At 38.0% G+C, this 57,671-nt stretch carries 60 protein-coding genes, 6 tRNA genes, 1 pseudogene and 1 riboswitch (1 of these 68 cut by a window edge); of the genes and pseudogenes, 20 read left to right on the top strand and 47 right to left on the bottom strand.

Annotated elements, in window-relative coordinates; all coding sequences use genetic code 11:
• Positions 1-329: 329 nt before the first annotated feature.
• From BN1068_RS22165 to BN1068_RS22195, 7 genes are all read right to left on the bottom strand, one after another.
• Positions 330-539 (bottom strand): hypothetical protein, encoded by a 210-nt coding sequence (locus BN1068_RS22165; RefSeq protein WP_077604970.1) that lies wholly within the window; start codon positions 537-539, stop codon positions 330-332.
• Positions 540-541: 2 nt separating this feature from the next.
• Positions 542-1,018 (bottom strand): YrvL family regulatory protein, encoded by a 477-nt coding sequence (locus BN1068_RS22170; protein WP_077604971.1) that lies wholly within the window; start codon positions 1,016-1,018, stop codon positions 542-544.
• A gap of 179 nt (positions 1,019-1,197) precedes the next feature.
• Positions 1,198-1,467: a hypothetical protein gene (locus tag BN1068_RS22175; protein WP_254846855.1), complete on the bottom strand. Its 270-nt coding sequence runs from the start codon at positions 1,465-1,467 to the stop codon at positions 1,198-1,200.
• Between the two features lie 48 nt (positions 1,468-1,515).
• A complete protein-coding gene (locus tag BN1068_RS22180; RefSeq protein WP_077604972.1) occupies positions 1,516-2,058 on the bottom strand; it encodes a hypothetical protein in 543 nt (180 codons plus the stop codon).
• Between the two features lie 247 nt (positions 2,059-2,305).
• The gene (locus BN1068_RS24390) at positions 2,306-2,488 is read right to left on the bottom strand and encodes a GNAT family N-acetyltransferase (RefSeq protein WP_175637235.1); all 183 of its coding nucleotides are present in this window, start codon (positions 2,486-2,488) and stop codon (positions 2,306-2,308) included.
• 364 nt (positions 2,489-2,852) lie between these two features.
• Positions 2,853-3,167: a DMT family transporter gene (locus tag BN1068_RS22190; RefSeq protein WP_077604973.1), complete on the bottom strand. Its 315-nt coding sequence runs from the start codon at positions 3,165-3,167 to the stop codon at positions 2,853-2,855.
• Positions 3,167-3,508, bottom strand: a complete 342-nt coding sequence (locus BN1068_RS22195) for a DMT family transporter (RefSeq protein WP_077604974.1) — start codon at positions 3,506-3,508, stop codon at positions 3,167-3,169. The genes BN1068_RS22190 and BN1068_RS22195 overlap by 1 nt, the downstream gene beginning before the upstream one ends.
• A 79-nt stretch (positions 3,509-3,587) precedes the next feature.
• Positions 3,588-3,688: riboswitch (guanidine-I (ykkC/yxkD leader) on the bottom strand.
• Positions 3,689-3,974: 286 nt separating this feature from the next.
• On the opposite strand from BN1068_RS22195, the gene BN1068_RS22200 reads away from it, so the two are divergent.
• Both BN1068_RS22200 and BN1068_RS22205 read left to right on the top strand, forming a co-directional pair.
• Positions 3,975-4,634: an RNA polymerase sigma factor gene (locus tag BN1068_RS22200; protein ID WP_077604975.1), complete on the top strand. Its 660-nt coding sequence runs from the start codon at positions 3,975-3,977 to the stop codon at positions 4,632-4,634.
• 68 nt (positions 4,635-4,702) lie between these two features.
• Positions 4,703-5,686: an NAD-dependent epimerase/dehydratase family protein gene (locus BN1068_RS22205; RefSeq protein WP_077604976.1), complete on the top strand. Its 984-nt coding sequence runs from the start codon at positions 4,703-4,705 to the stop codon at positions 5,684-5,686.
• Positions 5,687-5,739: 53 nt separating this feature from the next.
• Here BN1068_RS22205 and BN1068_RS22210 read toward each other — a convergent pair whose 3' ends face one another.
• Positions 5,740-6,201, bottom strand: coding sequence for a stage III sporulation protein AH (locus BN1068_RS22210; RefSeq protein ID WP_077604977.1), 462 nt, complete (start codon positions 6,199-6,201; stop codon positions 5,740-5,742).
• 41 nt (positions 6,202-6,242) lie between these two features.
• Complete coding sequence (locus BN1068_RS24135; protein ID WP_254846856.1) at positions 6,243-6,962, bottom strand: hypothetical protein; 720 nt, start codon at positions 6,960-6,962, stop codon at positions 6,243-6,245.
• A 141-nt stretch (positions 6,963-7,103) separates the two neighbouring features.
• On the opposite strand from BN1068_RS24135, the gene BN1068_RS23795 reads away from it, so the two are divergent.
• Entirely contained in the window at positions 7,104-7,259 is a 156-nt protein-coding gene (locus BN1068_RS23795; RefSeq protein WP_175637228.1) for a hypothetical protein, read from the top strand.
• Here BN1068_RS23795 and BN1068_RS22220 read toward each other — a convergent pair.
• Both BN1068_RS22220 and shc read right to left on the bottom strand, forming a co-directional pair.
• Positions 7,246-7,740: a L,D-transpeptidase family protein gene (locus BN1068_RS22220; protein WP_077604978.1), complete on the bottom strand. Its 495-nt coding sequence runs from the start codon at positions 7,738-7,740 to the stop codon at positions 7,246-7,248. The genes BN1068_RS23795 and BN1068_RS22220 overlap by 14 nt on opposite strands.
• A 50-nt stretch (positions 7,741-7,790) precedes the next feature.
• Positions 7,791-9,668 (bottom strand): squalene--hopene cyclase, encoded by a 1,878-nt coding sequence (gene shc / locus BN1068_RS22225; RefSeq protein WP_077604979.1) that lies wholly within the window; start codon positions 9,666-9,668, stop codon positions 7,791-7,793.
• Positions 9,669-9,751: 83 nt separating this feature from the next.
• Here shc and BN1068_RS22230 point away from each other — a divergent pair, with 83 nt between their 5' ends.
• The 4 genes from BN1068_RS22230 to BN1068_RS22245 all read left to right on the top strand — a co-directional run bounded on the left by BN1068_RS22230 (position 9,752) and on the right by BN1068_RS22245 (position 12,763).
• Positions 9,752-10,918 carry a DUF2515 domain-containing protein gene (locus tag BN1068_RS22230; protein ID WP_077604980.1) on the top strand — a complete coding sequence of 389 codons (1,167 nt, stop codon included), beginning with the start codon at positions 9,752-9,754 and terminating at the stop codon, positions 10,916-10,918.
• Positions 10,839-11,303 carry a CBO0543 family protein gene (locus BN1068_RS22235; RefSeq protein ID WP_077604981.1) on the top strand — a complete coding sequence of 155 codons (465 nt, stop codon included), beginning with the start codon at positions 10,839-10,841 and terminating at the stop codon, positions 11,301-11,303. Before BN1068_RS22230 ends, BN1068_RS22235 begins: the two co-directional genes overlap by 80 nt.
• A gap of 54 nt (positions 11,304-11,357) precedes the next feature.
• Positions 11,358-12,401: a YkvI family membrane protein gene (locus BN1068_RS22240; protein WP_077604982.1), complete on the top strand. Its 1,044-nt coding sequence runs from the start codon at positions 11,358-11,360 to the stop codon at positions 12,399-12,401.
• An 89-nt stretch (positions 12,402-12,490) separates the two neighbouring features.
• Positions 12,491-12,763 (top strand): Uma2 family endonuclease, encoded by a 273-nt coding sequence (locus tag BN1068_RS22245; protein ID WP_254846857.1) that lies wholly within the window; start codon positions 12,491-12,493, stop codon positions 12,761-12,763.
• Here BN1068_RS22245 and BN1068_RS22250 read toward each other — a convergent pair.
• Positions 12,709-13,161 (bottom strand): annotated as a pseudogene (locus tag BN1068_RS22250) (TolB family protein); the annotation flags it as partial. The gene BN1068_RS22245 and the pseudogene BN1068_RS22250 overlap by 55 nt on opposite strands.
• Before the next feature lie 142 nt (positions 13,162-13,303).
• Here BN1068_RS22250 and istA point away from each other — a divergent pair.
• The gene (gene istA / locus BN1068_RS22255) at positions 13,304-14,803 is read left to right on the top strand and encodes an IS21 family transposase (protein WP_077112926.1); all 1,500 of its coding nucleotides are present in this window, start codon (positions 13,304-13,306) and stop codon (positions 14,801-14,803) included.
• Complete coding sequence (gene istB, locus BN1068_RS22260; RefSeq protein WP_064467641.1) at positions 14,803-15,522, top strand: IS21-like element helper ATPase IstB; 720 nt, start codon at positions 14,803-14,805, stop codon at positions 15,520-15,522. Before istA ends, istB begins: the two co-directional genes overlap by 1 nt.
• Positions 15,523-16,756: 1,234 nt before the next feature.
• Here istB and BN1068_RS22265 read toward each other — a convergent pair.
• From BN1068_RS22265 to glmS, 13 genes are all read right to left on the bottom strand, one after another.
• On the bottom strand, positions 16,757-17,272 hold the full coding sequence (locus BN1068_RS22265) for a hypothetical protein (protein WP_077604984.1): 516 nt from the start codon (positions 17,270-17,272) through the stop codon (positions 16,757-16,759).
• A gap of 248 nt (positions 17,273-17,520) precedes the next feature.
• Positions 17,521-17,799 (bottom strand): toxin-antitoxin system YwqK family antitoxin, encoded by a 279-nt coding sequence (locus BN1068_RS22270; protein ID WP_077604985.1) that lies wholly within the window; start codon positions 17,797-17,799, stop codon positions 17,521-17,523.
• Positions 17,800-18,605: 806 nt separating this feature from the next.
• Positions 18,606-19,460, bottom strand: coding sequence for an aldo/keto reductase (locus BN1068_RS22275; protein ID WP_077604986.1), 855 nt, complete (start codon positions 19,458-19,460; stop codon positions 18,606-18,608).
• A 366-nt stretch (positions 19,461-19,826) separates the two neighbouring features.
• Positions 19,827-20,276 (bottom strand): DUF1569 domain-containing protein, encoded by a 450-nt coding sequence (locus BN1068_RS22280; RefSeq protein WP_077604987.1) that lies wholly within the window; start codon positions 20,274-20,276, stop codon positions 19,827-19,829.
• A gap of 181 nt (positions 20,277-20,457) precedes the next feature.
• Positions 20,458-20,694 carry a DUF899 family protein gene (locus BN1068_RS24395; RefSeq protein WP_077604988.1) on the bottom strand — a complete coding sequence of 79 codons (237 nt, stop codon included), beginning with the start codon at positions 20,692-20,694 and terminating at the stop codon, positions 20,458-20,460.
• A 182-nt stretch (positions 20,695-20,876) separates the two neighbouring features.
• A complete protein-coding gene (locus BN1068_RS22290; protein WP_077604989.1) occupies positions 20,877-21,398 on the bottom strand; it encodes a GNAT family N-acetyltransferase in 522 nt (173 codons plus the stop codon).
• Positions 21,399-21,874: 476 nt separating this feature from the next.
• A complete protein-coding gene (gene arsC / locus BN1068_RS22295; RefSeq protein ID WP_077604990.1) occupies positions 21,875-22,294 on the bottom strand; it encodes an arsenate reductase (thioredoxin) in 420 nt (139 codons plus the stop codon).
• Between the two features lie 14 nt (positions 22,295-22,308).
• Positions 22,309-23,607 carry an arsenic transporter gene (locus BN1068_RS22300; RefSeq protein ID WP_077604991.1) on the bottom strand — a complete coding sequence of 433 codons (1,299 nt, stop codon included), beginning with the start codon at positions 23,605-23,607 and terminating at the stop codon, positions 22,309-22,311.
• A gap of 21 nt (positions 23,608-23,628) precedes the next feature.
• Positions 23,629-23,973: an ArsR/SmtB family transcription factor gene (locus tag BN1068_RS22305; RefSeq protein ID WP_077604992.1), complete on the bottom strand. Its 345-nt coding sequence runs from the start codon at positions 23,971-23,973 to the stop codon at positions 23,629-23,631.
• A gap of 90 nt (positions 23,974-24,063) precedes the next feature.
• Positions 24,064-24,261 (bottom strand): hypothetical protein, encoded by a 198-nt coding sequence (locus BN1068_RS22310; RefSeq protein ID WP_077604993.1) that lies wholly within the window; start codon positions 24,259-24,261, stop codon positions 24,064-24,066.
• A 50-nt stretch (positions 24,262-24,311) separates the two neighbouring features.
• Positions 24,312-25,646, bottom strand: a complete 1,335-nt coding sequence (locus tag BN1068_RS22315; protein ID WP_439822991.1) for an NAD(P)-binding domain-containing protein — start codon at positions 25,644-25,646, stop codon at positions 24,312-24,314.
• 203 nt (positions 25,647-25,849) lie between these two features.
• Positions 25,850-26,305 (bottom strand): MarR family winged helix-turn-helix transcriptional regulator, encoded by a 456-nt coding sequence (locus BN1068_RS22320; RefSeq protein WP_077604995.1) that lies wholly within the window; start codon positions 26,303-26,305, stop codon positions 25,850-25,852.
• 387 nt (positions 26,306-26,692) lie between these two features.
• Positions 26,693-28,495, bottom strand: a complete 1,803-nt coding sequence (gene glmS / locus BN1068_RS22325; RefSeq protein ID WP_077604996.1) for a glutamine--fructose-6-phosphate transaminase (isomerizing) — start codon at positions 28,493-28,495, stop codon at positions 26,693-26,695.
• 1,059 nt (positions 28,496-29,554) lie between these two features.
• Between glmS and BN1068_RS24460 the strand changes: the two genes are divergently transcribed.
• Both BN1068_RS24460 and BN1068_RS22330 read left to right on the top strand, forming a co-directional pair.
• On the top strand, positions 29,555-29,692 hold the full coding sequence (locus BN1068_RS24460) for a hypothetical protein (protein ID WP_439822987.1): 138 nt from the start codon (positions 29,555-29,557) through the stop codon (positions 29,690-29,692).
• A 144-nt stretch (positions 29,693-29,836) separates the two neighbouring features.
• Positions 29,837-30,430 carry an AAA family ATPase gene (locus BN1068_RS22330; protein ID WP_077604997.1) on the top strand — a complete coding sequence of 198 codons (594 nt, stop codon included), beginning with the start codon at positions 29,837-29,839 and terminating at the stop codon, positions 30,428-30,430.
• A gap of 91 nt (positions 30,431-30,521) precedes the next feature.
• Here the strand turns inward: BN1068_RS22330 and BN1068_RS22335 are convergent, their stop codons facing one another.
• Complete coding sequence (locus tag BN1068_RS22335) at positions 30,522-32,315, bottom strand: S9 family peptidase (RefSeq protein WP_077604998.1); 1,794 nt, start codon at positions 32,313-32,315, stop codon at positions 30,522-30,524.
• 331 nt (positions 32,316-32,646) lie between these two features.
• Between BN1068_RS22335 and BN1068_RS22340 the strand changes: the two genes are divergently transcribed.
• Together BN1068_RS22340 and BN1068_RS22345 are read left to right on the top strand one after the other, a co-directional pair.
• On the top strand, positions 32,647-33,714 hold the full coding sequence (locus BN1068_RS22340; RefSeq protein WP_077604999.1) for an LLM class flavin-dependent oxidoreductase: 1,068 nt from the start codon (positions 32,647-32,649) through the stop codon (positions 33,712-33,714).
• A 3-nt stretch (positions 33,715-33,717) separates the two neighbouring features.
• On the top strand, positions 33,718-34,284 hold the full coding sequence (locus tag BN1068_RS22345) for an NADPH-dependent FMN reductase (protein ID WP_077605000.1): 567 nt from the start codon (positions 33,718-33,720) through the stop codon (positions 34,282-34,284).
• A 60-nt stretch (positions 34,285-34,344) separates the two neighbouring features.
• Here BN1068_RS22345 and glmM read toward each other — a convergent pair whose 3' ends face one another.
• From glmM to sigW, 5 genes are all read right to left on the bottom strand, one after another.
• Positions 34,345-35,688: a phosphoglucosamine mutase gene (gene glmM, locus BN1068_RS22350; RefSeq protein ID WP_077605001.1), complete on the bottom strand. Its 1,344-nt coding sequence runs from the start codon at positions 35,686-35,688 to the stop codon at positions 34,345-34,347.
• Positions 35,689-35,722: 34 nt separating this feature from the next.
• Entirely contained in the window at positions 35,723-36,955 is a 1,233-nt protein-coding gene (locus BN1068_RS22355) for a CdaR family protein (protein WP_077605002.1), read from the bottom strand.
• The gene (cdaA, locus tag BN1068_RS22360; RefSeq protein WP_077605003.1) at positions 36,948-37,769 is read right to left on the bottom strand and encodes a diadenylate cyclase CdaA; all 822 of its coding nucleotides are present in this window, start codon (positions 37,767-37,769) and stop codon (positions 36,948-36,950) included. The genes BN1068_RS22355 and cdaA overlap by 8 nt, the downstream gene beginning before the upstream one ends.
• A gap of 306 nt (positions 37,770-38,075) precedes the next feature.
• Positions 38,076-38,717 carry an anti-sigma-W factor RsiW gene (rsiW, locus tag BN1068_RS22365; protein WP_077605004.1) on the bottom strand — a complete coding sequence of 214 codons (642 nt, stop codon included), beginning with the start codon at positions 38,715-38,717 and terminating at the stop codon, positions 38,076-38,078.
• 15 nt (positions 38,718-38,732) lie between these two features.
• Positions 38,733-39,296 carry an RNA polymerase sigma factor SigW gene (gene sigW / locus BN1068_RS22370; protein ID WP_077605005.1) on the bottom strand — a complete coding sequence of 188 codons (564 nt, stop codon included), beginning with the start codon at positions 39,294-39,296 and terminating at the stop codon, positions 38,733-38,735.
• Positions 39,297-39,432: 136 nt separating this feature from the next.
• On the opposite strand from sigW, the gene BN1068_RS22375 reads away from it, so the two are divergent.
• A complete protein-coding gene (locus BN1068_RS22375; protein ID WP_077605006.1) occupies positions 39,433-39,585 on the top strand; it encodes an aspartyl-phosphate phosphatase Spo0E family protein in 153 nt (50 codons plus the stop codon).
• 256 nt (positions 39,586-39,841) lie between these two features.
• Here BN1068_RS22375 and BN1068_RS22380 read toward each other — a convergent pair whose 3' ends face one another.
• The 10 genes from BN1068_RS22380 to BN1068_RS22425 form a co-directional block, all read right to left on the bottom strand.
• On the bottom strand, positions 39,842-40,954 hold the full coding sequence (locus BN1068_RS22380; protein ID WP_254846858.1) for a phosphomevalonate kinase: 1,113 nt from the start codon (positions 40,952-40,954) through the stop codon (positions 39,842-39,844).
• Positions 40,955-40,966: 12 nt separating this feature from the next.
• Positions 40,967-41,941 carry a diphosphomevalonate decarboxylase gene (mvaD, locus tag BN1068_RS22385; protein ID WP_077605007.1) on the bottom strand — a complete coding sequence of 325 codons (975 nt, stop codon included), beginning with the start codon at positions 41,939-41,941 and terminating at the stop codon, positions 40,967-40,969.
• 82 nt (positions 41,942-42,023) lie between these two features.
• Positions 42,024-42,980, bottom strand: coding sequence for a mevalonate kinase (mvk, locus tag BN1068_RS22390; RefSeq protein WP_077605008.1), 957 nt, complete (start codon positions 42,978-42,980; stop codon positions 42,024-42,026).
• Positions 42,977-44,266, bottom strand: a complete 1,290-nt coding sequence (locus tag BN1068_RS22395; protein WP_077605009.1) for a hydroxymethylglutaryl-CoA reductase, degradative — start codon at positions 44,264-44,266, stop codon at positions 42,977-42,979. Before BN1068_RS22395 ends, mvk begins: the two co-directional genes overlap by 4 nt.
• Positions 44,267-44,703: 437 nt before the next feature.
• Positions 44,704-44,776: transfer RNA gene (locus BN1068_RS22400), tRNA-Lys, on the bottom strand.
• Between the two features lie 197 nt (positions 44,777-44,973).
• Positions 44,974-45,045 (bottom strand) — tRNA-Gln (locus BN1068_RS22405).
• 10 nt (positions 45,046-45,055) lie between these two features.
• A tRNA-Tyr gene (locus BN1068_RS22410) sits at positions 45,056-45,140 on the bottom strand.
• 41 nt (positions 45,141-45,181) lie between these two features.
• A tRNA-Thr gene (locus BN1068_RS22415) sits at positions 45,182-45,257 on the bottom strand.
• 3 nt (positions 45,258-45,260) lie between these two features.
• A tRNA-Val gene (locus BN1068_RS22420) sits at positions 45,261-45,336 on the bottom strand.
• 3 nt (positions 45,337-45,339) lie between these two features.
• Positions 45,340-45,414: transfer RNA gene (locus tag BN1068_RS22425), tRNA-Glu, on the bottom strand.
• 537 nt (positions 45,415-45,951) lie between these two features.
• Between BN1068_RS22425 and fabI the strand changes: the two genes are divergently transcribed.
• From fabI to BN1068_RS22440, 3 genes are all read left to right on the top strand, one after another.
• The gene (fabI, locus tag BN1068_RS22430) at positions 45,952-46,728 is read left to right on the top strand and encodes an enoyl-ACP reductase FabI (RefSeq protein WP_077605010.1); all 777 of its coding nucleotides are present in this window, start codon (positions 45,952-45,954) and stop codon (positions 46,726-46,728) included.
• Between the two features lie 143 nt (positions 46,729-46,871).
• Positions 46,872-48,299, top strand: a complete 1,428-nt coding sequence (locus BN1068_RS22435) for an aldehyde dehydrogenase family protein (RefSeq protein ID WP_077605011.1) — start codon at positions 46,872-46,874, stop codon at positions 48,297-48,299.
• 355 nt (positions 48,300-48,654) lie between these two features.
• Entirely contained in the window at positions 48,655-49,896 is a 1,242-nt protein-coding gene (locus BN1068_RS22440; RefSeq protein WP_077605012.1) for a metal ABC transporter solute-binding protein, Zn/Mn family, read from the top strand.
• Positions 49,897-49,945: 49 nt separating this feature from the next.
• Here BN1068_RS22440 and BN1068_RS22445 read toward each other — a convergent pair whose 3' ends face one another.
• Entirely contained in the window at positions 49,946-50,536 is a 591-nt protein-coding gene (locus BN1068_RS22445; RefSeq protein WP_077605013.1) for a class D sortase, read from the bottom strand.
• A gap of 274 nt (positions 50,537-50,810) precedes the next feature.
• Here BN1068_RS22445 and BN1068_RS22450 point away from each other — a divergent pair, with 274 nt between their 5' ends.
• From BN1068_RS22450 to rpiB, 3 genes are all read left to right on the top strand, one after another.
• Complete coding sequence (locus BN1068_RS22450) at positions 50,811-51,176, top strand: helix-turn-helix domain-containing protein (protein ID WP_077605014.1); 366 nt, start codon at positions 50,811-50,813, stop codon at positions 51,174-51,176.
• 252 nt (positions 51,177-51,428) lie between these two features.
• Complete coding sequence (gene tpiA / locus BN1068_RS22455) at positions 51,429-52,202, top strand: triose-phosphate isomerase (RefSeq protein ID WP_077605015.1); 774 nt, start codon at positions 51,429-51,431, stop codon at positions 52,200-52,202.
• Between the two features lie 264 nt (positions 52,203-52,466).
• Entirely contained in the window at positions 52,467-52,949 is a 483-nt protein-coding gene (gene rpiB, locus BN1068_RS22460) for a ribose 5-phosphate isomerase B (RefSeq protein WP_077605016.1), read from the top strand.
• A 77-nt stretch (positions 52,950-53,026) separates the two neighbouring features.
• Here the strand turns inward: rpiB and BN1068_RS22465 are convergent, their stop codons facing one another.
• The 5 genes from BN1068_RS22465 to BN1068_RS22480 form a co-directional block, all read right to left on the bottom strand.
• On the bottom strand, positions 53,027-53,806 hold the full coding sequence (locus BN1068_RS22465) for a DeoR/GlpR family DNA-binding transcription regulator (protein WP_077605017.1): 780 nt from the start codon (positions 53,804-53,806) through the stop codon (positions 53,027-53,029).
• A 236-nt stretch (positions 53,807-54,042) separates the two neighbouring features.
• Positions 54,043-54,702 (bottom strand): dihydroxyacetone kinase subunit DhaL, encoded by a 660-nt coding sequence (gene dhaL / locus BN1068_RS23880; RefSeq protein WP_254846859.1) that lies wholly within the window; start codon positions 54,700-54,702, stop codon positions 54,043-54,045.
• A gap of 20 nt (positions 54,703-54,722) precedes the next feature.
• Complete coding sequence (locus BN1068_RS23885) at positions 54,723-55,712, bottom strand: dihydroxyacetone kinase subunit DhaK (protein WP_217697344.1); 990 nt, start codon at positions 55,710-55,712, stop codon at positions 54,723-54,725.
• 92 nt (positions 55,713-55,804) lie between these two features.
• A complete protein-coding gene (locus BN1068_RS22475) occupies positions 55,805-56,803 on the bottom strand; it encodes a PdxA family dehydrogenase (protein WP_077605018.1) in 999 nt (332 codons plus the stop codon).
• Positions 56,804-56,989: 186 nt separating this feature from the next.
• On the bottom strand, positions 56,990-57,671 hold the final stretch of the coding sequence (locus BN1068_RS22480; RefSeq protein ID WP_077605019.1) for a tripartite tricarboxylate transporter permease. 818 nt of this gene lie beyond the right edge of the window; 682 of the gene's 1,500 nt are visible here — the last part of the coding sequence; its start codon lies beyond the right edge, outside the window — the gene reads right to left on this strand; it ends in the stop codon at positions 56,990-56,992.

A 57,671-nucleotide genomic window follows, 5' to 3' on the forward strand; every position in this document is an offset into this window, starting at 1 on the left:
TATGCGTAATTAAATTCCTTTTTCACTCTGTTAATATTACGCAGATAATGGTACCAGTATAGTTTGCAGCTTAATTAAATAACATATAACACCTTACTTTCGCACATTAAAACAGGTATATAAAATTAGAGGAATCAGCAACCCATTGCTTTAATTGGCTTTGAATTTCTTTATTCGAATGTATTTGGCATTATCTTGAATCTCGATTAATTAGAGACTACATATTTCTTGTATAGACTTATAAATACATTAATAAACTAGATTCTTTTTTTATAGCTCATTTTAATATTCTTATTTGTTTCATTCGAATGCTTCTCCAGTTTAGAAGATTATTGTATATCAAAACTCGATAATATAATCCCCAGAAAGAATACCGTTATAATAAAAGCAGGAATGGATAATATTAATTTGTTTTTAACTGTAATGTCATCAAATTTTTTAAATAACTTAGTGAGCATAAATAATAAGCAGCCAAGAGCAGGAAGTATCCACGCAATCAGTCCAAGCATGAGACTGCCAACATTAAGTAAACCGATCATATTTAGTTCCTCGTTTCATTTATTGTTTCTTCATCCTCTTTGTCGTCATCATCAAAAATAATTTCGATTGCGGTAAGCAATGCTGCAATCACAACCTCTGTTTGCACAGAAAGCGTAATACTATTCATCAACTCGTCCACGGTAAACAGGACAAGCCAATTCGATGTGAATTCAATAATAATCCGGATAAGAAGTATCTTTGTTTTTTCCGTCATATTTCGGGTAGACAACACGAAAATTGATTTTGTAACCACTTCAAGTATGAGGCCTACACCAAACATGCAGATAACAAAAATAACCAAGGACCAAATTGAGTCATACTGAACACCGAGCAATTTAAAAACCCCTGCCATGCCAAAGAAAAAAAGCCCAAATACAAAGCCCACTGCCAAAACAATAAGTAGCGTTATTCCTATAATTACTATTATTTTTTCCTTTACGTTCTTATCACGAAAGGAATCATTTTCATTTTCTGACATACGTCTATTTCTTCCCCCATATTCGTATTCTGCGATCTAACATAAGTCCATCGAAGGCTGGATATATATTCCTTTAACTCTATTGATTTATTACTCTAATCTTTGAAAACCTCATTTAAATTTCCTGTGTACATTTATTCTTAATCATTCATTTTACGTTCTTTTAAACTGTTCCACAATCAAACTTGATTATTTTCTTCCACTATACTTCTCTTGATATCAAAAATTCCTATCGTGCCACAAATCAGTACTCCTAATACTAATATGCCAGTGAGAATCCAATTAATTCCCCAGCTTATAACGAGACTCCCGAAACAGCTTAATGCAATTACGATCGTTCCATATTTCGCACGCCATTTTCCCAGTTTTGTAGATCTTTTTCGCGCAATTCGTCCATCCTCTACATTAAAATTTATGATACAAATGGCATCTGCTGCTATGTTATTCAATAAGCCTGCTGGGTTATAAAGAAACACATCAGATACCTTGTCTAACCTTTAGTCATACCCGCCTTTAGCATCTGGCAGCTCTTTATACGCTTCCTTCCCTCTGATAATGCTAAATACATTATCGCGCAATCCAATTAACTGCTCTGCATCTTCAGTTGGATCACAGTAGGCTCCTGAAACAGAATGTGTTATTGTTTCACCATCAATAATAATTTCCCACTCGTCATCTTCATGCGGCTCTATATTGCACATCGTTCCGTTTACAGGCTCAGGTGTAAATTCCTTCGTTTCAACAATATTGATTTCTTTCATTTTCTCATAAACAGCTTTCATTTCTTCCTCTGTTAAGGTAACCTCTGTTGTTGCTGTCCCATCTGCTATTAAATCCTTCGTCACTGTACCTTCAAAAGTGTTGACTTCATTATTTTTTCCTACACCAAACTGAACCGAAAAGTCAAAATCATCCGGCATATTCTCTGGCATACTTGCAGCAGGATCGACTTGAGCCGGCTCCGGTTCATTTGGTTCCTCAGCTTGGCTGCATGCGCTCAGAAAAAGGATGAATAAAATAAAAAGTAATCGCTTTTTCATGAATGGCCCTCCTCTTTACTTAAATAGACGAATGCTGCGCTATTTAGTTTCAGCCTTATTGAAAAAACTTTTTGTAGTACTCGAAATAATGATTGTCTTCAATCATTTCACCAGTCCACGTAACAATCCAATGCAAAATGGTACGGTGACTGCAATATCACGTTAATTAATTTCAGCCATGCTATGTAACCGATAATAAGCTTACAAACAGATATAATTTAATAATCAGATATTTTAACAAGAATTATCAGTATTTATATTCCATCTTTAGAGACTCAAATGTGTCGCCATTTGTATCTTGCATAAAAGTCGCTACATCCTTAAAGCCAATTTTTCTGTATAGCTTTATAGCTCTTTGATTAAAGGTCGCTACAGATAATGTGATTCTTTCCGGCTTAAATTCTGATTGAATAAAGTTAATGACTTCCATTAAGCATTTCTTTCCATTGCCTTTTCCAGTTAAACGCAATATTTACCGCTTGCTCCTGTGTCATAACGTTAAAATGATATGTCATCTTCTCCCTCCTCTCATCTCCTAATTGTACTCTTCTGCCATTCTGTTTATTTAGCAAACTTCCATAAATTAGTTTTAATACCCCTTATAAATTCAGTTTACACTAAACTGCACCTGGCTAAAATAGAGTATATTAAAAATGAATTGATAAAAGGCTCCTTCTGAAAAAAAGAGCCTGCTTTTGAAAAATTGCTCAAAACAGGCTCACAAAAATATAATTTTAGGATTTTTCTACTTGAGCTACTCATAATTCGGTCATTTCTTTATATCTCTCATAATATTACGATATAAGCTTAAGCCCAATCACCGAGCATAAAACCAGTGTTATAAAAACCAGCCTCTTCCAATCCTTTGATTCACCATAAAATATCATTCCAATAAGAGCCCCGCCAACTACACCAATTCCAGTCCAAATGGCATAACCGGTACCCATCGGAATGAATCGCAATGAATAACTGAGTAAAGCAAGACTGGAACCAAATCCTAAGATGAGTAAAACAACGGTTTGTACATTCCGCTTTACAGAAAGCTGATTGATCATCGCAACACCAAATGTCTCCAGTAATCCCGCTATAATTAAAGTAAACCAGGCCATCAGGATTTAGCTCCTTTCTTTTCCTTATCAGGTGTAACTAATTTCAATCCCATCACTCCTGATAATAGTACTGCTATTAAAATAATTTTCATCCATTGAAATGCTTCTCCAAAGAAAAAAATCCCCGCAATAACCGTACCTGCTGTACCTAAGCCTACAAAAACGGCATAGACTGTTCCAGCTGGAAGTACCTGTGCTGCTGTAATCATTAAATAATTACTGATGATAATAGCAATTATTGTTCCAGTCCAGGTCCAAAAATCATAAGAATGGGTCAATCCAATCACCCAAAAAATCTCCAAAAAGGCGGCAATAAACACTTTAATCCAGTTTCGACTCAACGAAAACACCTCCAATTTTATTCTTACCAAAAAAGTCTAAAAAAACAAAAAAGCCCTGAGAGATAACTGTAGATACAGTTTCTCCCGGGCTTTTATCCCTCCGTGGCACAGCAAGTTTACTGTGAGTTTTCTCTCGGACCAGACCAATATTAGAATTGCGGAACCCTAGAAAACATTTGAGTAGCTCTATTCATTTAATTCCTTACTATTATACACAAATTTCAAAATGATTCAAGCTTCTCAGTCTCTAACAAAATGCAACGAATAAAAAAGCGTAACAGGCTGAATTTACATCCATGTTCTATATTACTTGTGAATGCTGCACATATCCGCAATAATGTTGATAATATAATTAATAATCAGCACAACTTTTCTATATTCAAATATTTTACCCCAAAACCGTATCCTTTTCTTCCTGTTCTTCGTTAAAGAAAGTGAAAGGAGCACTTAAAAAGGAGTGTAAATCATGAATCAAAAGTTTAATCAGGCTTGGGAAGACTATGCTTCTTCAATATGGAAGGCTTGCTTGCGTTTTACCAATAACCCCCATGATGCTGAGGATCTTATGCAGACAACCTGGATAAAAGCCTACATAGGTTGGAAAAAGAAGCCTAAATCACTGTCAAAGGCATACTTTACCACCATTGCAAAAAATACATGGATTGATGAGACTCGCAAACGGAAATTTTCAACCATTCCTTATGAAGACAATTGTCAACAGTTTGGGGACTCTACTGAATTAGTGACTTCCTTAAATTTCACACATGTTTTAAATACGCTTGTCACCAGACTAACCATAAACCAGCAAATATTATTTCTTCTATCAGATGTATGCAGATGCAGCCTGAAAGAAATAGCATTTTTAACAAATATGAGTGTTGGAGCTGTGAAGGCAGCCCTTTTTCGGGCAAGGCAGAAGGTAATTAGTGAGGTTCGCGGCAATATAGAAGAGGTCCACGCTTTAGATGAAGAAGAAGCACTTCGTGTCCAATTGTATAGCCAAGCCTTAGAAAAAGGAGATATACAGCTTCTTGCCAGTCTTCTTACTGACAATGTGTGTATTCCAGCCTTATATGTACAACAGCAGCAAGCTAACTCTACGTTAGATTGTAAAATGGCAGCTTAGTTACTTTATACCGGCCAGGGAAGCAGCGAATTGCGGACTCTATCTTAATTAAGGGAGGGATTGGGCTAATGAAAGTACTATTGCTGGGCGGCACGTTATTTTTAGGAAAACATATCGCAGAACAGGCTTTGAATAAAGGAATGGATATCATATTATTCAATCGTGGAAAAACAAACCCGGAATTTCTAAAAGATGTACCAGGCGTCACGCATATTGCTGGTGATCGCAGTACAGACGATATCGAAAAACTTACAGATCACTGGGACGTGGTGATTGATCCAGGTACAGATCCAAATGATGTAGAGCGCTCGGTAAATCAATTAAAGGATCGTTGCAATACTTATATTTACATCTCCAGCATCAACGCATATAAGCATCTGAATAAAGGACCTGTTTGTGAAACCGATGCACTCAATGAACTGGATAAAGGTGACTACGGCAGCAATAAGGTTACTTGCGAGGTCATTGTAAACAGGGAATTTTATGATAACTCACTTATTGTCCGGCCAGGTCTTATTGTTGGACCAGACGACCCGACAGATCGCTTTACCTATTGGCCATGGAGAATGCATCAGGGCGGGAGAATTCTCGTCCCAAATGTCAGTGATAATAAAAAGGTGCAGTTTATTGATGTGCGTGATTTGGCATCATGGATTATTAAGGCTATTGAGTACGGAGTAAAAGGAACATTTAATGCAACTGGCCCGAAAGAGGATTTCGGATTTAAAGACTTTATTTTAACTTGCAAAAAATTAGTTTCACCAGCAAATACAGAGCTTTGCTGGGCAGAGGAATCTGTTTTACAAGAAAATCAAATTCAGCCCTGGGTAGAACTTCCATTTTGGCTTCCTGATTCTTTAAATATGAATGGGATGTTGGATGTGAACAATGAGAGGGCTATAGAAGCAGGATTAAGCTTTCGTCCAATGCAGGAAACGGTTTTGGATACACTCGAATGGAGCTTACATGAGCGGAATGGAGACTGGAAAGCAGGGCTTGAGAGCGAGAAGGAGAAACGTGTGCTGGAAGCTGCGGAAAATAACGCTGGTTAAGGTATTGATCAAATTCTTTTTCTTAATGTCCGAATGTCTGGCCTGTCTTTTCATCATTCATCTTCTTCAATCGCAGCAGCTATTCCTTTTATATTCATTATTCTATTAGTCTCTTCTTCACTTCCAGGGAAAATATAACACTCTTCTTCATGACTGGTTGTGGCAAGCCAGACTTCCCCATTTTTGAAAAACGATAAGTCTTCAGGATGCTCCGGCATCTCCCACTCATATAAAGATGTAACTTTTTCTTTAATAATTCTTTTAACCTTTTCATCCTTTGTATGGTAGTAATACACCATAGCTGTTTGCCCATCGCCTAAAATCGTACTTGCCCACTCGGACTCTTCTTTCATGGTAATTAAAGCAGAATCAATTGTTTTTAAAAACGTATCAAAGCTCTTTAAAGGACCCATATCCTTTCTTAGAACAAGGTGAAATTGATCACATATATCAAAGCATACATCTATTAAATCTTGATACGTTGTTCCCTTTGCGTCTTTTTGCAATACTATCATTTTAATACTCCTTCCTATAATCTTTATCCAAAGTTGTCCCCTTATTTTGAAAAATCATTTTCACTTTGATCATAAAACCTTGTACTGGCAGATGGTATAAAGCTTATATTATAACTGCTTCCCATTTCTTGCTTCACTTTTTTCATTAAAGCAAAGCCTCTGCGGTTGAATTTATCTTCCATTTCAATCCCGTCAGGAAGTAATTTATCAGTATCCCAATCTATCCATTCTCCATACTTCGCTGCCCAAGATAGTAATTCTTCTTCTAATTGACTTGAAATCGGAATATCTTTTATATCGAGATTACTGCCGCACCTGTTACACCAAAATGGATCTGCGCCCATATCTCCTTCCATCTTTAAATCGTCGGGTTCTTTATTTTCACAACAATAACTTAAGGATAGTGATCTTTCTGCCGGGACTTTTTGGATCGTCAATAAATCCCCTTCCTGCAGCAGCAATTGCATCGGATCAGCAATTTCATGTAACAGTACTTTTGATTTTCTCCGCACCTTCAACTCAAAATGATTTGAGCTGATTAAATGTGCTATTTGCACTGTACAAACTTTATAAGATTCTGTGTGATTGCGGATATATTGTAATAACGCCCGGAGCTCCCATTCTTTTCCCAAGTCATTATATATTTCAATCTGAACTAGATAATCAAACCCTGGAATAACTTCATTGATTTCTGTAAAATCAAGCGTTCCATTACTTTGTCCCATCTTTTGGTCTGATGCTAAGTAATAGTAGTTTGTCATTTGACAGCTCTCCTATTCTGGACAATATCGTAATTAAATTCAATAGATTGAAAAATAATAAGGAAAACGTTTAATATTATTATAGCATTATCATTGGTATATAGTGCTGTATCAATTGTATTACATTAAAAGAGAATACATATGTCAGCGATAATAATCCAATTAAAAGTCCGGGTAAAATTTTTGCAGGCTAAAAACGGTAACCTGTTTATCTATAAAAAACAGATACAAAAATGCCATCCGACATTTCAGGTGGCATTCTCATTGTTATTGGTTAAACAGGTTACGGATGTATAGAAACCGGCGTTCCAATTGGAATAGTCCTCGCCAATTCCTCCACATCCTGATTGTACATTCGAATACAACCATGTGATACAGCTTTGCCAATTGAACTTGGATCGTTCGTTCCATGAATACCGTAGTGTTCCTTTGACAAGCTCATCCACATTGTACCGAATGGACCGCCTGGATTGGGCGCTTTATTAATCACAATATAATTTCCTATCGGTGTACCATGCAGTATTCCTCCCACTGCAATAGGATATTCCTTTTGCTGCACACCATCCCTTAATACAACCAGCTTCCGATTATTGACGGATATATCGATCTGATATGGAAGTGTATTGGCAGGAGGAAAGCCTGGTATGATTATAGACTGTCCCGGATAAATGACATTTGGATTTACGGTCGGATTAGCGTTTATGATCGTCTGTATCGGTATACGATAATCCCTTGCTATTTGATGGAGTGTTTCCTCTGATTTAACTATATGAATCATATCTTGCACCTCACACATTTCTATCGTTATTGCACATCCGCATGCTTACTTCAACCAAACTTCTCCCGATAATTCGCCAAAGCAAGCAACGGAAAAAGAAATTCATAGCTATGGTAGTGAATATAAAAACCTCCCGGCAGCCCCTGCCCCTTCGGATAGGCTGTCGTCCAATCATCTTTCTCCGAAGTCTCAAGCAAATATGAAATTCCCCGCTCAATCTCCGGTGTTACTTTTTCCTCTGCAGCAATCAATGTATCTATCGCCCAGGCTGTATGTGTACGCGTGCTCGTCTTTAGCGGGACATACTTTTTCTCGATATCGCTTTTACAAGATTCTCCCCAGCCGCCATCCTGATTTTGAATGGTATACAACCATTGGATTGCTTTTTGAATTTGCGGGTGATCACTGCGTGTTTTAACCGCGGCTAATCCTGTAATAGCTGCCCAAGTTCCGTATATATAACAGATTCCCCATCTGCCATACCAGGAGCCGTCCTTTTCCTGATTTTGCAGCAGCCACTTCACTCCTCGTTTCATAAAGGGCTGATACGTATCTGTATGGGTATCATTTCCGAAAAACTCCAATGTCCTTCCCGTTAAATCCGCCGTTGAAGGATCCAAAAGCATCGAGCCTCCTCCTTCAATCGGCAGCCAGGAAAGCAATGTATTATCCACATTTTTCTCAAATGCAGGCCAGCCCCCATCATCATTCTGCATAGAGACCGCCCAATAAATTCCACGGTCCCAGACTTGACGATAGACGGGATCCTCGCGGGCTAAAGAACGAATAGACCGTAAAGAAGCTGTTGTATCATCCAAATCGGGATTAATCGTATTGATATTAGAGAACCCCCATCCGCCAGGTGTCACGTCTTGATTATGGATAGCCCAATCGCCGTATTTCATCTGTTGCCGCTTCAGTAAATATTGGTTTGCCTTTTTAATTGTCTCTGTAGACGAAGATACGCCAGCCTTTTGCAAAGCATGACTAATCAAAGCAGTATTCCAGACGTTTGCTGTCGTATACTGCATATGCGTTTGTTTTCCAATGTTGGTTTTAAACGATTTCAGGCCCTCTACAGCCTTGATAATAATCGGATCCTGTTTCGAATATCCTCTGGCCATCAGAGCAAATATCATTAAAAACGTCGAACTGAAATAGCTGTAAAACGTGCCGTCTGACTCTGTCCGGTTTAACATATACCCCTCCGCACGCTGCAAGGCCAATTCATGGAGCTGTTCCGGCAGCCCTATCAGACTGCTAATCCCCCGTTGAAATGGAGTATCAAAGGAACGCCAGCTGTTTAACTCCTTTTCCCAATCGCCATCATCTCCCCGCTGCAGGAATAAATCGGACAAATCGGGCGAACGCTTTGTTTTCCGGCTGAATTTATAATCTGCTGTAATTAATATAGGGATCAAATTTGACCTTGCGTACAGTGATAAGTCAAATATATTGAGAGGAAAGGAAACCGGAAAAAGAATAATTTTAACCGGAACAGGAAGATAACGCGGCCATTTGTACTGCCCTGTCAGAGCCAACATAACCTTCGCAAACATATTAATTTCTTTTAATCCGCCATGCTGCTGGATAAATCTTGTTGCTAAACGAATCTCCTTGTCTTCCTTTTTTCGTCGGCCGGAGTACAGGAGTGCATAACAGGCCTCTACCGTCGCTGTGAGATTTCCTTCCGCTTCATCGTGGAATATTTTCCATGCGCCATTTTTACCTTGTTTACGAAGAATTCTGCTTACCAGAGCATCGATGAGGTTCTCATCATCCATTTCCAATGTACGTAGGAGAATAATCATATAACAATCTGTTGAAATTCCCGTTTCAAAGGGATACGCCCAGGATCCGTCAAGTGTCTGTTCTTCTGTAAGCCTGTCAATCAGTTGATTTATTTCTGCATCCACCTTTTCTTTCATCAGAAAACCTCTCTTATAGAAACTATTTTTCTATACATATGCCACACGGTGTAAGCATATTCCTTAGATAAGGAGGCGACCGGATGACGATTGGCTGTTTCAAAAAGAAGAAAGCGTTCGGAAGATCCATTCTTGATATAAAAAAAGAGCTGAAAAAGAAAAGGAACCAAAAAGCAAACGGCCTATCATTATACACGCTGCCAAAAGGGGAAAGAATGTTAATTCACAGCATTCATCAAATAACACATAAATGGAATAAAAATAATGTAACCCGAACACAGGCTTACTTCGATTTTTATGTACAGCATCCTGAAATCCATTGGGCTTTATTAGGACATATGGTATCACGGAACGGCGGCTGGAACATGACTGATTTAAAGGGTGACCTCCTGGCGCGATTGTTGTCTGAAAAGGAACAAAATAGCTTCTATTTATTTTTAGAGCGGGGTAATTGGTTAATATTCCAGGATGTTTATCGGCAATTATTGCTGTATCAGCAAAGTGTAAAAATGAATCGAAATCTTTTTCACCTTCTTCCTTTCTTGAACGTCTCTGTATTTATGGAAGTGATATGGAACCATTTCTGGGAGTATGGTGACCGCTATCTGTTAGCCATCGCAACCATTATTAATGAACAAAGCTATCTGGAAGAAAGAGTGGTGCATCATCCCCATTTTAAAGAAACCGTATTAGATACATTAGGTTTTAAACTGTATGATTTTTTGCGTTTTAACCATATTATTTTCCCGCTTTATCAGCATGGAGAAATAGAAAAGAAATCTGCATTGATTGGCGATACGCTGTACCATTTCGGCTCTCTCCATGAGCGGATCATGTTAGGGAAACGTTTATATGCCATCCTTTTTCAACACACATCTGTCTTAAAAGATATTCTGTTATGGGCAGGAAAGCATCCTCATACAGGCTCCAGAGCAGATTATTGGGAGGATTTGTTCCACTCTGTGAATGAATCTGCTCCGGGTACGGTATACCAGCGAAGGACAAAGCATTGTGAACGTAAAAAAGGCGCTCCCCGAATTTATAGTCCTCCGTTGAAATATGCATGGAAATATGTTGATCACGCACCGGCAGAAAAAGGTGACTGGTTTGACGATCTAAGTGTGATTGATTATTTAGTAAAGGACGAAAAAAATACAGGTGGGGAAATTCATGAAAAATACTGCAAAGCAATGGAAAAAATCGAGCTTGTCATCCTTGCAAAAAAAGCAATCTTTCTCAGACAGGAATAAAGAACGGCAGGCGTATATCATAGCTGCTCTTTTTTCTTCCCTTGTTGGGACTTACTTAGACTTATTTTTTGTCGGAATCGGCATGTATCACTTTCCTATGAGGCTCTTTCCAGAAATATTTTCGGTTAATATTGTATTTACCCTGCTGGTTCTTCCTGTCTCTGCCGTTCTATTTTTGTATATGGCTGATCGGATGAGATTTCCTTCACGGTGCATCATGATTCTTGGTATTGGTATAGCTGTGGTTTTTATCGAAAAAGCCTCGGAACATCTGGGATGGTTTATCCATCATACCGATTGGAATCATACTTATTCTTTTTTTGGGTATATATTGTTTTTCGTTTTCGTCTGGAGCATTTTTCGCTTTTTTCAGGCGAAAATTTGAAAAGCTGGTATTTACTCGTCCTCCTTATCATACAAATGATGAGGAGGTGGCGTGATGCGGAATCGAAAAATTTCTATATTGCTGTTAGCGGCTACATACGTTGGAACGGTTATTGGGGCAGGGTTTTCCTCCGGGAAAGAAATTGTTACATTTTTTAGTGTCTATGGAGCTTTAGGAACTATCGGCATTGCAATCAGTGGAATATTGTTTATTCTGATTGGAACAAAAATAATGATTATATCTGCCCGGATCCAGGCCTATTCTTATCAAGAACTAAATGAATATTTATTCGGCAGAAGCATTGCCAGAGTAGTTAACCTTTTTATTTTCATCGTCGTTATTGGTGTCACTTCCGTCATGCTTTCAGGAGCAGGCGCTGTATTTCATGAACAGCTTGGCCTTCCGTTTCAAATGGGAATTATTATTACACTCATTCTTTCTTATATCGTTGTAATGAAAGGATTGAATGGATTATTTGCCATCAACTCCTACATTGTGCCATTAATGATTCTTTTCGTCCTGTTTGTAGCTGGTTCCATTGCGGGCGAGCATCCACATCTGCTGGCAGAAAAGCTTCTCCCTGTTCAGTTATCGGACAACCTTTCGTGGGCAGGGTCCCCTTTTGCCTATGCAGCATTTAATCTGATGACAGCTCAAGTCGTCCTTGTACCGCTTGGGAAGGAAATCCAGGATGAGCATATCCTGCGCTGGGGCGGATTTTTGGGCGGGTTGGTTTTATTTTTTCTCCTGGTAGCAATTCATTTTTTATTATCTGTCTTTCCGGAAACATTTCTTTATGAAATTCCAATGGCGGAGATCGTTCAACATTTTGGAACGCTTATTCACGTTCTGTTCTTAATTGTTATTTACGGTGAGATTTTCAACACGGTTGTTGGGAATGTATTTGGAATCACACGTCAGCTGCAGTCGGCATTCCATCTTCGTTATCAGCATGCTGTCTTGCTGATTCTGTCTGCCATCTTTTTAATCAGTCAGGTGGGATACGGGAAATTACTGTCGGTATTGTATCCGTTGTTTGGCTATATGGGGTTGTTCTTTCTGTTGTGGCTATTGATTAAAAAAATGCCTGGAAAGTAAGGTTCAAAATAAATTCCTTTATTCAGGGGTAAACTAATAAGTGTATCAGTTTATTTTTAATAAGAATTCGCTTATGATTTTAAATAAGGATGGTGATTGAATTGCGTTTAACAAATAAAAATTTCAACACCTATGAAGAATTCGAAGAGAAACAACAGCAAACCGATGAAATTTTAGAATATATTGATGGAATTATTTACATGTCTCCCCCGCCAAGTATAAAACATCAAAGGATATCGTCCTTTCTTCATGGAGAACTGCATCAAGTATTAAAAAATAGCGGTTGTGAAGTATTTTCTGCACCAACGGATGTCCTGTTTCTATCCTTATCATTTTGTTTTACTTTTTCTATTTCAATGTAATATAAGCAATTGTTCCGGTATTCCTTGCCTACATGATTAAAATCTCCATATAGTTCCTTTCGTTTCTTTATTGTCTCAGATTCTTTTGACTGTGAAACATAATAAAATCCCTTACCGGTGGGTTCCCATATGAATTTACTGGTCCCTTCTTTCTCATCAGTAATTTGAACCCTGCTATTACTCTCTATTGACTTAATAAAGATTTGGTTTTTCTTATTATTCTTGTCACCAATTGGGCTAAGATATGCGATATCCCTGGAGTCTGGAGACCATAATGGATATGTGCTATCGATATTCTCACTTGTTATTGGATAACTCTTCCTCTTATCTTTTTCACATATCCAAACTTGGCTTCTATATTTATTGTCTTTCCAGTCAGCTGACTTCTTGTTTATGGCAAACTAATAATGTAGGGATTGGCATTTAATTTATGTATGGCCCGTAGGGCATACATAAATTAAATACGCCACTTGCCAACTCCTCCAAATAACTTTAAACTCCTCGTTGGACCAACAACGTTCGACAGGAGGTTATTAGGAGATGTTAGCAGTGGCACAAATTGATTATATCAGACATGAGGTAAATCAAAAAGGTGAATCCTATGCCGATGTGGCAAGGAGAATGGAAGTTGACCCACGTACAGTTAGTAAGTATGCAAATCAGGAAGAGTTCAAAAGAAAGAAAAAGCAAAAACGAAAAGCACGGGTAATGGAGCCAGTTAAGCCCATTATAGATAAGTGGATTAAAGAAGATTTAAAGAAGAAAAAGAAGTATCAGAGAACAGCTAAAAAAATGTATGAGCAATTAAGAGATTTTCATAGCTTTACAGGGTCAGACCGCACTGTACGCGATTATGTATCCAAAAGAAAAAAGGAATTAAAGGAATCGATGACAGAAGCAGCCTTACCTCTTGAATCTATACCAGGTACAGCTCAAGTTGACTTTGGAACTGGGCCATTTAACTATGATTCAGAAACGATCGATTTACCGTACTTAGTGATGTCGTTTCCGTATAGTAATAGCTTTTATTTTCAAGTTTTTCCTTCGGAAAATACAGAATGCTTATTGGAAGGTTTACAACGGATGTTTCAACATATGGGCGGGGTTCCGAAGACGATACGATTTGATAATTTATCCCCTGCAGTGAACAAAATATTTTCTAAAGGGGAACGTGAATTAACAGATACATTTGAACGCTTTGTATTACACTTTGGTTTTCAGTATGAGTTTTGTAATCCAGGTAAAGGCAATGAAAAAGGCCATGTAGAAGCCATGGTGAAATATGTAAGAAACAACTTTTTATTACCGGAAAATAGGATTATAAACGTTGATCATTTCAATGAAACATTATGGGAAATGGCAGAAAAAGATCGTGATCGACTACATTACGATAAAAAGATCCTTCAGTCAAAATTGTTTGAAGAGGATTTAAATAGCTTTCTTATGTTGCCTGAAAAGGGATTTGAATGTGCTCGATATGAGGAATTGAAATCAGACAAATATGGAATCGTCAATGTAGATACAAAACAATATTCGACATCTCCAAGGTTTGCGCAACAAAAAATTAGAGTCCGTATTACTTATAACGAAATTGCCATTTTGAACGAAGATAACGAAGTGATTGCCAAACACACCAGACTCTATGGTGTAAGGCGGAAATCTATGATTTGGCAGCCTTATCTAGATTTATTGTCCAAACGACCAAGAGCTATAAAATATTCAAGTATTTACAACCAGTTTCCATCTATTTGGACGGACTATTTAAAGAACTGTACAGAAGAAGAACAAAAAAATGCTTTACGCCTATTAGGAGAACTTTTAAAGAATGATGATTTTTCATTACTCAATGAAGCTCTTACGATGGCTTCATCTCATGGCCATCCAAGTACGGATCAAATCAAGCATTGTTTTTACACTGTAATAAATCAAAGCAATACATATAAGGAGATAAGTCCAGCTATTAATCTACCAACTATGCCTGCGGCAACCAGAGGGCTTTCTCATTATGATTCTTTACTTCAAAGCGGAGGTGTATCTTGATGAAAGAGCAAATTGAAGCACATGCCAAACGCTTGAAGTTAAGTTGGATAAGAGAGCATTACCATGAAATTAAAGCTGAAAATAATTATGACTATCTTCTTCAATTATTTGAAAGGGAGGTTGAAAATAGAGAGGAAAGAAAAGTGAACTTATTACTAAAGCAAGCACAATTACCAAAGACAGGCGACCAACCTTTTCAATGGGAACATATTCAAATCCCTCAAGGGATTGATCGTGATAAGATCCTCCAAGGGGAATTTATTCATGAAAAGGAAAATCTGATTTTATATGGTGGAGTCGGCACAGGGAAAACTTATTTGGCAACATTAATTAGCTTAAATGCCATACATAGGTATGGCACCAAAGTGAAGTTCTTTACGTTGGCATCTTTAGCAAATAAATTAATAGAGGCGAACCAAAATGGTTCCCTCCCCAGGCTGATTAAACAGCTTGAAAGACTGGATTTACTTATATTAGATGAACTAGGCTATATTCCTCTTCACAAAGAAGGTGCAGAGTTATTGTTTCAGGTGATATCTATGTGTTATGAAAACAAAAGCTTGGTGATTACTACCAACCTTCAATTTGGACAATGGAATCATGTTTTTGGGGATCCAATATTAACAGAGGCTGTGATTGATCGACTTATTCATCATTCACATTTACTACTTTTTAACGGTGAGAGTTTTCGTTATAAAGAATCATTAATACAGCAATAATTGGAGGCGACAAGTGGCATGCATTTTTAAATGCCATTTCATACATTTTTTACTTGCCAAATACATTCTTCACAAATGCTACATTTTTACCGTCATCACTTATGCTTGTATCTGATAGGGTTGGTAATGAAATAATGTCTTCTATACTTAGATATGTTTTTTTATTCATTTTCTTTAATATCCCCCTCGTGAAGCCCATTAATCTAATAATCCTGTTCTTTGCTCTTCCCTAAAGAACAAGGTTATCTTTATATCAATATTATTATTCGAATAATCAATTAGATGAAAATGGAGAGGTGCAATTTGATTTAATCAAGGAGAATGAGAAAGCGACTTCCAGTTTATTTGAAAACTTTAAAATTGAAACTGAAAATTTGTTTTTTGATTAAATAGTATTAATTGGCAATAAAGGAACTCCATTGTTATATTGGAGTTCTTTTATGTTATGAATAATATTTCCATTTCAGTTGTTTGATTTCATTTTATTTCCTCTAGCACTGATCTTCTCGCTTTAGCTCAAAAACTTTATTTTAGTGATTGCTCTGATTTAACTAAAGTACCAGTTAATGAAAGACTTATTTCATTATTACTCTTTTAGCATCCAAATTTTAAAGCGATGTTAATTATAGTGAAAGGAATATAAGAAGAACATTTCAAAAGGAATTGGGAGTCAGCTCTAAAGAAATGTCAAGTATTATTAGCCTTCTATCGGAAATATCCATTAGTTATCATGACAAATTAGCTTCTTTTATTGAAACAACTTATTCATCCATAGTTCTGCCCAATATTTATTATTTTTCTTACTATGCTTCATCTTCCAAAATTCTACAAAGATTGACTATATCAAACCCCGTTGTCATTCTCAGAACCTCATCAATCGATTTATCAATTTTGGATGTTTTTTGACACAAAAACACCCCTTTAGATAATCACATCCAAAGGGGAGAGGCTTCGCAATTTATTTATAAACACCATGACTTTATTTCAAATTCACACACATAGTGACTTTAAAATAAAGTTAGATTAAAACCACCTCGGAAACCCATATTTTACGATAAATTAAAAGCATCCATTAAAAAAAAGATTGATCAAAACAGATTTACTCTATTTGAACAATTATATAATTTTTATAAAAAGTTTGATCATTTTCTGTTTGGGTTATTCCGTTAAAGCGCATGATAAACTAATAACAAGATAAAAATCAAAAGAACCCCTGCTTCAATCACTTTTCTTTTTAAAGTTCAATAAATTCCCCATTTTCTACTATATGTATTTCTGCTTCTTCTAATTTATATTTTGTTTCTCCTTCTGTGCTATATTTTAAAAGTAATGGTTGCTTCGAATCTGGATCATTCCATGATAGAATCATTTCAAAATCATGATCCTCATCATTTAGACTATAACTGCCCTCAACAAAATAAACGTTTTTATATAATCTACCAGTAAATGCACTTACAATGTTTTGTATCTCATCATCATTTTCATCTATTTGATAGTGTTGGTCTTCCTCAGGAAATTGAATGGAAGTATTTTCTTCATATTCGATAACAAATTCCTTTACTGCGGAAATAATCATGTTTCGATTCATTTCTACTAAACTACTTTCATTTTCTTTATTTTCCTTTTTTTCCTGGTTCTCTTCTTGATTATTTTCTTGGTTAGTGTTTGATTTTTCATCATCGTTACTACAAGCTATTAGTATAAAACTGATTGCAACAAAGATAGCTATAAGCTTTATGTATTTCTTCATCATCTACCGCCTTTTCTTTATTTCAATAATGGAAGTATGGATTCATATTATTTGAATTAAGTATTATAACGAATTTTATTATTCTTTAATCTGACCTTGTTAATGGAATAATCCTTAATTTTATTATAACCATAAAAACCCGAAGCTCTTCTTGGAAAAGTACCGGAAAAAGCCTTCGGATTCGGAACGTTATTTTTATTTAAGGAAGGGATCTTATTACAGGAACAGTGAAGCTGCCAAAATATTTATTACTTGTCCCGATTAGTCGTTTTGTATTTTTCACCTTTGCTGTCATAAGTAATCCACTCACCAACTGGCTTCCCATTTTCAAAATACCCTGAACGTTTTATGGTTCCTTCTGCACGATACCATTCCCAATAGCCTTCTGGCTGATCTCCAACCACTTTCCCCTTTGACCATATCGTTTTACCGTTTGCGTGATACTTTATCGTGAATCCATCAATCACTTCAAGTTTCTTTTCCTTAATACCCTTTGGCTGTATCATGTCGCACTGTTTTTTCTCCATAATAGACCTCCGTTAACTTTTAAAATTAATAACTCATTTCCAAATCTTATGAGCCTAAAAATAAAGACACTAAAAGTTTCATCCCATTCTCTTTGCATGTCTTCTTATCTTTTACTCCTACAAATTATGTAAAAAATAAACTTAATTCCTTTTTCTACCTATGTATAACAAAAATAGATAGCCCATAAATTGCCCACCTCAAACCCATATTCCGCCGTTCCAGTTAAAATAAAGGGTTCCGACAGAATAGCAAGAGATGCAACAAGATTAAGCTAGGATAAAACTATTGATTTTCTATTGAATTATACCATAAAAAATTACGTTCTCTCTACTACATTCCTATCGAATATTAACGTTCCACCCAACCCCTCAACTGCTTCTTCCCCATATCCTCACCCCACATCTCCAAATTCTTCAATAGAAAAATTACATTCCTCCATTTTGTCCGCTTTCCACCGAAAATGGACAAAGAAAGTATTAGTCTTTCTAAAAATATTGGAGTGATATTGGGTTTCTATTAAAAAATATTGAACTTACATATTGAATAAAAAACAGAACAATCCTTCGAGTTTGGGAACGTTAATTTTATTTAAGGAATGATAATTTTTATTGGAACAGGTGCAACAATAAATTCGTTTAAATTAATTGTTCTTACACAATAGCGTTAACAGAAAAATTTTAAATATAAAAGGCAGGTCTGCTTAAAAACAGATCTGCCTTTTATCTATTGCCCAAGAATAGCTAACTCAGGTAGTGTATTTTTCAGCTTCAAACCGAAACAATACAATGTTCATAGAATCTCCTGACTATACATATTCGTGATATTCATAAGGGTCCTGTCCTTCTACACGGCCAGCTTCCCCTTTATCCAATGAATCCATTTTTTCCATATCCTCAGGAGCTAATTCAAAGCTGGTACTATTAATATTGTCTTTTTGATGCATTGGATTACTTGATTTAGGAATAGCAAACACGCCGGCCTGATAATTCCAGTTTAAAATAATCTGTGCCGGAGTTTTATCATATTTATCCGCAATTTCTTTAATTGTGGCATTTTCCAGCACATCATTCAGATAACCCCGGCCAAAAGGACTCCAGGCTTCGGTAAGAATACCCCGTTTTTTATTTTCTTCAACCATACGGTTATTATTAAAATACGGCTGACGCTCCACCTGGTTTGTAGCAGGAGTCACGCCTGTTTCTTCGATGATGTTATCCAGGTGTTCTGGTTCAAAATTCGAAACGCTAATGGTTCTGATTAACCCTCGTTTTTGAGCATCCACTAAAGCCTGCCAAGCTTCTACATATTTGTCGTCTTTAGGATTCGGCCAATGAATTAAATACTTGTCGAAATATTTTAGTCCGGTGCGGCGTAAAGATTCTTGAATAAAGATAAATGCCTTGTCGTATTCATGGTGAGAGCCGGGCAATTTCGCACTGATTAAAATTTCTTCTCTGGGCAGTGCAGACCGACGCACGGCTTCTCCGACAATACCTTCATTATTATAGTTTGTTGAAGTATCGATTAAACGGTAGCCCAGGTTTAAAGCATTTAAAATTTCAAATGTGCCCTGGTCACCATCGATACCAATCGTGCCTAATCCTAGAGAAGGAAGCACAGAACCGTCATTTAGAGTAAAACCATTATTATTAACAGTCACAATCTCATCTCCTTTAAAACCTTTATAAGGTAAGTTGAGTTTGATAGAAAAGTTACTTTCTTCCTGTCTTTCAATATGAAATCAACAGGTCGTCTTCGTCTAACAGTGGTTCCGGCAAAAAAAGCTGCCGGTCAATCATCAAACTCAGATTACATTACCAGTATTTCATATTTTCATCTCTTACTAAGATGCCCATAATTACTATACCCCAATTTTAAAAATCCTACACTAACCGGTACTGTCGGCTAATTCTGAGAGTTCTTGATTACACTGACCAGTAAAGTGCCTACTGTATTCTATCCTGAATGTTGTTTATTTTTAAAAATTAAATTATTGGAACCTCCATTATAAAAATATCCTTACTAACTAAACTCCAAACTGCCTTAAATGATGATCAAGATGCTTGTAAATTCCTTTTCCCCATTGCTCGGGAGTAAATTTCCCAAAAAAAGCATGAGGGTGCGTGGTACACTTTTCAGGTCCATTCTTTTGGAACGTTATAATTTTTTGTTTCAGCTTTTCTCTTTCTGTTTCAAATTCTTTTCCCTCTGTAATCAAAATGGTTGGTATAGTGGACATATTGTGAGCTACCGGTTTATCATTATAAAAAATTGGTTTCGCAAACCGTCCTACCACTATTCCTAACCACCCTCTCTTTGGAAAAGAATTTCCCATTGCAATGTCTTGGAATGCTGAGCAATGAGCTAACATTTGAGCAACATCCATCTTTCCCCACTCAGATTTTGACTCTGGGCCTAATTTATCAATGCGTTCTAAAATTTCCTCTGTATGTAATGAATTAAATATATTTTTCATTTGTGCATCTCCCTTTACCAGGTTACCCATCCATCACCACACTAAAACATTTTATTCTGTCTTACTTCTGTAGATAGCAATTTTCTCAAAAGCAATAACATAATAACCTTCGGAGTTGGAAATGTTAATTTTTTTATTGGAAAGCAAAACGTCCCTTTAAATCGTTTATCAAGCTGTTAACTTAAGAATTGCAACAGGAGCTCTCTCCCTCAGATTTATCGTATTTGTCATGGAGACGAATCCACAGATAAGGTTGTGTTTGCGGCACCCATGCAGGTGAATCTTCCCAATACTCCTGTCTCCCGAATGGTGTTATATCAAGATAACTCCAGTTAGTCCCCAAATGTTCAACCCCTCGGGCACCAGTGGAGTACGTAAGAAAAATCCGATCCTCATCGCCGCGTAAAAAACACTGCAGAGGTGTGTTTCTCCATCTAGTTGTTTATTTATAATAAAGTTTAATCAAAAAGAGCCATTTAAACCTGATTTGACTACAAAGAAGTGCCTGTTTTTGTAAAAAAATGATCATTTTCTATTGTTGATCTTCCACAAAAGCGCCCGTGAACGGTCAATCATTTTACATCGGGGAAAGAGTTTATTTTATAAATACTTTTCCATACGAATATCAGACCACATTTTATTTTGATAATAGGTAAAATCTTTTATACGCCCAATTTCTTTATAATCAAGCTTCTGATACAACTTCTGTCCTGCTATATTAAACTCAAACACGCCTAATTCAATACGCTTAAGTCCGCTCTCCTTAATCTTTGCCTCCAAATATTGCAGCCCTTCGTAACCTATTCCTCTGCCTCGACCTTTAGAATCACCAATCGTTATCCCTATCCATGCAGTTTCCGGTTCCTTTTTGTAAAGGTGTTTTGGATCAATCATGTAGTTCATTTCGCCAATCAAATGGTTATCATCGTATATAAGATATAAATATCGATGTTTTAAGCGTTGTGTCAGATTCTTTAACGTAACAATTTGCCGACTTCCCAATTCGGATTGGTTTGAATTGCGCCGCGTCAGGGGAATCAAATCAGGATCATTCTCCCAGCGATTAAAAATATCTACAAGTTTTAAAGTTGGTTGAGTTAATTTAACAAAATGAGTACTCATTGGGCATTCCCCTTTAAGTTTTAATTTCATTTACTTTAACATAATTATATTACACAATTGTCCCTATGAGGTAATAATTTTTGCAATAGTCTATTTCACAAAAGCGCGCAATTAATGGACAAAATTAGTTTCCGGTCCATTCTATTAAATACGCTCGCTTATTAGTTTGGTGTCCCCATCGAAAGCTAAATTTGGATATAAAAAACCCGAAGGTCCGGCGGGAATATACCGGGATGACCTTCGGGTTTGGGAACGTTATTTTTTATAAGGAACGTTAATTTTATTTAAGCTGCTTTAATATTCTATAAGCACATCGTAGAAGAAGAACAGCTAGAAATTACTCACCTCTCCCTTGTTAACTCGGAATCAACCGACGGATCACATACACCTGTCGAACAAACACATTGCCGGATCAAATATCTCAACTTTTTTCATCTAAACCCCTTCATTTAATATGAAATAAACCTATACCTTTATTATTCTCCTGTTTCCGCAAAACGCTTGATTCTTTCTCCTATTTGATCACGAACCCGCTGGAATACTGCCCATCTTTCTTCTTCATTTCCTTGGGCTTTGGCCGGGTCATCAAATCCCCAATGGTCACGTTTTACCTGTGATGGTGTCATGGGACATTTATCCGCAGCATCCCCGCACAAAGTGACAACAAAGTCCGCATTGTTTAAGATATCCGGGTCGATAATATCAGATGTTTGGTTAGAAATATCAATATTGACCTCTTGCATTGCCTTTACTGCATTTTGATTTAAACCATGTGCTTCAATACCTGCACTTTTCACTTCCCAAGTATCTCCAAGGTGTTTTTTCGCCCAACCTTCAGCCATTTGGCTTCTGCAAGAGTTCCCAGTACATAAGAAATAAATTGTTTTTTTAGACATAATCATGCTCCTTGTTAAAATAGAATCAGTGTTAAATATAATCCTACTAATGTAATTAATAAGATAGGAAGGGTTAAAATTATACCTGTTTTAAAATAAGTCCCCCATGATATTTTAACGCCTTTTTGTGATAGTACATACAGCCATACTAATGTTGCCAAAGAACCAATGGGTGTGATTTTTGGTCCTAAATCTGAACCGACTACATTCGCATAAATAAGAGCTTCCCGTAACACACCAGATGTATTGGTTTCCGCAATGGCTAACGCGTCAATCATGACTGTGGGCATATTATTCATGATGGAGGATAGAAACGCTGCAATAAATCCCATACCAACTGTTCCAACAAATAGGCCTTGATCGGCTACGGTTTGAATTATACCTGCTAACGCAGATGTTAATCCAGCATTACCGAGTCCATAGACCACTACATACATTCCAATGGAGAAGAATACTATATTCCATGGTGCACCTTTAATTACTTCTTTTGTATTAACAGCGGTACTGCGTCTTGCCATCATAATAAAGAAAATCGCAATGATCCCAGCAATAATGGAAACAGGTACATGGATAAACTCACTCGTAAAGTACCCAATTACTAATACACCAAGTACAAACCATGATAAACGAAACATTTTTAAGTCCTGAATCGCTTCACTAGGTGTTCTTAATTTTGATACATCATAATTTTTAGGTATGTTTTTTCTAAAATAAATTAATAATACCGAAATCGTTGCGATTAAAGAAAATAAGTTTGGAATAATCATTCTTGAAGCATATTCGACAAATCCAATACCAAAGAAATCGGCTGAAACGATATTCACTAAGTTACTAACAATAAACGGCAGGGATGTTGTATCAGCGATAAACCCACTTGCCATGATAAACGGAAAAACCATTTTTTCTTTAAAATTCAAATGACGTACCATCGCAAGTACAATCGGGGTCAGGATCAATGCCGCACCATCATTTGCAAATAATGCAGCAACAATTGCACCTAAAATACTGATATAGACAAACATTTTTATTCCATGCCCTTTTGCTATTCGTGCCATATGTAATGCTGCCCATTCAAATAAGCCAATCTCATCTAATACTAATGAAATAAGGATAATTGCGACGAAGGATAATGTTGCATTCCATGTAATATTAATGACTTCCAGTACATCACTAAATCCCACTACTCCTACCAGCAGGGCAATAATAGCTCCTCCCATAGCAGACCAGCCAATGTTTAAATTTTTTGGCTGCCAAATGACCAGGACCAGTGTTAATACAAATATTAAAATTGCGAGTATAAGCGTTGTTGACAAAATAATACCTCCACTCCAAAACTAGCAGCAAGAAATGCGTGTGCCTTTCTTTTCAAGCTCTTTTAATTTATCGTCTTGATCTGGTAATTGATCCAAAATTGGTTTGATGAATGAATAATACTCACTCTTATTATTCACCGAATAAAATATCCATTGCCCTTTTCTTTCTTCCTTAACCAATCCTAAATCTTTCAATTTACGTAAATGTTGACTAATGGATGGTTGACTGGACTGAAAAATCTCAACGAACTCACAAACACAGCAAGTCTGTTCATCAATTAATTTCAGCATAGTTAGCCTTGTTTTATCGCCAAGTAATTTTAAAATGCCGGCAGCTTTCTCCATTTCGATTGTTGTTTGCAGCATATACTTTCCCCTCTGTTATTAAATAATAATATAATTATATAAATATACACTTATATATTCAAATAAAAAATTTAGTGCAAACTTTCTTTTCTATCTTTTTGATTCCTCATAAGCCTCCATAAAGCGTTTAAAAGAAGTGTTTCCAAGTGTATTTTTATCATTTCGAAAAAGACGTTCAAACGTGATTTCTTTTGCTTCTTCTAAAGTGCATTGTCTGCTGTTCATCATTAATGAGAAATATGCCATGAAGTATTCTTTACTTAAATTTCCACTTTTTTTAATAACCATTCAAATTACCTCCAAAAAAGGGAAAGTAAGCTACCCTCCCTTTTGATTTTTTAACAGCATGAATTTGTAGCATTTAAGTTCGTACTACATACCCCTGTTTCCGGTAAATCCAATTTAACTTTCTTAGCAGCTTCATCATCACCTGACAAATAAGCTACAACAGACCGAACCTGTTCATATCCTGTTGCCATTAAGAATGTTGGTGCTCGCCCATAACTTTTTGCTCCCACGATATATAAATATTTTTCAGGTTGCCGTAATTCCTTTTCTCCATGAGCACGCACTGTCCCACAGCTATGAATGTTAGGATCAATAAGTGGTGCAAGAGCTTTAACACTTTCTGTAGCTGAATCAATACTCGTTCTTACCTCACTTAGATTTGAGAAATCTGGTCGGTTGCCTGTGTTGACAACCACTTCATCTATTTCTGAAATAGCTTTTAACTCCCCTTGTGATTCTCCCATAAGTTCTATTTTCCCTTCTTTTTCATTCACATGTTGAATTCTGAAAGGAGTGATTACTTCAAATACATTTGAATTTACTAATTTGTGTATACGCCTACCTAACGCACCTCTTGCTTCCAGTGCATCCAGCTCCTCTCCTCCAAATGCTTCTTTTACTCTATTTTTCCTTAAAATCCATACAATTTCCGTTGCAGGATGTACTTCTTTTAATTTTGCTAACTCTAATAATGAATTAATTGCAGAATGGCCACTTCCAACAACAGCAACACGCTTGTTTAAATAACGGTCTTTATCTTTCCCGACAATATCTGGTATGCCGTAGAAAATTTGATGATTTATTTCTTTCTCTTCTTTTAACCATATTCCATTTGAATTAGCTGGATTCGGATTCCCCCAGATTCCCGTTGCATCTATAACTGCTCTTGCTTCAAATTGTACCAATTTATCATTTTGCTCGGCGTAAATAATGAAAGGTTGTTCCTCTCTATTGGCTGTTTTCATCTTATCTGTATTTTTACGGCTTATGGAAAGAACTTTTGTATTCACAAATAAAGAATTTTTGATTTCCAGTGTATTTCCTAACGGTTTTAAATACTGGTCAACTAACGCTTTGCCAGTAGGTAATTCATCTTGATCCGGTTCATTCCAATCTTGCTTTTTAAGAAGTTTCAATGCCGACTTATCCATATTATATTTCCAAGGTGAAAACACTTGAACATGTCCCCATGTTAAGATATTTTCTCCCACTTGAGAACCGGATTCTAATAAAATAAAAGGTTGTTCGTAACTGGCTAGATGAGCTGCGGCGGCAAGACCTACTGGACCAGCACCAATGACAGCAACAGGCAGATGTAAGTTATCTTGATTACTGCTTGCTTGTTGCGTTACTTCTTGCGGCGATTGGCAACAATTTGTTTTCATTTCTATATTTGGTTTCACGTTCATCATCCTCCTAAATTTTCACTAATTCTTTTTCATGGTCATACGTCTTCTTAATTAAATATCCAAGTATGGAATTAAATCTCTGCTTATAGCTTTTTATAGATCATTATATATCACCTCAATATATTTGTTTATATCAATATTTGATAAAGTCAAATATATATTAATAAGGAAACCACTATTTATATAGTGGTACAACACTCTGGCCCTTCATTCTTTTTCATAGCAACTTGAAGAATTTGCAAACTGTCTATAACTTGGTCTTTTTTATCAGTTGGAACTTGCCCTAGTATCCGCCCAATGTATTGATTCATTTGTTCAGAAATTTCATTGGCCTTCATTTGTCCCTTTTCAGTAAGTGACAAGACTATATAGCGTCTATCATTCGGATCAGACATCCGCGATGCATAATCTAATTCCACCAATTTATTAATTTGTCTGCTAAGCATTCCCGTATCCATTGATAATTTCTCAGCTAAGTCCATCAAAGAGATACGAGGATATTTATCTAACTCATATATAATGTGACTTTGCTGAACTGTTATCCCGCAACATTCCGAACCCTCACGCTGCAACAAACCAAAATCCCGAACTAATTGTTGAAGAATTTCTCTTATTTCAATTGCTTCTGTATTCATTATTGTCACCTCAATTCTAATGATATTATCAATAATTGACTTTGTCAACTAATAAACATACGAAAAGAAATTATTTTAAATATTCCTTTTCACATTCTCGCTATGAATTGTAGCTTAATAATGGATATAATTATTCAAGTTCAAATTTGGCTAGAAAAAGCAAAAGACGTTAAGGGAGAAAGTCCTGTTTTATATACATCAGATATCATCGGCGGTTATTTCTGCAATTACTACTAAATTAAACCGTAAAAAACCCGAAGGTCCGCTGGTAATATACCGGGATGACCTTCAGGTTTAGGAACGTTATTTTTTTATAAGGAACGTTATTTTTATTTAAGCCGCTTTAAATTTCTACAGCACACAAATTTGATTCTTTTTTATCTGTACCTATTCCACTGTAACACTCTTCGCCAGGTTACGTGGTTTATCCACGTCACAATCACGATGAAGTGCTGCATAATAAGCCAGAAGCTGCATTGGAATAACACTTACCAATGGAGTTAACAGTTCATGAACCGGAGGCAATACAAAAGCATCCTCATCCTGTTCTAAGCCTTTTGAGCTGATGATAAGCGCATGTGCTCCACGGGCAACCACTTCCTGCACGTTTCCGCGGATAGAATAGTTTACATTTTCCTGTGTTGTTAAAGCGATAACCGGTGTTCCATCTTCAATTAATGCGATGGTTCCGTGCTTCAATTCTCCTCCAGCAAAACCTTCTGCCTGAATATAAGAGATTTCTTTCAGCTTCAACGCTGCTTCTTGAGCAACATGATAGTCTGTACTGCGGCCAATATAGAAAGCATTGCGAGTTACAGCAAAATAGTCTCTTGCTAACTGCTCCAGCTCTTCTTTTTGGTTTGTAATTACCTCCATTGCATTCGCTACAATAGCAAGCTCTTGTAATGGGTCAAAATCTAATTTAATACCTTTTACTCTTGCTGAGTCTACTGCAAGAACAGCTAAAACAGCGATTTGTGCTGTATATGCTTTAGTGGAAGCAACAGCAATTTCTGGTCCAGCATGTAAAGGTAAAGTATAATTTGCTTCACGAGAAAGGGTTGATCCAGGTACATTTGTTAATGTAAGTGCTGGATGTCCTAATTCTTTTATCTTAACTAATACGGCACGACTGTCTGCAGTTTCACCACTTTGGGAAATAAAGATAAATAATGGTTTTTCAGACAGCAGCGGCATGTTATATGAAAATTCACTTGCAACATGTACTTCTACAGGAATGTTAGAAAGCTTTTCAAGAAATTCTTTTCCAACTAGTCCGGCATGATAGCTTGTTCCTGCTGCAATGATATAAATGCGATCTGCTTTTTGCATAGCTTTACGAACATCTTTGTCTAACTTTAATTCGCCTTTTTCATTCTGATACTCACGAATAATATTACGCATAACAATTGGCTGCTCATCAATTTCTTTCAGCATGAAATGAGGATATGTTCCTTTTTCTGTATCACTTGCATCAATTTCCGCAATAAATGGTTCACGTTGGATGACTTCTCCATCTAATGTCTGCACTTCTACAAAGCTGCGATTGACAAGAACAATTTCTTTGTCATAGATTTCCAAGTACTCATTCGTTTCTTTCAACGTTGCCATTGCATCACTGGCAATCAAGTTAAATCCTTCGCCTAATCCAACCAGCAGCGGGCTTTTGTTTTTGGATACATACAAAGTATCATGATCTTCTGCATCAATCAGACCGATCGCGTAAGAACCTTTTAACAGGCTCATTGTTTCACCAAATGCTTTTTTAGTATTTTTATGCTTTTCATAAAGTTTTTCAATAAGCTGTACGATAACCTCTGTGTCTGTTTCACTCACAAAGTCGACATCTTCCAGATATTCTTTCTTTAGATCGATATAGTTTTCAATAACTCCATTATGCACAATAGTAAAACGTTCTGTTGAGCTTTGATGTGGATGGGCATTTTGCACACTTGGCACACCATGTGTAGCCCAGCGAGTATGACCGATACCAATTGTAGCTTCCCCGCTGTTATCTACTTCTTCACGTAACGCTGCGATACGTCCTTTTACTTTTGTTACGTGTACACCGTCTTCGCCTAAAGTTGCAATACCTGCAGAGTCATAACCGCGATATTCTAATTTTTCCAAGCCTGTTAGTAAAATTTCTTTCGTATCATTTTGTCCAATATAACCGACGATTCCGCACATGTCGATGTCCTCCTTGTTTTAAGGGGCAGGAACAAAAGACCGATTCGAAGCGAAGGGGCCTTGTTCTGCCCCTTTCTCGTGTTAGTTTTGATAAATACGTGTGCAAAAAGTTTCCAAATTAGAAGCAAGAAGATCAAGGCGACGCCTTTTTTACGAACGGAGCGTATGCTTTTGGATACGTGAGTATCGGAAAAAAGACGTCAACGCCGAGATTCGCAGCTTATCATTTGGGGACTTTTTGAACTTCCTTTATAAGACATCATTCTTTATCTCTTTGTTCATCAAGTCACCCTGATGGTTTAAAGATAAAGCAGCAGCTGTGATGGACAGCTGGGAGGCACCCGCCGAATAATTCGATAACCCCCGACCTCGTCAACTACTCTTCCTTACCGTCCGTAGAGTAGTCCTGGCGCTTGTTATTATAGATTCCGTTTTGTATTCCTCCTGCTCCTCTCCATTTTTATTTGCTCTTGTCAAACGGACTTTTACATTTGGAAAACAAGAACTTTCTATATTCTATCGGAAAGTCATATTCTAGGTCAACCTTTTTCTTGCTTTCCGATTAGAATATTTTATGAAACTCCATCAGAAATGTTGCAGAAAATACACAAATGACTTTGCCGACGCAGGTTAGTATGACTAGAAGAATATTTGAAGAGGATTAGAACAGAGTGGTATAATTAAAAATATTAAGAAGGATTCAGGAAAATTTTTAGTTGGATGGATAAATTAGTGCTAACCTTAAGCGAACATAAATTACTAAGGAGGTTAGCACCTCAGTAAATACAAGGATTTAAAGAGTGCAGTTACAAAAAAACACCAAATTTTAAAATATGAAAAAAAGGTTAGCACTTTTTAGTAGTCAACACCTTAATGTATAAGGCCTTTCACTATGCACTTTCGCATCCTATATGGGTGCGTGGATTGAAATATCCTCATCACCTATATCATCCACGAATGTTACAGTTCGCATCCTATATGGGTGCGTGGATTGAAATACATATACAGCCTCATAGTACGTTTCTTCAATCGTCTTCGCATCCTATATGGGTGCGTGGATTGAAATCATTAATTGTTTATGATGAATTTTTGGCTATAGAATTCGCATCCTATATGGGTGCGTGGATTGAAATCAGTCAGACATTTACCGTTGACAAAGCGTTATTTGTTCGCATCCTATATAGACAGGCAGATTAAAAATTAGTAAAACACAAACAAAAGGGGGTGAAGAAGAGAAAAGTTTACTTTTCCCCTTCAATCTCCTGTATATCGTCCATACAAACTAAAATACATAACCACAACTCATTACCATTATAACCCACACCAAAAAGGAGCTTCCCCATGACAAAAATAATCTGGTTAAACGGAGCTTTTGGAGCAGGGAAAACACAAACAGCCTATGAACTCCATAGACGATTAGAAAATTCCTTCGTATATGATCCAGAAAATATCGGTTTCTTTTTAAATCAAAATTTACCCGGCGAAGTAAGGAAAAGAGACTTTCAAGATTATGACATGTGGAGAGAATTTAACCACAAAACAATAAAATATACTGCTGAAAACTATGAAGGAACAATTATTATTCCTATGACGATTACGGAGACATCTTATTTTGAAGAAATTACCGGAAGACTGGAATCTGAAGAAATCGAATTACATAAGTTTGTCTTATCTGCTTCCAAGGAAGTCATTAAACAAAGGTTAAGGAAAAGGCTGGAAAGAAAGAACTCATGGGGATTCAAGCAAATCGACAGATGTATCACAAGTTTAGCTGATGAAGCCTTTGGAGAAAAAATAGAGACAGATTATTTATCCATCGATGGTGTTGTAGAAATCATTGCAGCAAAAACAAATTTAGTATTAAAAGAAGACAATCGCTCCAATTTAAAAAGAAGAATAGACCGCATAAAAACACAGATAAAGCACATTAGATAACTTGAAAAAATCTATTGATTCAAAAAAGTCATCAGCAGCTCTCCAGGCTATCCTTCCTCGCCTTGCCCGGAGCTCTGCTGATGTTTTCTACTTACTTATGCTTCTCCATAAAATCTAACATCCGCTTATAAACTTTTATTTCATTCTCTTTTTTCGAGAATCCATGGCCTTCGTCCTCCAGGACTAGATACTCGACATCCCGGCCTTTATCCTGCAGCTTCTGAACAATTTGATCCGACTCCTCCTTCACGACACGAGGGTCTTTCGCGCCCTGGATAACCAGCATCGGTTTTGTCATTGTTTCTAAATAAGTAACTGGAGAATCCTTCACAAACCGTTCCTTATCCCGCTCTGGATCGCCGAGCCATCTTTCCATAATTGGCTTCCAATGCGGCGGTACAGAATGAACAAAAGTAAATAAATCAGATGGTCCAAAGATATCAATTACTGCTTTAAAATACTCTGGATGACGTCCATGTAAGAGTAATGCCATGTAGCCGCCATAGCTTCCACCTACCAAGAATAGATGGTCTGGATCGGTAATTTTCTGGTCGAACAGCCATTTGATACCTTCTACATTATCAAGCCGTGGTCCATGTCCCCAATCCTGCTCAACCAGCTTAACAAAGGCAGAGCCATAACCAGTGCTTCCCCGGAAGTTCGGCGCAAAAATATGATAACCTCGGTTTAGAATGCTTTGGAACATGGCACGGAAAAATTTCCGCTCAGCTGCCTGCGGTCCGCCGTGTGGCCAAAATACGGTATAGCCATTGGCATTTTCCGGCTTCGCTCTGAATAACAGTGATTCTATTTCCATCCCGTCAAAAGAAGAATACGTTACAATTTCAGGGTCAACAAGCTCCTCTTCGGATATTCCTAAAACACGATTATCTGTCAGCTGTTCCCATTTTTCACTATTCGTCAGGCGATAAATATTATCCGGTTTTACTGCTGACCTACCAAGAAGATAAACTGCCCCTGATTCTGCTATTGTCACCTGATCAATCATATCAAAAGGCTTTGTGATTTCATTCAGTTCTCCGGACTCCACTTTATACTGATAAAGCTTATCTACAACACCTTTTTCCGTTACCAAATATAGTGAATTTGATGCTTTATCATATTTTACTGTCTCTATCGATTCTTCTTCAATTTCAAGAACCTTGGAAAACGTTTCTTGCTTGATATCATACTTCGCTAAATACGTATATTCACTTTCATAATCCGTCGGGAAATAAATGGTGTTATTATCCGTGAAAAGCGGTTCATAGGATACATGCACCTTTTTGGGATTAGGAGTGAGATAAATTTTTTCATCTCCCTTTTGAATGAAAATATTATTATATGTGTTCGCAAACATGCTTTCATATACCAAGGTCTTCTCATCCTCAGATACAGCTGCAAGCGAGGTAGGCACTTTTTCTCCTTCTAACAGGAGCTCATCTTTATCTGTATCCAAATGGCGGACGCGTGTGTTTAAAAAACTTGGATTATTCTCAGAAGTATTGTAATATACGCGTTTCCCGTCTTTACTCAGATGTACAAATAAATATTTTTCATTCTCTGCTCCAGTAATCAGCGGCTGTGGCAATCCTCCCTCTGGAGGTAATGCGTAAATCTGATAATTTTCGTCTCCATCAGAATCAAAGCTTGTTAACACGTACTTCCCATTCGGATCAAATTGCACAAATAAGGAGGCTTCATCCTTTTGGGCAAATTGAAACGGATATGTATGCTCTTTGCTTAAGTCTAATGCCCATAAATTACGTTTTCCGGTCAAGTTGGTTGAAAACACCAGCTTTTTTTCATCTTTACTTAATTGAAAGTGATAGATACTATACGTGTAAAAGAACTGTTCAACTTTCGGTTTAGGAAATTTTATCATTCTACCTGCACTCCTCTTTTTCAGTATTTTCTATATTATACCATTATTCGCAGCATAAACCAGCGACTTCAGTCTTTTAGCCTCTCCGACCTCAGACGGGTATTTAAAAAACAAACTATCTTTAATTCAAGCTACTTTAATTGCATTTTCATCAATTGAATTGTAAAGTGATAGGTAGAACAATTGAAGTTGAAGAAGATAATCTGCTTATTCTTCTGTTTTCAACGCGAGTAAATTACTTTTGAATGTATTTTTTAAATAAATAGATTTGATTACCGTTCATCCAGCAACATGAAAAATAAAACCTAAAAACAAAAGAGGAGCAATCACGATGGAAAAATACCGTATTGATCAAAAGAAAGGGATAGAATTCGGACTTTACACGCTGGGAGATCACATAGCCAATCCATTCACTGGAAAACGAATTTCTGCACAGCAGCGGGTTCAGGAAATTATTGAATTAGCAAAGCTGGCGGAACAAGCAGGTCTGGATTTTTTCAGTGTCGGAGAAAGTCATCAGGATTACTTCACAACGCAGGCGCACAGTGTTGTGTTAGCTGCTATTGCGCAGGCAACTGAAAAAATAAAAATTGGCAGTTCATCAACTATTATCAGCACTTCAGATCCCGTTCGCGTTTTTGAGGATTTTGCCACGATTGATTTAATTTCGGGTGGACGCGCCGAGATTATTGCGGGAAGAGCTTCCCGGATTGGACTTTTTGATTTATTAGGCTATGACGTGCAGGATTATGAAGCATTGTTTGAAGAAAAATTTGATCTGCTGCTGCAAATTAATGAAAATGAAAATCTCAGCTGGGAGGGACAATATCGGGCTCCATTAAAAAATGCAAAGGTTCTGCCCCGTCCGAAAGATAACACGCTGCCAATCTGGCGTGCAGTCGGGGGAACTCCTGCCAGCGCGATGAAGGCAGGCTATGCCGGGGTCCCTATGATGCTGGCAACACTCGGCGGCCCTGCTAGTGCTTTTAAAAATGTTATTGATGCATACCGGGAAACAGCCAAAAGAAGTGGTCATAATCCAGCAGAGCTTCCTGTTGGTGTTACTGGATTTTTCCACGTGGCAGAAACGAGCCAGGATGCCCTGAAACAGATGTATCCTTATATTAATGAAGGAATGAAGTTAACCAATGGACAGGGTTTTCCAAAGCAGGCATTTGCACAGGCTAAAGATAAAAGGAGCGTTATCAACGTTGGCAGCCCACAGGAGGTTATTGAAAAGATTCTTTATCAGTATGAGCTTTTCGGCCATCAACGCTACCTTGCGCAAATGGATTTTGGTGGTGTACCATTTGAACAATTGGCAAAGAATATCGAAATAATTGGTGAGGAAATTTTACCGGCTCTTCGCAAATATACAGTAAAGGTTCAGGGGGAATAACAAATGAACATTATTGGTTTATCCGGATCCATTGTCGGATCCAAGACACGGACAGCAATGGATGTTGTTGCAAAGGAAATCAATGAAAAATACCCAGAAGCAAATTTCCAACTGATTGATTTAAAGGATTATGATTTGCAATTTAGCGACGGCCGCAACTATCTGGATTATTCAGGAGATACAGCCTCGGTAACCAGGAAAATTATGGAGGCGGATATAATTATTATCGGTACCCCTGTATTCCAGGCATCTATCCCGGCGAGCTTAAAGAATATTTTTGATCTGCTTCCTGAAAGTGCATTTCGAGATAAGGTAGTCAGCTTCTTTATTACCGCAGGCTCTTCCAGGCATTACTTAGTAGCTGACTATCAATTAAAGCCTACATTAGCCTATATGAAAGCACAGATCGTCCAAACTTATGTCTATATCGAAGAAAAAAGCTTTCAGCAAAAGCAATTAATCGATGATGATGTATCTTTTCGTTTAGAGCGTTTAGTGGAGGATACCGTGGCCACTTTTGGGGCAGCCGAATGGGTTAGAAAAAAGAAAGAGGATTCCTACGGATTTTAATGGAAAAACAATTAAAAAAATCGTATGAATGAGCCGCATTCATACGATTTTTTTACTATTTTAAGCGCCTAAATGATTTTCAATCACTTTGACAATACGTTCTGCATATGTTTTGCAGTCTTCTTCTGTCTTCGCTTCCACCATGACACGCACAAGCGGTTCTGTTCCAGATGGGCGAACTAAAACACGTCCGTTCTCTCCCAATTCTTCCTCTACAGCTTGCACCTCATCTAAGATGATTGGACTTGTCAAAGCTTCATTTTTATCCGTTACGCGCACATTAATTAATGTCTGCGGGAAGATGGTCATCTCATCAGCCAGCTCTGATAAAGGCTTGCCTGATTCACGCATAACATTTACAAGCTGCAATGCAGATAACAGCCCGTCCCCTGTTGTAATATAATCTAAAAAGATAATATGACCAGATTGTTCTCCGCCTAAGTTATAACCGTTGTTGCGCATTTCTTCCATAACATAACGGTCACCAACTGCTGTCTTATCACTTTTCAGACCTGCTTCTTCCAATGCTTTATAAAAACCTAAATTACTCATCACTGTCGATACTACCGTATCCTTGCGAAGCATACCAATTTCTTTTAAGTATTTTGCGCAGATAAACATAATTTTATCGCCGTCCACGATTCTTCCTTTTTCATCAACAGCAATAAGACGGTCTCCATCTCCATCAAAAGCCAGTCCAATATCAGCCTCTTTATCCAGCACAAATTGCTGCAAGCCTTCAGGATGTGTGGAACCGACACCAGCATTGATATTCAAACCATTCGGTGCAGAACCCATAGAATGAATATCTGCTTCTAAATCTGCAAATAGATGTGTAGCCAGACTGGAAGTTGCTCCATGTGCGCAATCAACTGCGATACGTAATCCGTCAAAATCATTATCAACCGTATCCTTTAAGAAGGACAGATATTTTTGTCCGCCTTCAAAATAATCGCTTACTGCCCCAACAGCAGGACCTGTCGGACGAGGCAAATCATCCTCTTCTTTTTCTAATAAAGCTTCGATTTCTGCTTCCTGTTCATCTGTCAGCTTAAATCCGTCCGGCCCGAAGAATTTAATCCCGTTATCTTCTACGGGATTATGGGATGCGGAAATCATAACTCCCGCCTGCGCGCTCATTGCTTTTGTTAAATAAGCAACGCCAGGAGTGGAGATCACACCAAGCCGCATCGCTTCAGCGCCTGTTGATAATAGCCCCGCAATCAATGCGCCTTCCAGCATATGACCGGAAATACGTGTATCTCTGCCAATTAAAATTCGTGGTTTTTCACTGCCTTTTGTTAATGTGTAACCGCCAAAGCGGCCGAGCTTAAATGCCAGTTCCGGGGTCAGGCCCTCATTAGCTACCCCTCTGACACCATCTGTTCCAAAATATTTACCCATTATTATACCTCTCCTTTGACCATCCAATATACAATTAGTCTTCTGCCGTTTCAACCGGATCGATGATTTCAACCGTCACTTCTTCCACACTTCCTGCAGCAGTCACATCATCAGGCGCCTCAATCGTAACAGGCACGTTATGCTCTCCTGGTTCCAGATCAGAGAAATCCAGCACCGCCCGAATATCATCTGCTGTTAAATCATTTAACAATGAAGCATCTCCCTTTAGCTCCACATCAAGTGAAGAGTCTGTGTAAGAGGCCTCCAGTCCATTTCCTAAACCTTCTTCTTCTATAGGTACATCTTCAATCGTTCTTGTTCCATCTACTTCAATCGTTACTTCCACTTCATCTGTTTCAGGCGCTTGTACATTTTCCGGTAAATCAAGCGGGACCTCCACTGTGCCGGATTCTTCAACATCTGACAGGTCTACTGGCTCTGTGTTTACTTCAGAAATATCCTCAAGAACATCACTTTGAGAGTAAATTTCTACCTCTTCTGTGTTCGAAGAAATAGAACCAAGCTCAAGGTCTTCTTCTAATTCGCCTGTTGTTTCTACAGAGAGCGGTACAGACTTACTGGGATTATCTACTTCTACAGAAACCTGAATACTTTCCGGCTCCATTCTGACATTCAATTCATTTCCCTGTACATCATATACATTCACTGGAAGCTCACGGTTGTTAATCGACTCATCTACATCTTCCATATTTACATAGACCTTTACGGAACCAATAGAGTTGATGACATTCCGGGAACTCGTTATCGTTATCGTTTCCGGATTAATGCTGTAGTCAACCACCTCATAACCATCTGCCATTTTGTCTTGATTAATCAGATCGGCAGTTACAGCAAACTCCTGAGATGCCCGTTCTTCTATGTTGACTTGAACCGTCTTCGGCTCAATAAATACTTCTACATCACCCGGTATATTATGCTGCAGCTCTACATCATGCGGTCCTTCCCCAAGGCCTTCCAAGTCAACGTATACCTCAAAATTACGTTGAAGTAAATACGGCGTCAAACTGGCCCGGTTCCCTTGCAAGGTAACCTGAACCTCTTCTGGAACATCGCTGACAACATATTTATCGCGATCAATCCGAATATCGACCGGTACATTATCCAGGGTTTCCGTGGCATCGCTTGAACCGGAGAACGTAGCATCTGAATTCGGATTTTCTGATACATTGACAAATGCATAAAGTGTTACGGCAAAAGCCAAAGAAAGTACACGAACAAACCATTTACTCCTAAACCAATTATCCACGCTTACCATTCCCCCGTTTCCATAATTTTTTGTCAGAGGTTTTCGGCACAATTGATAAATGTGTTAAAAGCATTTCTCTTAATTTCTCTTCATTGATATCACGATGTAATTCACCATTCTTTGTACAAGATATGGAACCAGTTTCCTCAGAAACAACAATCGTCAAAGCATCTGTTACTTCACTGATTCCCATCGCTGCGCGGTGCCTGGTTCCCAGCTCCTTGGAGATAAATGGACTCTCGGATAAAGGCAGATAACAGGCCGCAGCTGTAATTTCTTCATTTTTAATAATCACCGCACCATCATGCAATGGTGTATTTGGTGTGAATATGTTTGTCAGAAGCTGGTGGGTAAGCTTTCCGTTAATTGGAATTCCTGTTTCCGCGTATTCTCCAATTCCAGTTTCCCTTTCAATGGAAATAAGCGCACCAATTCTCCTTTTTGCCATGTAATTACAGGATGTAACAATGGCCTCAATTTCATTTTGTATAATTTCTTCAGCCGTACTGCCGGATCTGGCAAAAATATTTCCCCTTCCCAGCTGTTCCAGCGCTCTCCGAAGCTCCGGCTGAAACAAAACAACCGTAACTACTACACCCCAAGTGATTGCCTGCCCGGTAATAAATTGAATGGTCTGCAGGTTTAATAGTACACTTATTCCCCACACAGCCAATACAACTGCTATCCCCTTTAATAACTGAATAGCCTTTGTTCCTCTAATCAGCATGATTAATTTATATAATACATACCAGACGAGAGCGATATCAACGCCTATCCGCAGCAGATTTAAAATGTCAAATCCCCCATCAAGCATGTGCACACATCCTTTACCCAATAGAATTACTCGTTTATTTTTAATAATTATTTATATTACTTTTTGAACATCCTCTTATATTACCATTGACTATATGAAATAGCAGTCGGTAATTATTATATCATAAATTTGTAAAAACAGACCTGTCTGTAGTTTCGTTTATTATCATTTTTCTGTTTCAATTTTTTTATGCTTATAATATCAATGTAAGGATGTTCTATCCAATTAGAATACTCCGGGATTCGTGTACTAAAAAAAAGAGAGCGACAAAAAAATGCTCTCTTTTTCAATATCTATCTATATTAATTAAAACGAGAATAGTCCTTTAAAGAAGTTCTTTATATGATACCAAATCCATTCAAACGTTTGATCAACGGTCTCTAAATCTCCATTTACTCCTCCGGCAGATGCCATGAGATTGTCTCCTTCCAGCTGGGAATCGCTGTCCAGGAGCTCCCCATTAAATAAGGTGACATTGCCGTCGACGGTTCCGAGAACTAGTAAATCTCCATTCTTCACATAGACATCCCCCGGAACAGTTACGCCTGCCGGTACAATAACTGTATCTCCGTCAATAACAAGCTCTTCCTGCGTTGAAACGACAAGCTGATCTGTTCCCTGATTAAATGTAGATGACAGACTGCCTATCATCAGCAGGAAAAAGATTGCAGCAGCAACCAGGATTGGATGACGTTTAAACCAGCGCTTGTACTTCACGGATTTCTTCTCTGTCGGCAGTTTACGCATAACATTCTCTGTAAACCCGGCCGGTGCTTCCATCCGCTCCGCGCTCCGAATTAAAGTAATCGTCCGATTAAGTTCATGAAAATGCTTCTGACAATCTTCACAATCCTCTAAATGTCTTCTCAGCAAGCTTTCATCCTCTGCAGAAATATCCCCGTCTAAATAGTCATGCATTCTTTTTATATATTTTTCATTACAACTCACATCAAGCACGCTCCTTTACACATGTCGAAGCCTCTTTCTTAAGGCCTCTCTCCCCCGATGAATCCGCGTCTTTACCGTGCCAAGAGGGACATCAAGAATCTCACTGATTTCTTTTAGAGAAAATTCTTCTAAATACCTGAGCATAATAATACTTCGATATTTCGAAGGCAACTGAGAAATCTCGTGATGAATATACCGCTGCAGTTCCCTGCTCTCTACTTCTTCGCCAGGAAGACGTTCTGTGCTGGCAAGCTGGGAATACATATCAAGACCATCTGTTCCTTTTACTTCTGCATCGAGATGATAGTCCGGCTTGCGCTTGCGCATACGATCAATGGTTAAATTTGTAGCAATTCGGTATAACCATGTAGAAAACTTTCTATTTTCATCGAATGAATCAATATTCATAAAAGCACGTATAAATGCTTCCTGTGCCATATCCTCCGCTTCATGCTTATTGCCTAGCATGCGGTAGCAATGCTGATATATTTTATCCTGATAAAAGGCTACTACATCTGAAAAAGCAGACTGATCTCCTTTTTTTACTTGTATAATCTTTTTCTTTATAAATTGTTCCATCTAATTACCTCCGCATTATGCGGTACTCTCTATACGAAACAACCGCTTGTAAGGTTTCACTTTTTCAAAAGAATGTTTATTTTTTTTCAGGCAGGGTATACCTAACGATAAGTATACTAAAAAAGGAGTGACTTTTGTGGATAAGAAAACATTATTCATAAAAATTGAACAATACAGAGAAGAAATGATGACCTTATCTAAAGAGCAAGGCTTAAGCTCCGAAGCCGTCTTAGCCACAAGCGAAAAACTTGATGCATTAATCTATGCCTATTTAAAAAGATCTTCTTGAGAGTCTGCTCTTCTTTTCAAAGACATGTATTAGGTATGTCTTTTTTTGTGCTTCTTTTTAGCTGCATATATCCAAATGTATCCTTTTTTAACCGAGTATATCTCTACGAATAATAATATCCTATTTTTCCCTTCATATCATTAGTCTTTTTTTATTTTTATAAAATCCTTCAAAATTAATCTAAAGATAATAGTGATTTAAAATCATAAACAAAAGAACCGATTTACAATATATACATTGCAAAACGGCTCTCACTTTATATAGAATCATTCTCTTCAATCACCATTTCTCCATCAATAGAAGGTGATATCGTCAAAACTTTAATTCCTTCTTTTTCCCAGGCGAGCGCTAATTCTTTTGCTGTTTCTTCTGAAGGCATAAAAGCAATTCCACAATCCCCGCCCCCGGCTCCCGAAGGTTTCCCGGCGCCTCCAAGATGCTCTGCAAGCTTACACAATACTGCCAAGTCAGGCGTTTCAATACTTGTATCAGCTGCTTTTCCTACTTGATCCAAAGCTTTTCGGTTTGCTTTTATCCCCTGAAATAATTGGAGCAGATCGCCATTCTCTGCTCCTGTTAAGAATTTGGAGACTGCATTTTTACTGTCTTCTAAAAATTTATTATAAGCTTCTGCATTATTCACCTTCAATAAACGGACCCGATTCACTAAATCCTTCGTAGAGGCTGCGCTGCCCGTCCATCCCACACAGAAGTAAACATTATCCGGTAAGGCGATCGGCTTGGATTTATAGTATTTCCAATCCTTCTTTAGCATCTCAGTGATAGAATTTGTCTCTTTGTATGCCTCAAGAAGCCAATCTGCCTGGAAGGATGAAAATTGCAGCAGTCCGCCATACGTGGATGCAGCTACATCTGCACCCGAACCGTTCCCCTGCGTAATTACATGGGATAACGCAGCCAAACGAAAAATGGTATCTTTTTCTGCCAGTTTTGGGGCCTGGAAATGTAATACTCCTGCTACAATTGAAGTAACAATCGCCGCGCTTGAACCCAAACCATATTTTACACCAGAGGTATCATCTAATTCACTGCGTGTTGATACATGCATTGGACGAATAGGTAATCCCTGTTCTTCCAAATAACGATAAGTAACCCGGAGTGCTTCCTTCACAAAAGACAGCCGGGGGTCGCCAGATTCAATATGTATATCTGTTTCCCGCCATGACCACGGGACTTTATGAAGTGAAAAATCGGATAAAGTCAGCTGGTGACTGTCCGCATCAGAAACGTTAGCATACACAAAACGATTAACAGCCATCACCGCCAAATCCTGATAAGGCTCTAATACGGCAAACTCTCCTGCAATCATTAATTTTCCTGGTACTTTGACTGTAATTGATTTTGCCACCGTATATTCCTCCTATAGATAGCTGATTCCGCTTCCGGGCTTGCTAACAATAATATCTTCTACGCCTTCAATGGATTGCAGACGTTTTTTTACTTTATCCTCATCTTCTGATAAATATAATACTTTTACGTTCGGACCTGCATCAATTGTAAAAAACACAGGAATCCCTTTTTCTCTTAAATTCTGCACAGTCTGCATCACTCGCATTGTTGTGTCCTGCCAATATGTAAAAGGCGGATTAGCTCCTAATGTCGTCGCATGCATCCGCAGACAGTTTGCTTCTGCAATGCTTCCCATTTTTTCAAAATCTTTATCAGCAATTGCTTGTTTTATTTCTTGTAAATCCTTGGGCGTCTGCTCCAGCCAGCCTGCATAAAAAGGAGAGGTTTCTACGGTACGGCGCATTCCCTCTCTGCTTGAGACCATTTTCATTGTTTTCGACAAAACAACAGCGGCAATTCGAATATCCCAATGAGATTTGTCCGCAACCTGTACCGCAAAGGAGTCTGCTCCATCTTCACGTTCTCCCATCTGCCATTCAACAAAACCGCCATAAATAGAACGGCATGCAGAACCAGAGCCTTGGCGGGCTAACTTGGATAATTCTTTATCATTTAAGGAGAGCCCTATTGCTTTCGCACTTGCAGCAGCCAATGCTGCAAGACCGGAGGCAGAGGAAGCAAATCCGGCAGCAGTAGGCACATGATTTACTGATTGAACCTGTGCATATATTTCTTTTCCTGAAAGAGCCCGGACCTTATCTAAAAATACTACTACCTTTCCCAGATCGTTCCCTTCTACATTCTGTTCATTTAAAAAGAAGGTATCTTTCTTTAAATCCTCTTGAAAATGCACTGTTGTCTCTGTAGAAAAACCATCCAATGTAACAGACAGGTTACTATTGGCAGGGAGAATTAATGATTCATTCCGCTTTCCCCAGTACTTAATTAAAGCGATATTCGTATGTGCTCTTGCTGTTGCCTTCATATTTGAATCTCCTTTTCTCATACCTGTCAAAACATTCGTTTACTGCAGTGAAAAAGAACCTTCCACTGAATGAAGTTTTATTTTATTTCTTTAATACAAATGGCCATACTGCCGCAGCACCAAATCGGCGTAATTTCTCAGCTAACTGTTTCGAATGCACTTCATTTTGAGCAAGCGCAATAATACAGCCGCCATTTCCGCCACCTGTCAGTTTTGCCCCCAAAGCACCCTCTTCACGGGCAAAGTGAATTAATTTATTTAATCCGGCATCACTTACACCTAACGCTTCCAATTCTTTTTGCGCTTCGTTTAACAGCTGTCCAAGAATGTGTTTACTCGCTTTTTCTAAAGCTTCTTTCGCATTATGCGTCAGTTCCCCGATTCGTTCTATTTTTGAATGAATACGTTGTGGAGCTGTTTTCAGCAGATTTGCTACAGATTCAACCGATGTACGCGTGTCACCAATCCTGCCGGAGTCTGCAACAATAAAATGAAGGTCTTCTCCTAATTCAATGTGCTCTACAGGATTTCCCCTTTTATACCAGACCGGTTTATCCGAGGTAATGGTCAATGTATCAAGCCCGCTGGGAGCTCCATGCGCATAGGTTTCTGCAACATTCGCTAATTGAAGCAACTCCTCTACGGAGCATTCCTTATCACAGTAGTTGAATATAGAACGAATGACAGAAATAGCTACCGATGCACTAGACCCCAGGCCTTTTCCAGGCGGTACAGAAGAATTAATTCGTATTAATAAGTCTTTATAAGGAATCCCAAGGTATTCACAGGAACTGGAGACACATTCAACAATTCCTTCCAGCTCTTTCGGGGCATGCTTCAATGGACCGTGATAAAAAGTACTGTCCATTTTCACTGCGCCAGGAACATACTCAATCACCGTCTCTACACCAATTAAAGGAAATGGAATAGCAATTGCCGGCTGTCCGTGTACAACCGCATGCTCTCCAATTAAAATGACCTTACTATGAGCTATACCAATAGCTGTTTTTTCTGACGCTGTTACTTTTTCTGCACTCATTGTTTATACTGTTCCACCAATTCTTTAGCTTTTCCCACACGGATTTCTTGTTGTTCTACTAATTGTTTTGCTATCACATCAATCATCTCCCCAGTTGCTCCTCCAGCAATCGCAACAGAACGTGAATGAAGTGCCATGTGACCTTTCTGAATACCGTCTGTTGCCAACGCTTTGAGCGCTCCAAGATTTTGAGCGAGACCAACTGCCACAATTACTTGCGCAAGCTCTTCTGCTGATTCAATATGCATAATGGATAAAGAAAAATCAGCAAGCGGATGTACGCGTGTTGCTCCTCCGACTGTTCCTATAGACATTGGTAATTCAATTTCACCAACAAGGTTACCTTCTTCATCCTTGGACCATGTAGTCATAGATCCGTAATGACCATTTCTTGCAGCATAAGCATGTGCTCCAGCTTCTACTGCCCGCCAATCATTTCCTGTCGCTATCACAACAGGATCAATACCGTTCATAATCCCTTTGTTATGCGTTACAGCACGATACGGGTCAGAAGCGGCAAATTCATAAGCATGAATCACACCGTCTCTTACCTCTTCCCCAGAAAACGAACCTGTTTTCAGCAGGTTGGAAGGTATAACACATTTCGCTGATACGAGGCTGCGGTCCGCATAGTTTGATAAAATACGCAAATAAACCTTTCCTCTAGTTATTTCTTCCACGATTGGTGCAATAGATTCTACCATTGTATTAATCATATTAGCACCCATTGCATCACAGGTATCTACATAGATATGCATAACCAGCATTTTACTATATGACGAAGCTTCCTCTTCATTCAAAATCCGGACATCTAAATCCTTTACACCGCCGCCACGATTGACAATACTTGGATAGGCATCATCGGCAGCACGCATTAATGTATCTTTTTGTTGAAGGATTTTTTGCTTTGCTTCTTGAAAATCAGGACATCCAACAACTTGAATCTGCCCAATCATCAGTCTTTCTTTTGACTCTGTCTGAAATCCGCCAGCTTCTCTGACTATTTTTGCAATATGGCTTGCAGAAGCAACAACAGAAGCTTCTTCAATAGCCATTGGTACTACATATTCTTTCCCGTTTATCAAAAAATTTAACCCTAATCCAAATGGTAATTGATAGGTGCCAATGACATTCTCAATCATATTATCTGCTTTTCCAATAGTGAGCGCGTCTGCGTTAGACAAATTTTGCGTTTCTGCATCCGTTAAAGAAAAGGCTTCACGTAATAATGCGCGTCTGTCTTCTACCGTCATATTATAAAAACCGGGTATTCTTGAAGAGGTCATGCCTAGCTCATCCTTTTTATTTATCATATCTAAAATATATTTTTTATTACTAAGTACTAAATTAAACTATATTTGATTATAACACGAATTCTACCGTTTTTTCATTTAGAAGATACTTATTTCGTTACTGGAATTATGTTAATCATTTCATCGTAATAAAATAAGAATTTTTACTTTATTAAAAGTAAAAAAATGCACAACACCAGTCTATATGCTTACAATGCTTCTATAATATATACTTTCTCATGATTTATTTCTTATGCGTAATATCAAAAAGCAAGAGCTTTAATGATTTGTTTCCCGCTTCATATATTTTAATCCTCAGTGACCTGAATACATATATATAAGGATAAAACAGTTTACTTATTTATAAAGAAAAAAAACGAGATAATATTATCCCGTTTTCCTAAAGTGTTTTATACTTGTCATTCTTGTAATGAGCCATGAAGGATTCGAACCTTCGACCCTCTGATTAAAAGTCAGATGCTCTACCGACTGAGCTAATGGCTCCCATTTTAAACAGCTTTATATCTTATTTAGTGCTTCTCTATCCAGCAGACCCCTGCATCTGCCAGCAAACGCTTCGAAGTTAATCCTTCGGGGTTACTCGCAGTCTACTCGGCAGAAGCTTTGCTCGTTGCTCTACCGACTGAGCTAATGGCTCCTGTTATTTAAGCTATCCGCCTAAAAAAGACATAAAAAAAAGGCTGGGCCACTAGGATTCGAACCTAGGGTACACGGGATCAAAACCCGATGCCTTACCGCTTGGCTATGGCCCAACAAAAAACATGGTGGAGGGGGGCAGATTCGAACTGCCGAACCCTGAGGGAGCGGATTTACAGTCCGCCGCGTTTAGCCACTTCGCTACCCCTCCATATTATTGTTAACCATACTATCAAATATATACACAAAAAATGGTGCCGGCCAGAGGACTTGAACCCCCAACCTACTGATTACAAGTCAGTTGCTCTACCAGTTGAGCTAGGCCGGCATATGGTGGAGGATGCAGGGCTCGAACCTGCGACCCCCTGCTTGTAAGGCAGGTGCTCTCCCAGCTGAGCTAATCCTCCATTTGGTGACCCGTACGGGATTCGAACCCGTGTTACCGCCGTGAAAGGGCGGTGTCTTAACCGCTTGACCAACGGGCCATGATGCGTTGTCTGAGAAGCTTTATGTAAGTATCTCTCGCAAACTGACGAATTTTATTATATCGAGTAACCAACCGTTTGTAAAGAGAAAAATGAAAAAAACTTTATTTTATTTTTTAAAAGCTCCTCGATTACCTCCTGTCCCTTATTCCAATGCTGTTTTTAGAGGCTTTAATTCCATCACATATTCCATGCTTTTGAATATTTCCTTCTATAATATAAACAACTTTTGAGTGATTTCTCTATTTATGACTAATAACCATGATTCCCTGCTGAATGAAATTTTTTTATAAGCTAAATTACTAAATAATACCCTTTAATTTTTCAACAAAAATAAAATGAAACATGTAACCAGTTAAAAAATACACCGATAGTCCTCCCGGGAAAGTAAAATATATTCCCGTAATAGTCTTGCCCAGGCTGAACTTTTATTTACATATGCTCTTCTATCTAAAAGGAAAAACAGATTATCACTTTATCACCTGGTACTAATCAGTTATAATAGGTGCTAAGTTAAATGTTGAATGGAGGATGAAAATGACAAAACTATTAGAAGGTAAAAATATCGTTGTAATGGGTGTTGCTAATGAAAGAAGTATCGCCTGGGGTATCACAAAATCTCTACATAATGCTGGAGCCAACCTTATTTTTACGAATAGACAAGAAAGATCCTATAAAAAACTAGCCAAACTTTTAGATAAGCATGAAATTGAACCAAAAGCAGTTGTTTCCTGCAATGTAGCATCAGATGAGAGTGTACAGGAGGCTTTTAATGAAATAAAAGAAAAAGTCGGTGTAATTCACGGGTTAGTTCACTCCGTTGCTTTTGCCAAACGTGAAGAACTGCAAGGTGAATATGTAAATACTTCTCGCGACGGCTTTTTATTGGCACAAGAAATCAGCGCTTATTCGCTGGTATCTGTTACAAAGGCTGCACAGGAATTAATGACTGAAGGCGGCTCAATTGTCACACAAACTTATATTGGAGCGGAGCAGGTTGTTCCAGGCTACAACGTTATGGGTGTTGCTAAAGCATCTTTGGAAGCAAGCGTCCGCTATTTAGCTGAAGATGTAGGTAAACGCGGAATTCGCGTGAACGCTGTATCAGCAGGCCCAATCCGCACACTCTCTGCAAAGGGAGTTGCTAATTTTAATGAAAAATCACATGTTGTAGAAGAAAAAGCTCCACTGCGCCGTAACATTGATCAGGATGAAGTTGGAGATGCAACTTTATTCTTCCTTAGTGAACTCTCTCGCGGAATCACTGGGGAAGTATTGCATGTGGATGCCGGATTTAACATTATCGGCGGCTGATTCCTACAAAATATACAAAACTGCCTCTCTTAAAAAGAGAAGGCAGTTTTTTTTGGCTGAAAAACAAAGTTTTCTTCTATGTTTAATAACTATTTATAGCGGGAATCAGTATTAATGGAAAATATATAAAGGGGTGTAATAAAATGTATAACTATATACAGCATTATATTAACGGTCAGTGGGTTGATTCCACTGGAAACGAGAAAATTGATGTGATTAACCCTGCAACGGAAGAAAAAATTGGTGAAATCAGCTCTGGGACGAAAGAGGATCTCGATAAAGCAGTAAAAGCTGCGCGAGCTGCATTCCCGGCTTTTTCACAAACAACCAAAGAAGAACGCGCTGCATTGTTAGACCGCATTGCAGATGAATATGAGAAACGGAAAAACAAGTTTATTGAAATAATCATAGCAGAGCTTGGCTCTCCAGTAACTTTTACCACAAATGTGCAATATCAAATGGGATTAAACCATTTCCGCACAGCAGCAAAGCTAGTACGCGATTTTGAGTTTACCGAAAAACGGGAAAACTCTTTGGTCCAAAAAGATGCTATTGGCGTTGCCGGTTTAATCACACCATGGAATTTCCCTACAAACCAGGTTTCTACGAAGTTAGCTTCCGCGTTTGCAGCTGGCAGCACAGTGGTATTAAAACCGTCTGAAGAAACGCCATTTGCGGCAATGCTGCTTACCGAAGCGATGGAAGCTGCCGGCGTTCCTGAAGGAGTATTCAACCTTGTAACCGGAACAGGCGATACAATTGGTAATGGTATCAGCTCTCACCCGGATATTGATTTCGTATCTTTCACCGGATCTGGTAAAGTTGGAACTAAAATTATGGAAAATGCAGCACCAGATATTAAAAAAGTAGCTCTGGAGCTAGGCGGTAAATCTCCAATCGTTGTATTAGATGATACCGACATTGATTACGCTGCTAAAAAGGCGATTTCCAATATTGCCGGCAATACAGGTCAGGTTTGCACAGCAGGAACACGTGCAATTGTCCCTGAATCTATTCATGATAACTTTATCGAAGCAATCAAACGTCAACTTTCTGAATTTCCTGTAGGTGATCCAAAGGATGAATCCACCTTTACCGGCCCTCAGGTATCCGAAAAGCAATGGAACACGGTACAGAATTATATCCAAACAGGAATAGACAGTGATGCGACGCTCGTTGCCGGCGGAACTGGTAAACCTGAAGGCTTGGAGACAGGCTATTATTCCAGGCTGACTGTATTTACTGATGTGAAACCTGAAGACAAGATTGCTCAGGAAGAAATTTTTGGACCTGTTCTCTCCGTTATCACCTATAAGGATTTAGATGAGGCAATTGATATTGCCAATGGCACTATTTATGGATTAGCAGGCTATGTTATCGGCAATAACCCGGACACCCTGACTCATGTCGCAAGAAGTCTCCGCTCAGGCAGAATCACTGTCAATGATGGTCAATCTGACTTCACCGCTCCATTCGGCGGGTACAAGCAATCCGGAATTGGACGCGAGTGGGGAGATTACGGTATAGAAGAATTCCTGGAAGTAAAAACTATTACAGGCTTACCCTCTTAAACACTAATTTTATTTTCAGCAGCTCTTATGCTGCTGATTTTTTTGTGTCCAAATACATTGAATTTCAGCACACCTCTTCGATATTGCATCACCACAGCTCCAAATAAATCATGCCAGCGCAGTAAAATTTTAATGTAAAAAGTATAAAAAATAGCTTGACATCCATTCTAAAAACCTGTAAATTTTAAATCGTAACGATTACGAATTTCATTCATAATTTAATTTAATCTACTTTTAAGGGGTAAACTACAATAATATAGCACCTTAAAATGAAGCAATTCTATGCAGCATTGCTTTTTTATTTTTTAATGGACTAAATTGGTTATCATATTACTTAACAACGGAGGTACATTTCATGATAAAACGGACAATTATTTTTGCCAGCTTTCTGCTACTTTTCCTTGCCGGCTGTCAATCGGCTGACAATAGTCAGGAAGAAAATAAAGAAACGCTGGAGATCGCTACAACTATCTTTGCTTTAGAAGATTTTATTTCAAAAGTTGGCGGAGAATATGTTGATGTAGAAAGCATCTATCCTCCAAATGCAGACGCGCACACATACGAACCAAGCTCACGTGAGATGGTAGATTTAGCTAAGAAGGATCTATTCATTTATTCCGGTGTCGGCATGGAGCCTTTCGCGTCAAAAGCAGAGGATATTCTGGAAGGTGAAAAGGTAGAAGTCGCAGCAATTGGTGAGGATATCCATCTTCGCGGAGAAGCAGAACACGATCATGACCACGAAGGCGAAGAACATCATCACGAGGAAGAAGCAGAAGATAATGGGGATATTATTATTAACGGTATAAATGACCATTATCACAGCGGAGATACAGCTTCATTAGAAGCAGAAACAACGATTGATGAAGACGTCGCAGAATGGAACTGGTATTTCCGGACAGAGGGTTCAGAGGACTGGGAGCTGGCTGAAGACGCAGACGGTCCTTCATTCGAAACGCAGATTAATGATACCTTAGAAGTGAAGCTGGAGCTTACAGATGCTGATGGAGAAGTTATTACTGAATCTGGTGTCGTTGACTTACTCATTGATAACCATGATGGCGAGAGCGGTATTGGCGATCCGCATGTTTTTCTTGATCCAGTAATAAGCATTCAATTAGCTGAAAATATTAAAGACCTTCTTGTTGAAAAAATGCCGGAGCATGAAGATTATTTCACGGAGAATTTTGAGGAATTAAAAGGACAGTTAGAACAAGTGGATAAGGAATTAGCACAAACCATCGGCGACGCAGACCATCCGCAAATGATTGTTTCGCATGCCGCCTACGGCTATTGGGAGGATCGATATGGATTAGAACAAATCAGTATCCACGGCTTATCCTCATCACAGGAGCCTTCCCAGGCTGCATTAGTAGAAATTGTTGATAAAGCCCATGAATATGATTTGAAATATGTTGTATTTGAAAGAAATATCAGCAGCAGAATAAGCGAAATTATCCAGGATGAAATTGGTGCTGAAAGTGCCATTCTCAGCAATATGGAGACCATTACCGAAGAAGATATAGAAAATGGCGAGGATTACTTCAGCTTAATGCAAAAAAATATTGAGACATTAGAAACAGTCCTAAACGATTAAAAAAAGCTTTCTTCCAAAGAGGTGCAATACCTCTGGAAGAAAGCTTTTTTCATTCAGAAACCGGGTAAGCATAAGCAACAAAACGTTCCGGCGCGCTGCCTATAAAATGAAATGGATAACATGTCGTAACCACTAACACCTCTTCCCCCATTTCCCGGATAACAGATGTATCATCTTCAGGAACTATTTCTGTTTCTTTTATTTCATACGTATACTCCCCATATGGCATCTGTACGACAAACGTATCTCCTATTTCCAGCTCGCCAAAATCACGAAATACGGTATCACGATGCCCTGATAAAAGGATTTGTTCATTTTGTCCAGGTAAAACAGAGTTGGACAGATGTCCGACCCCTTTGTCCAACGAATCCGGGTCAGTTCCCTCAACAATTGGCAGTGTTTTCCCCAGTTTAGGTATTTCTAAAGTAGCGAATGCTTCGTCCGTCTCTGCATCAAATTGTTCAATTGTTTCTTCTATGTCCTGATCCGCTTCATCCTGTGTGCTGATTCCCTGCTCTATTCTTTCCTCCGCCTGAATTAAAGATTGTTTCTGCGATTGCTCGTGTCCTATAATTTGATATCCGAAAACACCTAAACAGACGACACCTATGATAATAAAGAGGATTCCTATTCGTTTCATTGAAGTCTCTCCCTTAAAAAATTAATCCAAATAAAATAGAACGGAACTTTTCCAGAAGGTATTTCAAAAACTTATGTACCACAAGCACTATGATTTTTATTATTTTTCGAAAAAGTAATTTATCGTTCTAAAAAAATCGGTATGTAAGTTCTTTTATCTAAAGGTAAGTTGATTATACTATATTTTTACCTATCTATCCAAAAATTCATTATAATTAAATTTCATTCTTTATATGCTATAATTAATTTCTAAAATAGAAATCAAGAGGTGCACTATGCATACCGGTCAACGAATTATACAATTACGTCTTCAAAGGAATTGGACTCAAAAAGAATTGGCTAAACGCGTCAATATTAATGTAAGTGTTATGAACAGAATCGAGTCCGGTGACCGCCCTGTTAAAGGGAGCGAATTAACAGCGATTGCAGATATTTTAAAGGTTACAACGGACTACTTATTAGGCAGAGCAGAAAGGCAGGCCTCCAGCAATTCATCTCAGGAAAATGAGTCTGTTAAATGCATTCAGAAAAAATTCCCGGATGCAGATGCTATGTTCCGCGATTTAACAACCTTGACTCCGGAAGAGATTCAGGATGTTTATGATTATACACTCTTCAAAATAAGCAGAAGGAAGCAATGAGAATGTTGTTTTCAACCGCTCACCTCAAGTGGCGAGGACACAATAAACATAAAAGCACCTAAGCTGCCCGGTTAGCCGCTCTTTAAAATTCTTGAAAGGGGTGATGTTATTAAAAAAACTTAATTTGCTTGTCCTCCAGCAAATTCACAGTTCATTTTCAAACAGATAATGAACACATATATAATGGAGGAAAATTCAATAATACCAGCACAAATAGAACCGTATTCAATCACAGAAAGCGAGGACAATCTTATGAGAAAACCAGTCGTTGGGATCAGTTATAAAACATATGTTAATACAATCGATAAGGCAACAGCATTAGTAAAGGCCTTAACAGAAGTCACCGAAAATGAAAAAGAGGTAGAAAAATTTGTCTTCCCATCTTTAGGTGTAGTGTACCCTGTCGCACAGGCGTTAAGAGGGTCTGAAATTGCTTTTGGAGCCCAAAATATTTCACCATATGAAAATGGAGCTTATACCGGTGAAGTTTCTATTGAATCTATTATCGACATGGGCGGGACATATGTCGAAATCGGTCATGCAGAGAGACAAAGTATTTTTCACGAAACACTGGATATGATTCATTTAAAAACAAAGCTCACTCTGGAAAAAGGGCTGACTCCTGTTTTATGTATTGGTGAAGGAGAGCAATTAAATAATAAATCAGAGCGTAAACAAGTATTGAAAGAACAAATCCACGCTTCCTTTGGTGAGATAGACGCTTCCTTTATTGAAAAAATCATCTTAGCCTATGAGCCGGTCTGGGCAATTGGTAAAGCAGAAGCAGCCGATGCAGCATACGTGCATCAGACACATGAATTAATCCGTGAAATTGTTAAAGAAACATATAACGCAAAATCAGCAGAAGCTGTCCGTATCATCTACGGCGGGTCAGTGAGTAAAGATAACGTTTTTGAGATCACTACACATAATGATGTAGATGGTGTTTTCATCGGCCGGTTCGGTCATGATCCTGCAAACTACAAACAAATTCTTGATACTGTAAAGCAAATAAAACTAAAATAAAAAGAAACGAAACAAAATAAATCTAAAAAACATTAGTAACAACTATGAAAACCTTTCGTATATTTAATCAATAACTACTTATAAAAGTATCCCCGGATTATGCAGAACCATACTCCATTGAGGTAGAGATACTTATCCTTTCGCATGATTATAAATTTTCATTTGTTATCAAATTGATTATAAATAAAAATAAAAGTTGATAAAGGAAAATTATAAGTATATAATGAAAATAGATTAAATAAATATACGAGAGGAGTTTGCAGAATGAAAATCGGTATTGGCGCAGACCATAACGGCTATGAACTAAAAGAAACATTAAAAAAATTTATTGAAGAATCAACAGATCATGAAGTAGTGGATTTTGGAGCCCATTCCAGCGATGCTGTTGATTATCCTGGAGTCGCTTTTAGTGTAGCAGAAGCTATCAGTGAGAAGAAAGTAGATCGCGGGGTACTTGTTTGCGGAACTGGGCTCGGCGTTGCAATTGCAGCTAACAAATATCCAGGAATCCGTGCAGCAACCGTTCATGACACTTACTCTGCAGAACGTGCTCAATTAAGTAATAATGCTCAAATCATTGCATTGGGAGCTCAAGTTATTGGACCGGAGCCTGCTAAAAAAGTAGTTAAGGCTTATCTAAATGTAGAATGGGCCGGCGGATCTCAGCGCAAAGTAGATCAAATCACAGACAGAGAAAGCCAATTTCTTGATCAAAACTTCAAAGACGCAGCAAAAAGCTCCTGCTAAAGTTCTTATATATTCACAAAGAAAGCACTGTACGAAAGATTTTGTACAGTGCTTTTCTTTAAGGTTATAGAAACATTTTACAGAGCAGAAATCATATGAATATTATGATTTACAAGAACCTGCTCTGTATCCGGATCAATGGAATCATTCGTAATAAGTACGTCTATCTGATTGGTGCTCGCAAACGGTGCACTGGAAGTAACCCCAATTTTAGAATGGTCAATAACAGCAACAATTTTCTGCGCTTTGTTAACCATATGCTTTTTTAATTCAACCTCATATAAATTAAAATCAGTCAGACCATTTTCTACCGAAAAACCATTGGCAGAGGTGAAGAGAATATCAATATTAAGTTTATCCAGTAACTCCACGCCCAGTGTACCTTCCATTGTGGAAGATCCTTTTGTCACGACACCGCCAATTAAAATCACAGTAATGTTCGGATTATCTTTCAATTCCAATGCTGTTTGGATCCCGCTTGTTACTACTGTCAGCCGAATCATTTTCTCGTTAAGATAACGTGCTAATTCAAGCGCTGTCGAGCTGGCGTCGAGCAATATACATTGCTTTTCTTCAATGAGCTGAAAAGCTTCCTTAGCAATCAGTGACTTTTCTTTACGATTTCTCTTTTCACGCACAGAAAAACTGGTATCATAATCAAACTCGCTCTGTTGATTTAACATAGCCCCTCCGTGAGTACGGGTTAAAAGACCATTCTTCTCCATTTTATTCAAATCCGTACGCAAGGTTGCTTCAGACACACCAATCTGCTCCGACAACTCTTTTACAGTCAGCCGCTGCTTATCATGCAGAAGTTCCATTATCTTGTTTCTTCTTTCCGTAACAAACATTTTCATCATCTGTCATCCTCGCAAAAAAAGTATCGATTTCTATTCATTAATTGGTCCATCGTCATATATAGTTTATTATACCATAAGGCGAATAAATAAAATAATAAATGAAAGCGATTGATAAGTCACTTTGAATCATACAAAACAATCCGCTTCTTTAAGATTTATTATGTAAACCGATGTGTTTTCCGCTCTCATTAATAAGATAGAGGCACTCATCAGAATCGCCTCTATCTCTTAATCTACTTATTTAATTGCTCTACCCATTCTCTCATAGATTTAAAGATAATCCATACACTTGTAGCACCGGCATCCTGATTACCAATCGCTCTTTCTCCTAATGATTTTGCTCTTCCGAATTTTGCAATATATTTTTTAGAATTCTCTACTCCTTCAGCAGCATTGTCTTCCGCTTTTTTCAAAGCCTCTAAAAGTGTTGCAGAATCAGATGCACTCTCTTTCAATCCATTAACAGCCGGTTCCAGAGCATCAATCATCGTTTTATCTCCCAAGCCAGCTTTGCCCCGTTGTTTAATCGCTTCTAAAGATGCGCTAAAAATCTCCGCAAGCGTAGATATATCCAGCTCGCTTTTGGCGTCCAGGCTTTTCACGCCACCAAGAAACATTGTTCCAAAAATAACACCGGAAGCCCCGCCCATAGATTGAACCATGGACATACCTGTTGTTTTAAAAATATCATTAATTGTTGTAAATTCTTTATCTTTTAGATTTTCTTCCACTTTTTCAAAACCTACCGACATGCCAATTCCATGATCACCATCGCCAATAGCACTATCCACTTTTGTTAGCAGCGGTTTATTTTCCCTTATTTTTTCTCCTGCATAGAGAATCATCTGTTTTGTTTGTGAAGCATCTAATTTATTTACGTCCGTTGTTGTCATTGTAAAACCCCCTGACTCCATTATTTCTTGTAATAAGGTGCTTTTGCCGGAGCATCATAATATGCTTTTAATTCATCATCTAATTTCAATAAAGAAATTGAAAATCCGCCCATTTCTTGTGTTGTACAATAATTATTTACATCCATATCATGAATGCCAATTCCTTTTTCATCCAGAATTTGCGCTACTTTACGGTTAACAATAAATAATTCCATTAATGTTGTTGAACCAAGTCCATTAATTAAAACACTGACTTCCTCACCAGATGTCAATTTACTTTCATTTAATAGTTTTTCCATCAATTGCTTGGTAAGCTCATCAGCCGGCATCAGTTTTGTCCGTTCCATTCCCGGCTCTCCATGAATCCCCATACCCAGCTCTATTTCGTCATCCGCCAATGTAAACGTAGGTTCTCCAGAATCAGGGATTGTTCCTGGTGATAATGCTACTCCAATGGAGTAAGTGTGATTATTTGCTTTTTGTGTTACTGCTGTCACTTCTTCTAAAGAAAGGCCTTTCTCAGCTGCTGCTCCCGCTACTTTAATAACAAAAATATCTCCTGCAATTCCACGGCGGTCTTCTTGCCTTTCTACCGGAGCAGACGCAACATCATCCGTTACTTTAACCGTTGTTGTCTGAATATCTTCAAATTCAAGCAACTCTGCTGCCATATCAAAGTTAAGGACATCTCCTGCATAGTTCCCGTATATAAATAGAACCCCTTTTCCAGAGTCTACTGTTTTCGCAACCTCTTGAACGGTGTTTGGTGTTGGAGCGGCAAAAACATTTCCTATCGCTACTCCATCAGCAAGTCCATCTCCAACCACTCCAAAGAATAGAGGTTCATGTCCGCTTCCGCCACCTGTAACAACAGCTACTTTATCTTTTAATTGTTTCTTAACGATTCCGTTTACTCCGTCTATTTTTTGGAAGCTGTTCTGATGAGCACGCATAATTCCTTCTAACATTTCTTCTACTACATCGCCTGGATTGTTAATGACTTTTTTCATGAGAAGGTCCTCCTCGTATTTTTATGTATCATTTCACAGAAACTTCTCCCTTCTGCTAAAGAGAGAAGTTTTACAAATTCCATTAATGGTTATCACTTATAACCATTGTTAATTAATTTCACGCACAGCTTTAATGATTCTTCCAGTGCATTTGAATCAGCAATGCCTTTACCCGCAATATCAAATGCTGTTCCATGAGCTGGAGTTGTAATTACAATTGGCAACCCTCCACTAATTGTAATACCTTTACTAAATCCTAATGTTTTCATTCCTATTTGAGCCTGATCATGATACATAGCAAGAAGCGTGTTAAATGATTCTTTTTCTAACCTCAGAAACATCGTATCCGCCGGGTAAGGCCCATAAGCATCAATGCCATTCTTTTTCGCTTCTTCAATCGCAGGGATGATGATATCATTCTCTTCATCACCTAATAATCCGTTATCTCCTGCATGAGGGTTTAATCCAGCGATTGCTATCTTCGGCTTAATTCCAGCTTTTGAAACAATTTCATTAGCAAAATTGATACTTTCTAATACACTTTTTTTGGTAATATTCTCTGCAACCTCTTTTAAAGGAACATGGGATGTTACCCTGGTAAACCATACATCGTTCATTACATTTACTTCACTAAAACCTGACTCTAATTCAAATACAGAGGCTACTAAATGAATATCATCCTTAAATTCATATCCACCTTGATACAGTGCACTTTTATTCATCGAACCGTAAGATAAGCCATCTAACTTTCCCTCTTTTGCCAGATTAAGAGCATAAACTAAATTGTCTCCTGCTGCTTTCCCTGATTCAGCAGATAAAGTACCATATTCAACATCTTTTGGATCAGTAGATTCTAAATGAATCAGCCATAAATTTCCCTTTCCAGGATCTATTTCATCTATTGAATCTACTTTTTGATATTTCATTTCACGATTTACTACTTCAGCACCTCTCCGAAAAATCCTTTCATCACCAATCAAAATCCACGTTGCTTGTTCTAAAATTTCATCCTTTGTCATTGCTTTTGCTACAATTTCCGGTCCTACTCCTGCTGCATCTCCATATAACAATCCAACTCTTGGTTTACTCATTTATACTCCTCCTCAGTAAATAACCTTTACATTTCCAGAACCAACTAAGGCTCTTTTTCTTAATCTGGCATTATTCTATATACGAATGTGAATTAAAAATCTCATAATATACTTCGCTGAATCTTAAGAAACTCAATAATAAAGATAAATTAAACATCATATTTAAAATTTTCCTAGTCTATACAATCAGCTCTCTTGCTCTTTTTTCTTTTTTATCAACCCGCTAATTAATGGGAAGAACAGCATGAGCACTGAAATAATTAATAGTGTTAAGCTGATTGGTCTTGTGAAGAAAATAGAAAAGTCTCCACTCGACATTTCAACAGCTCTTCTAAATTGACTTTCTGTTAATGGACCTAACACAACTCCCAGAATAATTGTCGCCATAGGGAAACGGTATTTCTCAAGAGCAAAACCAATAATACCGAACAGAACCATAACCAAAATATCAAAATAGCTATTTCGAACCGTATAAGTTCCAATAACACAAAACACAACGATAAGCGGGCCTAAAATAGAGTAAGGTACATTAACTATTTTTTGAAATATTTTTATAAACGGCTTTGATACAATCAGCATCACTAAATTTGCAATCAGCAATGCTGCAAATATGGTATACATCAGTTCTGGTTCTGTACTGAATAGAGTCGGTCCGGGCTGCATTCCATGAAGAACGAAAGCGCCTAATAAAACTGCTGCAGTTGCACCACCTGGAATACCTAATGACAATAACGGAACGAGGGTCCCCATAGCCGCTGCGTTATTTGCTGTTTCTGCAGCTGCAATCCCTTTTGGATTCCCTTTTCCATAAGAATCTTTTTCTTTCTCTTTGGACCATCTCACCGTTTCACTGTAACTGAGCATTGAA

The sequence above is a fragment of the Oceanobacillus sojae genome (assembly GCF_900162665.1).
GTDB lineage: Bacteria > Bacillota > Bacilli > Bacillales > Amphibacillaceae > Oceanobacillus > Oceanobacillus sojae_A.

Excerpts from the sequence above, each read along its gene's own strand:
- BN1068_RS22165 (WP_077604970.1), bottom strand. The coding sequence starts at position 539 with ATGATCGGTTTACTTAATGTTGGCAGTCTCATGCTTGGACTGATTGCG.
- BN1068_RS22170 (WP_077604971.1), bottom strand. The coding sequence starts at position 1,018 with ATGTCAGAAAATGAAAATGATTCCTTTCGTGATAAGAACGTAAAGGAA.
- BN1068_RS22180 (WP_077604972.1), bottom strand. The coding sequence starts at position 2,058 with ATGAAAAAGCGATTACTTTTTATTTTATTCATCCTTTTTCTGAGCGCA.
- BN1068_RS24390 (WP_175637235.1), bottom strand. The coding sequence starts at position 2,488 with ATGGAAGTCATTAACTTTATTCAATCAGAATTTAAGCCGGAAAGAATC.
- BN1068_RS22190 (WP_077604973.1), bottom strand. The coding sequence starts at position 3,167 with ATGGCCTGGTTTACTTTAATTATAGCGGGATTACTGGAGACATTTGGT.
- BN1068_RS22200 (WP_077604975.1), top strand. The coding sequence starts at position 3,975 with ATGAATCAAAAGTTTAATCAGGCTTGGGAAGACTATGCTTCTTCAATA.
- BN1068_RS22205 (WP_077604976.1), top strand. The coding sequence starts at position 4,703 with ATGAAAGTACTATTGCTGGGCGGCACGTTATTTTTAGGAAAACATATC.
- BN1068_RS22210 (WP_077604977.1), bottom strand. The coding sequence starts at position 6,201 with ATGATAGTATTGCAAAAAGACGCAAAGGGAACAACGTATCAAGATTTA.
- BN1068_RS24135 (WP_254846856.1), bottom strand. The coding sequence starts at position 6,962 with ATGACAAACTACTATTACTTAGCATCAGACCAAAAGATGGGACAAAGT.
- BN1068_RS23795 (WP_175637228.1), top strand. The coding sequence starts at position 7,104 with ATGTCAGCGATAATAATCCAATTAAAAGTCCGGGTAAAATTTTTGCAG.
- BN1068_RS22220 (WP_077604978.1), bottom strand. The coding sequence starts at position 7,740 with ATGATTCATATAGTTAAATCAGAGGAAACACTCCATCAAATAGCAAGG.
- shc (WP_077604979.1), bottom strand. The coding sequence starts at position 9,668 with ATGAAAGAAAAGGTGGATGCAGAAATAAATCAACTGATTGACAGGCTT.
- BN1068_RS22230 (WP_077604980.1), top strand. The coding sequence starts at position 9,752 with ATGACGATTGGCTGTTTCAAAAAGAAGAAAGCGTTCGGAAGATCCATT.
- BN1068_RS22235 (WP_077604981.1), top strand. The coding sequence starts at position 10,839 with ATGAAAAATACTGCAAAGCAATGGAAAAAATCGAGCTTGTCATCCTTG.
- BN1068_RS22240 (WP_077604982.1), top strand. The coding sequence starts at position 11,358 with ATGCGGAATCGAAAAATTTCTATATTGCTGTTAGCGGCTACATACGTT.
- BN1068_RS22245 (WP_254846857.1), top strand. The coding sequence starts at position 12,491 with ATGGTGATTGAATTGCGTTTAACAAATAAAAATTTCAACACCTATGAA.
- istA (WP_077112926.1), top strand. The coding sequence starts at position 13,304 with ATGTTAGCAGTGGCACAAATTGATTATATCAGACATGAGGTAAATCAA.
- istB (WP_064467641.1), top strand. The coding sequence starts at position 14,803 with ATGAAAGAGCAAATTGAAGCACATGCCAAACGCTTGAAGTTAAGTTGG.
- BN1068_RS22265 (WP_077604984.1), bottom strand. The coding sequence starts at position 17,272 with ATGAAGAAATACATAAAGCTTATAGCTATCTTTGTTGCAATCAGTTTT.
- BN1068_RS22270 (WP_077604985.1), bottom strand. The coding sequence starts at position 17,799 with ATGGAGAAAAAACAGTGCGACATGATACAGCCAAAGGGTATTAAGGAA.
- BN1068_RS22280 (WP_077604987.1), bottom strand. The coding sequence starts at position 20,276 with ATGAAAAATATATTTAATTCATTACATACAGAGGAAATTTTAGAACGC.
- BN1068_RS22290 (WP_077604989.1), bottom strand. The coding sequence starts at position 21,398 with ATGAGTACTCATTTTGTTAAATTAACTCAACCAACTTTAAAACTTGTA.
- arsC (WP_077604990.1), bottom strand. The coding sequence starts at position 22,294 with ATGTCTAAAAAAACAATTTATTTCTTATGTACTGGGAACTCTTGCAGA.
- BN1068_RS22305 (WP_077604992.1), bottom strand. The coding sequence starts at position 23,973 with ATGCTGCAAACAACAATCGAAATGGAGAAAGCTGCCGGCATTTTAAAA.
- BN1068_RS22310 (WP_077604993.1), bottom strand. The coding sequence starts at position 24,261 with ATGGTTATTAAAAAAAGTGGAAATTTAAGTAAAGAATACTTCATGGCA.
- BN1068_RS22315 (WP_439822991.1), bottom strand. The coding sequence starts at position 25,646 with ATGAAAACAAATTGTTGCCAATCGCCGCAAGAAGTAACGCAACAAGCA.
- BN1068_RS22320 (WP_077604995.1), bottom strand. The coding sequence starts at position 26,305 with ATGAATACAGAAGCAATTGAAATAAGAGAAATTCTTCAACAATTAGTT.
- glmS (WP_077604996.1), bottom strand. The coding sequence starts at position 28,495 with ATGTGCGGAATCGTCGGTTATATTGGACAAAATGATACGAAAGAAATT.
- BN1068_RS22330 (WP_077604997.1), top strand. The coding sequence starts at position 29,837 with ATGACAAAAATAATCTGGTTAAACGGAGCTTTTGGAGCAGGGAAAACA.
- BN1068_RS22335 (WP_077604998.1), bottom strand. The coding sequence starts at position 32,315 with ATGATAAAATTTCCTAAACCGAAAGTTGAACAGTTCTTTTACACGTAT.
- BN1068_RS22340 (WP_077604999.1), top strand. The coding sequence starts at position 32,647 with ATGGAAAAATACCGTATTGATCAAAAGAAAGGGATAGAATTCGGACTT.
- BN1068_RS22345 (WP_077605000.1), top strand. The coding sequence starts at position 33,718 with ATGAACATTATTGGTTTATCCGGATCCATTGTCGGATCCAAGACACGG.
- glmM (WP_077605001.1), bottom strand. The coding sequence starts at position 35,688 with ATGGGTAAATATTTTGGAACAGATGGTGTCAGAGGGGTAGCTAATGAG.
- cdaA (WP_077605003.1), bottom strand. The coding sequence starts at position 37,769 with ATGCTTGATGGGGGATTTGACATTTTAAATCTGCTGCGGATAGGCGTT.
- sigW (WP_077605005.1), bottom strand. The coding sequence starts at position 39,296 with ATGGAACAATTTATAAAGAAAAAGATTATACAAGTAAAAAAAGGAGAT.
- mvaD (WP_077605007.1), bottom strand. The coding sequence starts at position 41,941 with ATGAAGGCAACAGCAAGAGCACATACGAATATCGCTTTAATTAAGTAC.
- mvk (WP_077605008.1), bottom strand. The coding sequence starts at position 42,980 with ATGAGTGCAGAAAAAGTAACAGCGTCAGAAAAAACAGCTATTGGTATA.
- BN1068_RS22395 (WP_077605009.1), bottom strand. The coding sequence starts at position 44,266 with ATGACCTCTTCAAGAATACCCGGTTTTTATAATATGACGGTAGAAGAC.
- fabI (WP_077605010.1), top strand. The coding sequence starts at position 45,952 with ATGACAAAACTATTAGAAGGTAAAAATATCGTTGTAATGGGTGTTGCT.
- BN1068_RS22435 (WP_077605011.1), top strand. The coding sequence starts at position 46,872 with ATGTATAACTATATACAGCATTATATTAACGGTCAGTGGGTTGATTCC.
- BN1068_RS22440 (WP_077605012.1), top strand. The coding sequence starts at position 48,655 with ATGATAAAACGGACAATTATTTTTGCCAGCTTTCTGCTACTTTTCCTT.
- BN1068_RS22445 (WP_077605013.1), bottom strand. The coding sequence starts at position 50,536 with ATGAAACGAATAGGAATCCTCTTTATTATCATAGGTGTCGTCTGTTTA.
- BN1068_RS22450 (WP_077605014.1), top strand. The coding sequence starts at position 50,811 with ATGCATACCGGTCAACGAATTATACAATTACGTCTTCAAAGGAATTGG.
- tpiA (WP_077605015.1), top strand. The coding sequence starts at position 51,429 with ATGAGAAAACCAGTCGTTGGGATCAGTTATAAAACATATGTTAATACA.
- rpiB (WP_077605016.1), top strand. The coding sequence starts at position 52,467 with ATGAAAATCGGTATTGGCGCAGACCATAACGGCTATGAACTAAAAGAA.
- BN1068_RS22465 (WP_077605017.1), bottom strand. The coding sequence starts at position 53,806 with ATGAAAATGTTTGTTACGGAAAGAAGAAACAAGATAATGGAACTTCTG.
- dhaL (WP_254846859.1), bottom strand. The coding sequence starts at position 54,702 with ATGACAACAACGGACGTAAATAAATTAGATGCTTCACAAACAAAACAG.
- BN1068_RS23885 (WP_217697344.1), bottom strand. The coding sequence starts at position 55,712 with ATGAAAAAAGTCATTAACAATCCAGGCGATGTAGTAGAAGAAATGTTA.
- BN1068_RS22475 (WP_077605018.1), bottom strand. The coding sequence starts at position 56,803 with ATGAGTAAACCAAGAGTTGGATTGTTATATGGAGATGCAGCAGGAGTA.